Raw genomic sequence first — 57671 nt, forward strand, 5'->3', positions numbered from 1 at the left:
AAACACCCCCCCCCCCCCCCCCCCCCCGGCGGCGCGGGGGGGGGGGGGGGCGGCGGCCGCGGGGGGGGGGGGGGGGCCCCCCCGGGGGGCCCCCCCCCCCCCCCCCGCCGGTGCCCGTCCGGGGCCGAGCCCCCGGACGGCCGCCATGAGAGGCTCGCGCCCCGCGCCGGCCGCGTGGCTCAGGCCTCGCGCGAGCCCGCGTACATCTCGTCGATGAGCCCCCGGTACTCCCGCTCGACGACCGGGCGCTTCAGCTTGAGGCTGGGGGTCAGCTCGCCGTGCTCGACGTCCAGGTCACGCGGCAGGAGGCGGAACTTCTTGATGGTCTGCCAGCGCTGGAGGCCCTCGTTGAGGCGCTTGACGTACCCGTCGATCAGCTCGACGGTCTGCGGGGCGGCGACGACCTCCGCGTACGACTTGCCCTCCAGGCCGTTCTCGGCGGCCCAGCCGAGGAGGGTGGGGCCGTCGAGCGCGATGAGCGCGGTGCAGAAGTTACGGTCCGCGCCGTGCACCAGGATGTTGGAGACGAACGGGCAGACCGCCTTGAACTGGCCCTCGACCTCCGCCGGGGCGACGTACTTTCCGCCGGACGTCTTGATCAGGTCCTTCTTGCGGTCGGTGATGCGCAGGTAGCCGTCGACCGACAGCTCGCCGATGTCCCCGGTGTGGATCCAGCCGTCCGACTCCAGGACCTCTTCGGTCTTGTCGGGCAGGTTGTGGTAGCCCTCCATCACGCCGGGGCCGCGCAGCAGGATCTCCCCGTCGTCGGCGATGCGCACCTCGGTGCCGGGGAGCGGCTTGCCGACGGTGCCGGTGCGGTAGGCCTCGCCCGGGTTGACGAAGGAGGCGGCGCTGGTCTCGGTGAGGCCGTACCCCTCCAGGATGTGGACGCCGGCGCCCGCGAAGAAGTAGCCGATGTCCGGGGCGAGGGCGGCGGAGCCGGAGATACAGGCGCGCAGCCGGCCGCCGAAGGCCTCACGGATCTTGGAGTAGACGAGGGCGTCGGCGACCTTGTGCTTGGCGCCGAGCGCGAAGGGGACGGAGGCGTTGCCGGTGCGGCGGAAGTTGTCCTGGGAGACCTTGGCGTACTCGCGGGCGACCTCGGCCGCCCACTGGAAGATCTTGTACTTGGCGCCACCACCCGCGCGGGCCTTGGAGGCGACCCCGTTGTAGACCTTCTCGAAGATCCGGGGCACGGCGGCCATGTAGGTCGGCTGGACGATCGGCAGGTTCTCGATGATCTTGTCGATGCGGCCGTCGATCGCGGTGACGTGGCCGACCTCGATCTGCCCGGAGGTGAGGACCTTGCCGAAGACGTGGGCGAGCGGCAGCCAGAGGTACTGCACGTCCTCGGCCGTGATCAGCCCGGTCGCCACGGTGGCCTTGGCCATGTACGACCAGTTGTCGTGCGGCAGCCGTACGCCCTTGGGGCGGCCGGTGGTGCCCGAGGTGTAGATGAGGGTGGCGAGCTGGTCGGCGGTGATCGCGGCGACCCGCCCGGTGACCGCGTCCGGGGTCTCGGCGAGGAGCTCGGCGCCCTGGGCCTCCAGCTCGGCGAGGGTGATGATCCAGCCCTCGGGGTCGTCATCGGCGGGCTCGACGCCGGCCGGGTCGATGACCACCACATGGGCGAGGTTCGGCAGGTCCGCGCGGGTCTCCCGGGCCTTGGCCAGCTGCTCGGCGTCCTCCGCGATGAGGATCCGGCTCTCGGAGTCGGCCAGGATGAAGGCGGACTCCTCGGCGTTCGTGGACGGGTAGATGGTGGTCGTCGCGGCGCCCGCGCACATCACCCCGAGGTCGATGAGGATCCATTCCACCCGGGTGGCCGAGGAGAGGGCGACCCGCTCCTCCGGCCGCACGCCGAGGGCGATCAGACCGGCGGCGATCGCGTAGACCCGCTCCGAGGCCTGGCCCCAGCTCAACGACTTCCAGTCGTCGGGACCCGAGCCCGAGGCCGACGGCACCGGATAGCGGTACGCCTCCCCGTCCGGGGTCGCCGCCACGCGGTCGATGAAGAGGGACGCCACGGAGGGCGGCCGGTTATCGATCAGGGTCTGTGTGTCGCTCACGACGTCCTCCGGGCCTGCGGCATTGCTACGACCGGCTTCTTTGATAGGGCGACTGGCTGCTGTGGTCCCGCTGCCTACCGCCTACTGCCTACTGCTCCCGTGCTTCTGCGCAACCTGCTTGGTCGGGCTTGTTTAACTGACCAGTAACCATCGAGTCGTGATCAGAGTAGAACGCGCGTGTCCGCCACGTAAGGGGCAACGGACCGCAGCTTTCATAACGAAAGGGCCCCCACGCCGGTACTGCTGCGGCATGAGGACCCTTGGAGAGCGGACTACTTCTTGCCCTTGCTCTCACCCGCGGACTCGTCGGTCGACAGGACGGAGATGAAGGCGTCCTGCGGAACCTCCACGTTGCCGACCATCTTCATCCGCTTCTTGCCCTCCTTCTGCTTCTCCAGCAGCTTCCGCTTACGGGAGATGTCACCGCCGTAGCACTTGGCGAGGACGTCCTTGCGGATGGCGCGGACGGTCTCCCGGGCGATGACCCGGGCGCCGATGGCCGCCTGGATCGGCACCTCGAAGTTCTGCCGGGGGATGAGCTTCTGCAGCTTGGCGACGAGCCGTACGCCGTACGCGTACGCCTTGTCCTTGTGGGTGACCGCGGAGAACGCGTCCACCTTGTCGCCGTGCAGCAGGATGTCGACCTTGACGAGCTGGGCCGACTGCTCGCCGGTGGGCTCGTAGTCGAGGGAGGCGTAACCCCGGGTCTTGGACTTCAGCTGGTCGAAGAAGTCGAAGACGATCTCCGCGAGCGGCAGGGTGTAGCGGATCTCGACCCGGTCCTCGGAGAGGTAGTCCATGCCGAGCAGGGTGCCGCGCCGGTTCTGGCACAGCTCCATGATCGCGCCGATGAACTCGCTCGGGGCCAGCACCGTGGCGCGGACGACCGGCTCGTGCACCTTGTCGATCTTGCCCTCGGGGAACTCGCTCGGGTTGGTGACGACGTGCTCGGAGCCGTCCTCCATCTCGACGCGGTAGACCACGTTCGGGGCGGTGGCGATCAGATCGAGGCCGAACTCGCGCTCCAGCCGCTCACGGACCACGTCCAGGTGGAGCAGGCCGAGGAAGCCGACGCGGAAGCCGAAGCCGAGCGCGGCGGAGGTCTCCGGCTCGTAGACCAGGGCGGCGTCGTTGAGCTGGAGCTTGTCCAGCGCCTCGCGCAGGTCCGGGTAGTCCGAGCCGTCCAGCGGATACAGCCCGGAGAACACCATCGGCTTGGGCTCCTTGTAGCCGCCCAGCGCCTCGGTCGCCCCGTTGTGCAGCGAGGTGATCGTGTCACCCACCTTGGACTGCCGGACGTCCTTCACCCCGGTGATGATGTAGCCGACCTCACCCACGCCGATGCCGTCGGCCGGGGTCATCTCGGGGGACGACACCCCGATCTCCAGCAGCTCGTGGGTGGCGCCGGTCGACATCATGCGGATGCGCTCGCGCTTGTTGAGCTGCCCGTCGATGACACGGACATAGGTGACGACACCGCGGTACGCGTCGTAGACCGAGTCGAAGATCATCGCGCGGGCGGGGGCGTCCGCGACGCCGACCGGGGCCGGCACGTCCCGCACGACCCGGTCGAGCAGCGCGTCCACGCCGACGCCGGTCTTCGCGGAGACCTTGAGCACGTCCTCGGGCTGGCAGCCGATGAGGTTGGCCAGCTCCTCGGAGAACTTCTCCGGCTGGGCGGCCGGGAGGTCGATCTTGTTGAGCACCGGGACGATGGTGAGGTCGTTCTCCATCGCAAGATAGAGGTTGGCCAGCGTCTGGGCCTCGATGCCCTGCGCTGCGTCGACCAGCAGCACCGTGCCCTCGCAGGCCGCGAGCGAACGGGAGACCTCGTAGGTGAAGTCCACGTGGCCCGGGGTGTCGATCATGTTGAGGACATGGGTGGTGCCCGTGTCCTCACCCGTGTTGGGGGCCCAGGGCAGCCGGACCGCCTGGGACTTGATGGTGATGCCGCGCTCGCGCTCGATGTCCATCCGGTCGAGGTACTGAGCACGCATCTGCCGCTGGTCGACCACTCCGGTCAGCTGAAGCATCCGGTCGGCGAGGGTCGACTTGCCGTGGTCGATGTGCGCGATGATGCAGAAATTGCGGATCAGCGCCGGGTCGGTACGGCTCGGCTCGGGCACGTTGGAAGGAGTCGCGGGCACGCAGGGTCCTGATTCTTGAGACGCCGAACGCCGTGTCTCGGGTCGATGTCGGGTCGGTCGGATCGATACGTAGGCTCCATCGTCCCACGCCTGCGGGACAGCGACCGGTTTGGGCCGGTCGGAGGGTGACTGCTACCGTGGACAGCTGTGCCTCGTGGCTCTCACGAGCGGCGCGGCTCACCTGGAAGATCCAACGAACCTGAAAAGGCTCTATTCGTGGCGAACATCAAGTCCCAGATCAAGCGGAACAAGACCAACGAGAAGGCGCGCCTGCGCAACAAGGCCGTCAAGTCGTCGCTCAAGACCGCGATCCGCAAGGCCCGCGAGGCCGCCGTTGCCGGTGACGTCGAGAAGGCCACCACGGCCGTCCGCGACGCTTCCCGTCAGCTCGACAAGGCTGTCTCGAAGGGTGTCATCCACAAGAACGCCGCCGCCAACAAGAAGTCGGCGCTGGCGTCCAAGGTTGCCGCCCTGCAGGCCTGAGCTTCTTCCCGAAGCTCACTGATGTGACCGCCGGAACGGACCAGACGGGCCCTCTCTCCCGCCCCTGACCGGCACCCCGCGCCGCACACCGAACCTGCGTTCGCCACGCGGGTGCGGCGCACTCAGAGTGTGACCCGGAAGCCCCGGCCCCCGATCTCCCCAGATCGAGGACCGGGGCTTCCGCGCGTGAGGCGACATCCAACGCACCGGGGCGCCCCCAGCCCGTCCGGTGCTTGAGGACGGAACCGGCGATCGCACGAGGGCCCGCACGCGCCCAGCACGATGCCGAGGCAATCCCAGCACGATGCCGGGGCACCCCCAGCCCGTCCGGCGCTTGAGGACGGAACCGGTCACCACAGGGCCCCGCGCCCGGCGGCGAACCGCCCGCCCCGCCCCGAGAGGCCTACCGCCCGGCCCGCGCGGCCCGCGCAACGGCGACGACGGCCTTCTCCAGGGCGTAGTCGGGGTCGTCCCCCCCGCCCTTCACCCCCGCGTCCGCCGCCGCCACCGCCCGCAGCGCCACCGCGACCCCGTCCGGCGTCCATCCGCGCATCTGTTGCCGCACCCGGTCGATCTTCCACGGCGGCATACCCAGCTCCCGGGCCAGATCCGCCGGCCGGCCGCCCCGGGCCGAGGACAGCTTCCCGATCGCCCGTACCCCCTGCGCCAACGCACTGGTGATCAGGACGGGCGGGACCCCGGTCGACAGCGACCACCGCAGTGCCTCCAGCGCCTCCGCCGCGCGCCCCTCGACCGCCCGGTCGGCGACGGTGAACGACGAGGCCTCCGCCCGCCCGGTGTAATAGCGCCCGACGACCGCCTCGTCGATCGTGCCCTCGACGTCCGCGATCAGCTGGGACACCGCACTCGCCAGCTCCCGCAGATCGCTGCCGATGGAGTCGACCAACGCCTGGCAGGCCTCCGGCGTCGCGGACCGTCCGTGCGCCCGGAACTCCGACCGTACGAAGGAGAGCCGCTCGGCGGGCTTGGTGGTCTTCGGACAGGCGACCTCCCGCGCCCCGGCCTTGCGCGCCGCGTCCAGCAGCCCCTTGCCCTTGGCACCGCCCGCGTGCAGCAGGACGAGCGTGATCTCCTCGACCGGCGCGCCGAGATACGCCTTGACGTCCTTGATCGTGTCGGCCGAGAGGTCCTGCGCGTTGCGCACGATCACGACCTTGCGCTCGGCGAAGAGCGAGGGGCTGGTGAGCTCGGCGAGCGTGCCGGGCTGCAACTGGTCGGATGCCAGATCACGTACGTCCGTGTCGGCGTCGGCAGCGCGGGCGGCCACCACCACCTGCCGCACCGCACGGTCCAGGAGGAGGTCCTCCTGGCCCACGGCGAGGGTGAGGGGCGCGAGCGGATCGTCGGTGGAATTCTTCCTGGTGGCCATCACGATCCAGCATCCCACGCCCCACTGACAGCCCGGGCTGCCCCGGGCATCGGTGCGCTGGACCGGGGCACGAGTCCGGTGCGCTGGACCGGGGCACGAGACGCGAACGCCCGTACCGGAGAATGACCGGGTGAGCGATGTGAGACATGTACTGGTGCTGCCCGACCGTGATGCCGCGGAGGAGGTGGCCGGGGAGCTGGCGGACCGCTTCGGGGTCGCCGAGGAGCCTCAGCTCGTACGGGACGCGCTGGCCGGCGAGGACGACGCCGAGGACGCCCAGTGGCTGGTGGTCGTGGAGGACGCGGCCGGACGCCTGGACCCGGCCGCGCTCGACGCGTTCGCGGAGGAGTACGAAGGCTGGCTGGAGAAGCCGTGACGCCCGGCCGGAGCGGCCCTCGGGAACGGTCCGGCCCGCTCAGCCCTTGGGCACGATCTGGATGTCCAGGTCGATGACGATGCTGGGCCCCACCACGGCGATCCCGCGCGCCACCATGGTCTGCCAGGTGAGGGTGAAATCCTCGCGGTGCAGTTCGGTGGTGGCCCGGCAGGCGGCGCGCGTCTCGCCCTCCAGGCCGCTGCCGATCCCGAGGTACTGGGTGTCCAGCGTCACGGTACGGCTGACGCCGTGCAGGGTCAGCGCCCCGGTGACGCCCCACCGGCTGCCGCCCCGGTGGACGAAGCGCTCACTGTAGAACTCCAGCGTCGGGTAGCGGCCGACGTCGAGGAAGTCGCCGGAGCGCAGGTGGTCGTCGCGCATCTGCACATTGGTGTCGATCGAGGCCGCGTCGATGATCACGTGCATGGCGGAGTCCTCCATGCGGTCGGCGATCCGGACCGCCCCGGCGAAGGTGTTGAACCTGCCGTGGATGCGCGCCAGCCCGATGTGCCGGGCGGTGAAACCGATCTGCGAGTGGTTCGGCTCGATGTCCCAGTCGCCGGGGTCGGGCAGCTGCGGCGGCTGCGCCACCTGGAGGGTCACATCGCCCAGAGTGGCGTGCGCGCCCTCGGCCACCGTCACCGCTCCGTGGAACGGGGTGAAGCCCTCGGCCGTGATCGCCAGCCGGTAGTCGCCCGCCGGGACCGTGGCGAGAACACTGCCGAAGGGGTCCGTCTCGCCGCCGATCACCTTGCGTCCAGCGCTGTCGGTCACGACGAACTCGGCCTGCCGAACCGGCTCGTTGACCGGATCCAGCACCCGGCAGTTGAGCACGCCCGCGCTACGGGGCACCCGGAATCCGGCGAAGGCCCCACCGCGCCCACCCGCCTGGCCTCTGTTTTCCAGCCAACGGCCGAACATCTCTACGTACCCCCAGGGGCGCTGCACGCTTCGGACCCCTGACATATGGACGTCTTTGTCGGATCAGCGGCCCGCCGACGAATATGCATTCGATCACTATTGCGGCGTTCGAGGCAAACGGAGGGCCTCGGGGGGTCTTGTACGGAGCTGCCACAAGGTGTAATGAGGTGCACGGACGTATGGCGAGATGCGACGAGCCGCGTCGAGTGGCGTTCGTCCGTAGCGTTTCGCGTGTCACCCGCCGACGGCGGGCCCCGGTGCCGCGGCCGTCTCCCGGAGTCGGGGAACCCGGGAGAGCCGCACCCCGAAGTGGTCCCGGTAGGCGGCGAGCACCTCCTCGTCCGTGGCCAGTTCCGTACGGTGCTGATCCCCGCCGACCGTGGTGATCAGGGTCCGCCCGCTCAGCGTCACCCTCCCGGTCTCCGTGTACCGGGAGCACACCAGGGACCGGGTGAAGTGCGAGTCCGGCGAGGTGCGGTGGTACCAGGCCCCTCCCCGGAACTCCGGCAGCGTCCGCGGTCTCAGGTCGAGCCGGAACTGCCGTGAGCCTCCGCGCAGCAGATCCAGATCCCCATGCGGCGCCTGACGGAGCCGGAACACCCCCCGGGGATCCTCCTGCTCCGCCCGGTCGTCGAGCGCCAGCGGCCACATCGCGTTGTCGCCGAACCCGACATCCGCCAGCCAGGGCCCCGTACCGTCCTCGGTCTCCACCCGCAGCGCCATGTGGTCGTACGGAATACCCAGGCGGCCGCCGTCGCCGAAAACCCGGGCCTGGAGGAGGGTCACCCGGAAGCCGAGGGCACGCAGCAACGCCCCGAACGCGCCGTTCAGTTCGTAGCAGAAGCCCCCGCGACCGCCGGTCACCTTGGCCATGAGCGCCCGTTCCTCCAGCACGATGTCCTCGCCCAGATGGACCGAGAGGTTCTCGAAGGGCACGGCGAGCAGATGCCGGTGCTGCAGTTCGCGCAGCGCTTCGACGTCGGCCCGCGCCGGACGGTCCGCGCCGATCCGGGTGAGATAGGCGTCGACGGCAGCGGGGGTGATGCCGTCGACGCCGTTGTCGGGTCCCGGTACGGAGGCGCCGGACGTCGTGGGTTTCTGCGAGGTCATGGGCACAGTCTGCGCCCGCTTCCGCCCCACGGACCACCGGTCCCACGACGGTCCTAGGTCCTGTCGTCGAACTCCCGCCGTCGCCCGAAGGGCGGCCCTGCGGGGTCAGGTGCGTGCTCTCGGTGTGCCGGGCGCAGGTCCGCGTACTGGACGTACTCGGGCGTGTGCCCGGTGCGGCGAGAGTGCGTGCATGGCGCCGCGGGGCAGGCGGGAGTTCGACGACAGGGCCTAGGACTACTGACCGAGGCCTGTTGCCCGAGGCGTGGCACGGTGATCGCGTTCTAGCCTGACGGGCATGACCGAACACGATCCCGCGCGCAGCCGGGAGCAGCGCAAGCAGGACACCCTGGACCGTCTGCGACAGGACGAGGACGCGTGGGTGGCGACAGCCTCCGCGGACGGCGTTCCCACGCTGGTCCCACTGTCGTTCCTCTGGGACGACGACACCGGCACCCTGGTCATGGCCACCCGGCGGACCAATCCCACCGCCGTCAACGTGACTCCCGACGGCCCGATCCGCGTCACCCTCGGCCCCACGCGCGACGTGGTGCTGATCGAGGGCCGGGCGAGGATCCTGGAGGGGGCCGACCTTCCCCCCGCGACAAGGGAAGCCTTCGCCGCGAAGCTCCGATGGAACCCGCGCACCCCCGTCTGGGTGTTTCTGCACATCACCCCCCACACCGTGCGCGCCTGGCGCGAGGTGAACGAACTGGCCGACCGCGACCTGATGCTCACCGGAGCATGGCTGGTCTGACCCGCGCGATGTCATGACCGGCCCACCGCCCGCAACGCCTTCCCGGTGCCCGTCACCGCGATCGGGCCGTCGGTGTCGGTGCGCAGGACCCGGGCCCCGGCCGCCCTGAGGGCGCCCACCGTGCGGGCCGAGGGGTGTCCGTACGGGTTGTCCGCGCCGCAGGAGATGAGCGCCAGCCTCGGCCGTACGCTGTGGAGCAGCCCGGTGTCCTGGAACGCCGAGCCGTGGTGGGCCACCTTGAGGACGTCCACGGGACCCGCGGCCTCCCGGCCGCGCAGCAGCTCCCGCTGGGCCGGGGGTTCGAGGTCCCCGAGGAGCAGCAGCGTCAGCCCGCCGGCCGCCCGTACGCGCAGCGTGACGCTGGAGTCGTTCGGCTCCCGCACCAGCGCCCCCACTCCCCCGGTCCCTTGGCGCGGCCAGAGGACCCGCCAGTCGACCGGGCCCGCGCGGCGGCGCTCACCCGCCAGGGCCCGCATCGTCGGGACCCGCGCCGCAGCCGCTGTCCGCCGTACGAACGCGGCCTGTTCCGGCGGCTCTTCGAGGCCCGTCGTCTGGATCGCGCCCACCGCCCTGCCCCGGAGCACGCCCGGCAGCCCGCGCACATGGTCGGCGTGGAAGTGGGTGAGAACCACGAGGGGCACACGGGTCACCGCGAGGTCGCGCAGACACCGGTCGACCGCACGGGGGTCGGGTCCGGTGTCGACGACCACCCCCGTGCCCTCCCCCGCCATGAGCACCATGGCGTCGCCCTGCCCCACGTCGCAGAGGGCGAACGCCCAGTCGGGCGGCGGCCATCCGGTCATGATCCGGGTCAGCGGAACCGGCCTCAGCACCGCCAGCACGAGGAGCAGCCCGGTGGCCGCGCAGATCCACGGGCGCCGGGCCAGCCTCGGCGCCAGGAGCACGGCCAGCACCGTGAGGCCGGCCAGCAGCGCCGCGCCGGACCACCCTCCGGGCCACTTGGCCTCCGCTCCGGGGAGCCCCGCTCCCGTGCGGGCGACCGTGGCGACCCACCCGACCGGCCAGCCCGCGATCCCGGCCAGCAGTTCGGCCACCGGCGGGGAGACCGGGGCGAAGGCCAGGGCCGCGAACCCGAGCACGGTCGCCGGTGCCACGGCGAACTCCGCCAGCAGGTTGCACGGGACCGCCACCAGGCTGACCCGTGAGGCCAGGACCACCACCACGGGTGCGCACACGGCCTGCGCGGCCGCCGCCGCGGCCAGCACCTCGGCGAGCCTCCCCGGCACCCGCCGCGCCCGCAGGGCGGCGCTCCACCGTGGCGCGAGGGTCAGCAGCGCACCGGTGGCGAGCACCGACAGCAGGAAACCGTAGCTCCGGGCGAGCCAGGGATCGTAGAGGAGCAGGAGGACGACAGCCGCCGCCAGGGCGGGAATCAGGGACCTCCGACGCCCTGTTCCGATCGCGAGGAGCGTGATGAGACCGCAGGCTGCCGCGCGGAGCACGCTCGGTTCCGGACGGCACACGACGATGAAGGCGAGGGTCAGCCCACCGCCGATCAACGCGGTGCCCCGCAGCGAAAGCCCCAACAGGGGTGCCAGCCCACGCCGTTCCGCGCTCAGTGCCGATCCCGGCGGCCCGACGAGGAGAAAGAGCAAAATCGATAAATTGGCCCCGGAGACGCTCAAAAGGTGCGTCAGGTCAGTCGCCTTGAAAGCGTCGTGGAGTTCGGGCGGGACCCTGGAGGTGTCTCCGACCACCAACCCCGGCAACAGCGCACGGGCGTCCGCGTCCAGATCGTCCGTCGCCTCCCGCAGCCCGGCGCGCAGTTCCCCGGCCATGCGCTGGATCGGCGTCGGCGGCCCGGTGATCCGAGGCGCCCCCTCGTCGTCCACCCGGAGGACCGCAGCCAGGCGTTCGCCCTCATGGGCGGGGGGCGAGAGCCTGCCGCCGAGCCGGAGCCGGGTGGACGGCAGCAGCTTCTGCCAGTCCGCCCGGTGGTCGCCCGCCGCGACCATGAGCAGCACCGGGGTCCGGACCCGGGTGCGCGAGCCGTCCGGCTTCCGCATCTCCATGACCTCGGCGTCGATCAGGAGAAGGGCCGGGGCGCTGTGGCTGCCCCGGACCGCCGGGCGGGTCGTCCGGGGATCCGAGGTCACCCGTACGTCGGCGTCGATCCGCGCGTACTCCTCTGCCAGCCCGGGGACGGGACCGCGCCGGACATCGGCGCCGTGGAGTCCGGCCACGGCCGCGCCCGCCGCCGCGCACAGCAGGACGGCTCCCCCGGCGGCGACGGCCCGGGACCGTCGGGCGGGCCGCCCCTCCCGCGCGGTGCGCGAGGCCACCGCCAGCAGAACGACCGCCGGAACCAGGCAGGCGGCTGCCACGGCGGCCACCCACCGCCCCGGCAGCCCCAGCGTCGACGCCGCAGCCGCCCAGACCGCCAGGGCGGGCGGAACGAGCCGCAGGTCCGCGGGCCCGTCGCCCCGCGCCCCGGCCCCACCCGGCGTTCCCGCATCACTCGGCGCATCCGAACCACTCCGCGTTCCCGGAACACTCGGCGCATCCGCATCACTCCGCGTTCCCGGAACACTCGGTGCGCACGCCGAACTGCCCGCGACATCGCCCGCTCCCCGAACGTGGGGCCGGGCCTCCCGGCTGCTCATGGCCGTACGAGCGGCTGGAGTTCGGCGAATCGGCGGTCGCCGATCCCGTTGACCTGCCTGAGCTCGTCGACGGACCGGAATCCGCTGTTCTCCGTGCGGTAGTCGATCATGTGCTGAGCCAGCACGGGCCCGACCCCTGGCAGCGTTTCCAACTGCTCCGCGGTCGCCGTGTTCAGGCTCAGCGGGGCCGAGGATCCGGGCCCACCCGGCGCGCCGCCCGGCCCGCCGGCCCCGGCGTGCCCGCCACTGCCCGGCCCGGGGACCCTAGGACCGGGCGGCAGACCCACGACGACCTGCTCACCGTCCAGCAGGACCCGTGCCCGATTGATCCCCGTCACATCCGTGCCCGCGCGCACACCACCCGCCGCGTCGAGCGCGTCCGCCACCCGCGAGCCCGCCGGAAGCCGACGGACCCCCGGCCGGCGCACCTTGCCGCTCACATCGACGACGATCTGCCCGCTCCCGCCCGCATCCACGTCCGGTGGCGCCCCCGCGGTCGGACGTGGGGCCTGTCCGGGGCCCCCGGACCGTAACGGGTCCGGGGGCAACGCGGGCGCCGCCGCCTCGTCGGCGACCGGTTCCGGCGGGCGCACGGCCTGGGGGCGTACGGACCAGAAGTGGAACGCCGCGACACCCACGGCGGCGATCAGCACCAGTCCGAGCACCACCGGCGTGCGCGGCGCCATCCCGCACCGGAGCCGCACCCACAACGCCAGTCGCTCCCGAACGGCTGACACCAGACGGCCCGCCCCAGCCGTACCCGTACCCCCGGACACCGCTCCCGGAGCGTCCGACGCGGGTGCGGGCACAGGCTCCGCCTCACGTACCCGTGCGGGCACAGGCTCCGCCTCACGTACCCGTGCGGGCACAGGCTCCGCCTCACGTACCGGTGCGGGCGCTGCACCGCGCCCTGGCCCGGGGGCACCTGCCATCAGCGCGTCCGCCCGACGCCGCGCGGCCGCCGCGGCACGGGCGGAACGCCCCCGCGCGGACAGCCGCCCACCGTGGCGTGCACCGGGACGCGCGCCGGGGCCCACGCCCGCCCGGCCGCTCGGGCGCGTGCCGGGCCCGCGCCGCATCCGTGCGGGCGGCCTCGCCGACAACGGGTCGGGCGGCGGAGGCGAAGACGGAGGCGGGTACGTGGACGATGCATCGGATGACAGGGCAGAGGCGGGAGGAGCATCGGGAGCCGACGCCGGAGAAGATCGAAGGGCCATGCCTCACGACGTTAGGCACATCCGCCCGAACCCGCTGAGCAGCACCGGTTCCTGTGGAAAGACCGGCGGTTGTGGACAACTCGACCACTCCACGGGGTGAAATCCCGCTCACCGAGAGGAGATCAGGGCGGAGAACTCGGCGCGGAGAGATCGGCGCGGAGAGATCAGGGCGGAGAGATCACCGTAGAGAGATCACCGTAGAGAGATCACCGCGCCGAGCAGCCCCGGCCCCGTGTGCGCCCCGATCACCGCGCCGACCTCGCTGACGTGGAGGTCGACCAGGCCGGGAACGCGCTCGCGCAGCCGCTCGGCCAGGCGCTCCGCGCGCTCCGGGGCGGCGAGGTGGTGCACGGCGATGTCCACCGGGGCCGTCCCCGCCCGCTCGGCGACGATCTCCTCCAGGCGGGCGATGGCCTTGGACGCCGTCCGCACCTTCTCCAGCATCTCGATCCGTCCCGCGTCGAGCTCCAGGATCGGTTTCACCGCCAGCGCGGATCCCAGCAGGGCCTGCGCCGTACCGATGCGTCCGCCCCGGCGCAGATAGTCGAGTGTGTCGACATAGAAATACGCCGAGGTACCCGCGGCCCGCTTCTCTGCGGCCGACACCGCCTCGTCCAGGCCGCCGCCCGCCTCGGCGGTCTCCGCAGCCGCCAGAGCGCAGAATCCGAGGGCCATGGCGACCATGCCGGTGTCCACCACACGTACCGGGACGGGGGCGTCCGCCGCCGCGAGCAGCGCGGCGTCGTACGTGCCCGAGAACTCCGACGACAGGTGCAGCGACACCACCGCGTCCGCGCCGCCCTCGGCCGCCGCCCGGTAGGCCGCGGCGAAGACCTCGGGGCTGGGGCGGGACGTGGTCACGGAGTGGCGTTTCCGCAGAGCCAGGGCGAGCGAGCGGGCCGAGATCTCCGTGCCCTCCTCCAGCGCCCGGTCGCCCAGGACGACGGTCAGCGGCACTGCGGTGATGCCGTGCCGTTCCATCGTCGGGCGCGGCAGGTAGGCCGTGGAATCGGTGACGATAGCGACATGGCGGGACATGAGCCGGAGGTTACCTGGCGTGGTGGGAGTGCGGCAGCCCGGCCCCGGCCCTCTGATCATTCATGGCCGCTCAGGAACGTATCCGGCCGGGTCGTGGATAGGCCCGAGCCGTCGCGTGTGCGTCAGTTCGTCGTTTCCGGCCGGGTGGACTTCTGCCAGGGGTAGGTCGTGCGCAGCCGCGGGTCCGGGGCGGTGATCGCCTGCGGGCTCTCCTCGCGGGCCGGTCCGGGCCACGCCTGGTCGGCCGTGCCGCTGTTCCCGGCCGAGGGGTCCGTCGAGGCGGCCGGCTCGGGCCAGTCCGTCCCGGGGCCGGGGCCCGGTGCCGAGGCGGGTGTCCCCGCGCCGGATGCCAGCGGCGGCTCCTCGACGGTCCAGTGCCGCAGCGCGCCGGCCTCGATGTCGATCTGCGCGTTCAGCGCGTCCAGGTCGTCGTCGGCGAACTGCCGCGCCCGGTCCCGCGCCGCCCAGCGCAGCGACTCCGCCGAGTGCGTGATCCGCTGCGTGCGTTCCCTCAGCTTGGGCAGCAGGCCCGCGACCGTCGCCCGGTCCGGCTCGCGCTCCAGCCGCTTCAGCTCGTCGTCCAGTTCGAGGCCGTGCTCGCTCAGCCTCCGGAACAGCGCCACCGACTCGGCCAGGGACGCGTCCTCGGCGGCACCGGCGTGCAGAGCGTCCTGTGTGGCGCGCATCGAGGTGCGCAGGGTGAGCCGGAGCTGCGCCAGCTCGCCGGCGACGCCCGTCTGCCCGAAGCTCTTGGCCCGGAGCGTGGTGTCCTCCACGGTGCGCCGGGCCTGCGTGATCGTGCGGTCCACGCCTCGCTTGGCCGCGCCGACGGCCTTCACGGTCGCGTAGACACCCAGCGCGACGAACGCGACCAAGAGCAACGCCAGGATCGTGAGCGCGGCTTCCATGAATGCCCCTCGATATCTCGATGCGGCCGCCGATACCGGTCGCCCCCTCCACCGTAAACGGAACGGGCAGGCCGAGGGTTCCTTCGGAACCCCCAACCTGCCCGTAGGGGATGGCCCTCACCACGCCCAGACACCGTCACACGGCCGTCGTCACACAACAGTCCTCACGCGGCAGTCGTCGCAGTCGTCACGCGGGGACGATGTTCACCAGCTTCGGCGCGCGCACGATCACCTTCCGGATCCCGGCCCCGCCCAGCGCCGCGACGACCGCCTCGTCGGCGAGGGCCAGCGCCTCCAGCTCCTCGTCCGCGATGGCGGGCGAGACCTCCAGGCGGGCCCGGACCTTGCCCTTGATCTGGACGACGCAGGTGACGGTCTCGTCCACGACGTACGCCGGGTCCGCCACCGGGAAGTCCTGGTGCACGACCGACCCGGTGTGGCCCAGCCGCCGCCACAGCTCCTCCGCGATGTGCGGGGCCAGCGGGGCGATCAGCAGGACCAGCCGCTCGGCGACGGAGCGGGACAGCGGGCCGCCGGCCTTCGTCAGGTGGTTGTTCAGCTCGGTGACCTTGGCGATGGCGGTGTTGAACCGCATCCCCGCCATGTCCTGGCCGACTCCGTCGATGGCCTTGTGCAGGGCGCGCAGCGTCTCCTCCCCGGGCTCCGTGTCGACGACGGTGATCTCACCGGTCTCCTCGTCGACCACATTGCGCCACAGACGCTGGAGCAGCCGGTACTGGCCGACCACGGCCCGGGTGTCCCAGGGGCGCGACACGTCCAGGGGGCCCATCGCCATCTCGTACAGGCGCAGGGTGTCCGCACCGTACTCGGCGCAGATCTCGTCCGGCGTGACCGCGTTCTTCAGGGACTTGCCCATCTTGCCCAGGACGCGGCTGACCTTCTCGCCCTCGTGGTAGAACGCGCCGTCGCGCTCCTCCACCTCGGCGGCCGGCACGGCGATGCCCCGGCTGTCGCGGTAGACGAAGGCCTGGATCATGCCCTGGTTGTACAGCTTGTGGAACGGCTCGGCGGAGGAGATGTGGCCCAGGTCGTGCAGCACCTTGGACCAGAAGCGCGCGTACAGCAGGTGCAGCACGGCGTGCTCGGCGCCGCCGACGTACAGGTCGACACCGCCCGTGGGCTGCCCCTCGCGCGGGCCCATCCAGTACTGCTCGATCGCCGGGTCGACCAGCTGCCGGTCGTTGTTCGGGTCCAGGTAGCGCAGCTCGTACCAGCAGGAACCGGCCCAGTTGGGCATGGTGTTGGTCTCGCGGCGGTACTGCCGGGGGCCGGCGCCGTCGCCCAGGTCCAGCGTGACGTTGACCCAGTCGGCGTTGCGCGACAGCGGGGTCTCGGGCTGGGCGGTCGCGTCCTCCGGGTCGAAGGTGCGCGGGGAGTAGTCCTCGACCTCGGGCAGCTCCAGCGGCAGCATCGACTCGGGCAGCGGGTGGGCGATGCCGTCCTCGTCGTACACGATCGGGAACGGCTCGCCCCAGTAGCGCTGCCGGCTGAACAGCCAGTCGCGCAGCCGGAAGTTGACGGTGCCCTCGCCGACGCCGTGTTCCTTCAGCCAGTCAGTGATCCTCGCCTTGGCCTCGACGACGCCCAGGCCGTCCAGCGAGATCTCCTCGTTGGCGGAGTTGACCAGCTTCGCGTCGTACGAGGCGAAGGCGTCGTCCCACGTGGAGGGGTCGGTTCCGCGGTCGTCGGAGGGTTGGACGACGCAGCGCATCGGCAGCTCGAAGGCGCGCGCGAAGGCGAAGTCGCGCGCGTCGTGCGCCGGTACGGCCATGATCGCGCCGGTGCCGTAGCCCATCAGGACGTAGTCGGCGATGAAGACGGGGACCTTCTCGCCGCTGACCGGGTTGTTCGCGTACGCGCCGGTGAAGACACCGGTCTTGTCCTTGGCCTCGGCCTGCCGCTCGACGTCGGACTTGGCGGCGGCCTGCTTGCGGTACGCGGTGACGGCCTCGGCCGGGCTCGCGTGCCCACCGGTCCACACCGGGTGGGTGCCCTCGGGCCAGGCGGCCGGGATGATCCGCTCGACCATGTCGTGCTCGGGCGCCAGCACCATGTACGTCGCGCCGAACAGGGTGTCCTGACGGGTGGTGAAGACGGTGATGCCGCCGGCGGTGTCCACCGGGAACTCGACCCGGGCGCCCTCGGAGCGGCCGATCCAGTTGCGCTGCTGCAGCTTGATGGCCTCGGGCCAGTCCAGCCCGTCCAGGTCGTTCAGCAGCCGGTCGGCGTAAGAGGTGATGCGCATGTTCCACTGGCGCAGCTTGGCCTTGAAGACGGGGAAGTTGCCGCGCTCGGAGCGGCCGTCGGCGGTGACCTCCTCGTTGGCCAGGACGGTGCCCAGCCCGGGCGACCAGTTCACCGGGGCGTCGGAGGCGTACGCCAGGCGGTACTCGCTCAGCAGGTCGGCGCGCTCGGTGGCGCTCAGGGCGCTCCACTCACGGCCGTCGGGGGTCGCGCGCGTACCGCTCTCGAACTGCTCGACCAGCTCGGCGATCGGACGGGCCCGGTCGGCCTCGGTGTCGTACCAGGAGTTGAAGATCTGCAGGAAGATCCACTGCGTCCACTTGTAGTACTCGGCCTCGATCGTCGCGAAGGAGCGGCGGTTGTCGTGGCCCAGACCCAGCCGGCGCAGCTGGGCCTTCATGTTCTCCATGTTGGCCTCGGTGGAGACCCGGGGGTGGGTGCCCGTCTGGACGGCGTACTGCTCGGCGGGCAGGCCGAAGGCGTCGAACCCCAGGGTGTGCAGCACGTTGTGGCCGGTCATCCGCTGGTGGCGGGCGTAGACATCGGTGGCGATGTAGCCCAGCGGGTGTCCGACGTGCAGCCCCGCACCCGAGGGGTACGGGAACATGTCCATGATGAACTTCTTCGGCTTGGCGGCCAGCTCCGGGTCGCCTGCCAGGTCACCGGTGGGGTTGGGCGCCTCGTACGTCCCCTCGGCGTCCCAGAAGTCCTGCCAGCGTGCCTCGATGTCGGCGGCCATCGCCGCCGTGTAGCGGTGCGGCGCGGCCGTCTCGGCTGCGGAATTCGTCTCGCTCATGATCCTCAAAGCTCCATCGATCGTCATCTGCCGGGAAACGAAAAATCCCCTCGCACAGGAGGGGACGCCGCGCTGACTCCGACCAGGCGTTCTCACCGGTCGGGGCTGTTCAGCGCGGCTCGCTAAGCAGAAGGCGTACGGCACGCATGGCGTCAGGGTACCGCACGGGCCCGTAAGGGAGCGGGGGGTGACCAGGGGGCGGCGACCCTGGAGAAGTCCGGACAAAAGAAGCGGGCCACCCGATCCGGGTGACCCGCTTCCTCACTGTCGATCTTGTGGAGCTAAGGAGAATTGAACTCCTGACCTCCTGCATGCCATGCAGGCGCTCTACCAACTGAGCTATAGCCCCTTGTCGCGTGCCGCCCGGTTTCCCTTGGCGACATCGAGAACATTACACGGTCCCCCCGGTGCTTCACCAAATCGTTTCCGGTCCGCACCGATACGTCCGAATCATCCCGAACAGTGGATCGTCAGCCGCAGGTCAGGCGGTCGCGAAGGAGTAGAAGCGCTTGAGGGTGCAGTGCTCCTCCAGGAGCCGCCCGTAGATCGGCTCCCCCTCCAGCTCCCGGTAGGTCTCGATGGGGTCGCCTTTTATGATCAGCGCCCGCGCGCATTCCTCGCACCAGTACTGGTACTCCGCGTTGACCGGGTCCATGTCCCTGACGATGGGCGTACCGCTGCCGCACCAGTCGCACTTACGCCTGTGTGCACCCATCAGTCAGCTCCAGCTGTGGCCGCAGGCCGTGCACACGTAGGAGACCCCTCCGTTGTCACCCAGAACCTGGGCCACATGGGACGAACCGCAGGACGGGCAGCCGAGGCGGGATCGATCTTCGAGCGGTACGGGGCCGGGGTACGGGGCGGCGACGAGAGGCTGGTCGGGGACGTGTTCGCGACTCGCAGGCATCGCGCTCCCTCCCGATCGGTACGTCGCCCCCTCCGGCGTTCCGATTCTGCCATGGCCCCGCAAGGGGGTCAGCCCGCCCGGTGCTCCCCATACAGAAGATCCCGCCCCCTGGTGGGGACGGGATCCTGATTGTGGAGCTAAGGAGAATTGAACTCCTGACCTCCTGCATGCCATGCAGGCGCTCTACCAACTGAGCTATAGCCCCGCTGTTCGCTGTTGTTTCCCTGCGTTTCCGCGCTGCGAACAAGAAGAACTTTAGCCTGCGACCGGCCGGAAAGTGAAATCCGGCCCGGGCCGCCCGAGGACGGCCCGCGAACGGCCTCTCAACTGCCTCCCGACGGCGTCTAGTCGTCGTCGCCGAGGACCGGCTCCGGGAGCGTGCCGGCGTTGTGTTCCAGCAGACGCCAGCCGCGCGCACCCTCGCCGAGGACGGACCAGCAGCAGTTGGACAGCCCGCCGAGCCCTTCCCAGTGGTGCGCCTCCAGGCCCAGCAGCCGGCCGATCGTCGTCCTGATCGTGCCGCCGTGGCTGACCACGACGAGCGTGCCGTTCTCCGGAAGCTTCTCGGCGTGCTCCAGAACGACCGGGGCCGCACGGTCGGCGACCTCGGTCTCCAGCTCGCCGCCGCCGCGACGCACGGGCTCTCCGCGCTTCCACGCCGCGTACTGATCACCGAAGCGCTCGACGATCTCCTGGTGGGTCAGCCCCTGCCAGGCACCGGCGTACGTCTCACGGAGTGCGGCGTCGTGGGCGACGGAGAGGCCGCTGACGGCGGAGAGCTCGGCAGCCGTGGCCGCCGCCCGTCGCAGGTCGGAGGCGACGATGGCGTCCGGCCTCAGCGAGGCGAGCAGCCGGGCGGAACGGCGGGCCTGCCCGACGCCCGCCTCGGTGAGCTCGATGTCCGTGGAGCCCTGGAAACGGCGCTCCAGGTTCCACGCCGTCTGGCCGTGCCGCCAGAGAACGATCCTGCGGCCCGTGCCGCTGCTGCTGCCGTTCAGCTCTGATCGCCTTCCGTGCCGCCGTTGAGCTGTGCGTGCTCCTCGGCCTTGCCACGGGTCTTGACCGCGTCCTCGGGGAGGGCGATCTCCGGGCAGTCCTTCCACAGGCGCTCCAGCGCGTAGAAGACGCGCTCCTCGCTGTGCTGGACGTGGATGACGATGTCGACGTAGTCGAGGAGGATCCAGCGGGCGTCGCGGTCGCCCTCGCGGCGCACCGGCTTGGCGCCGAGCTCCTTCTGGAGCCGCTCCTCGATCTCGTCGACGATCGACTTGACCTGGCGGTCGTTGGGGGCCGAGGCCAGCAGGAAGGCGTCGGTGATCGACAGCACATCGCTGACGTCGTAGGCGATGATGTCGTGCGCGAGCCGGTCGGCGGCCGCCTGAGCGGCGGCGTTGATGAGCTCGATGGAGCGGTCCGTGGCGGTCACATGCAGGCTTTCGTCGGCGGTCGGATGCAACCTCTAGGGTCTCACGGACCGCCGACAGAGCCTTACTGCGTTTCCCGGCCGGGCCTCATCCGGTTTCCCGGCCGGGCTCACTGGGTTTCCCGGCGGGGCCTCACCGGGTTTCCCGGCTGGACCGAACTGCTTTCCCGGTCGGGTGCGGACGCGGGATACCGGCCGGCGCCGGAGCGCCGGCCGGTGGTCCCGGGCGGGCTACGGGACCTCGTAGTCCTGTCCGAGGACCGCGGACACGTCGGCGTTGGCGGCCGGCTCGCCCTTCTTCACGTCACCCGCGGAGAGGCCCAGGGTCTTGGCCACCTCGACGGCCTTCTCCTTGTCCTCGGCGGACCGGTAGAGCACGACGGACGACGCCTCGGACCCTGCCTTGCCGCTGTCCACGAAGGCGTAACCGCCGTTGACCAGCTGGACCCGGGCGGCTTCCGCGGCCTTCTCGTTCCCGGTCGCGTTGCGGACGGCGACCCGGAGCGGAGCTCCCGCCTCGGGGGCCTTCACCGTGCCGCCGAGGATGTCCTTGACGACGTCGCGGGTGTCCGCCTCGGTGAGCGTGCCGTCCTCCTGGACCGGCAGCAGGGCCGTCTTGTAGTCGCCGACCTTGGCACGCGAGGCCAGCTTGGCGAGCGAGGCCCCGAGGTCCTTCTCGGGCAGCGACGGGTCCAGCACCTGGAGCAGCGTCTCGATGGTGACGGTCGCGGCCTTGGGATCCTCGGAGATCTTGCGCAGCGTGGCCCGCATGACCTCGCCGAACCGCGTCAGCTGCTTGGCCTCGGGCTCCCCCGGCGCACGGTACGTGGCGTAGGCGACGGCCATCGTGCCGCTGAGCGTCTGCCCCTCGCCCTTGTTCACCAGGGGCGACTCGCCCTTCTTCGCGCCCGGCACATCGGTGTCGGTGTCGACCTCGATGTTGCCGACCAGCTCGACGAGGTTCTCCAGGTACGGGGTGTCCAGCCGCCAGGTGCCGGTGATCCGGGTGCCCAGGAGGGTGTCGATCGCCTCCCGGGTGCCGGTCCTGCCGTCGTCCTCGACGGACTTGCCGAGTGTGGTGGTGGTTCCGTCGTCGGAGGCGACGGCGAGGGAGTTCGGCAGCAGGACGGTGGTGCCCTGCTTGGTGGTGGCGTTGTCGACGAGCAGCGCCGTCGAGGTGCCGCCCTTCTTCGTGTCGTGCAGATGCACCACCATCATGTCGCGCTGCTGGGCGCCGGCGGCCACGGTCTTCTTCTCGTCCGTCCCGGACAGGCCCGGGATCAGGTCGGCGGACCAGAGATAGCCGGCCCCGCCGACGACGACGAGAACGGCGACGACGATGAGGGCGACCATCCGGTTGCGGCCCTTGCGCCGGGCCTCTTCGCGCCGCTCGCTGCGGCTCTCGGTGAATTTCAGCCAGTCGATGACGTCTTCGGAGTCCTCGTCGGGCTCCTCGATGAACGAGAACTGCTCGGTGCGGTAGTCGGGGGCGGGCTTGCGCTGCCCTGGAAGCGCAGGCTCCGCGTCCGGCTCCGCTACGTCTTCCACCGACTGCTGTGACTGCTGTGACTGCTGCGGATGCTGTGACTGCTGAGCGGGAGGCTGCTGCGGGGCCTGTTCCGGGGCGGGGGCCGCACCCTGCTGCGGGATGCTCCAGTGCTGGCCGGTGTCGACCGCGGCGGGCTGGGGCCCGGTGGCGTACCCGTAGTCGGTGTAGGAGCCGTAGCCGTACCCCTGGTCCGTGCCCTGGCCCTGCTGCGTCCGGGGCGGCTGAGGCGTCTGTCCCGGATGCTGGGCGGCGTAGGGGTCGTAACTCTGGGGCTGCTGCTGGGGGTTGCCGTACGCGTCGTAGCCGTAGCCGGCGTCCTGGGTCCGGTGTCCCTGACCCGGTTGTGCGGCGTAGGGGTCGTAACCCTGACCCTGCTGACCCTGCTGGTCGTACTGGTCGTACTGGCCCTGCTGGTCGTACTGCTGTTGCCCCTGCTGCTGGTAGACCGGCTGCCCGTACGCGTCGTAGCCGATGATCTGCGGCTCTTGGTAGTACGGGTCGTACGGGTTCTGCGGGTCGTTCACCGGTGCCCCTCTCCGTGGCTCAGTCGCCGCGGTACAGCTGGCGCTTGTCGATGTAGCGGACCACCCCGTCCGGCACCAGGTACCAGACCGGCTCCCCCTGCGCGACCCTCTCACGGCAGTCCGTGGACGAGATCGCCAGCGCGGGCACCTCCACGAGGGAGACGCCGCCCTCGGGCAGCCCGTCGTCCGTGAGCACGTGACCCGGGCGGGTCACACCGATGAAGTGGGAGAGCGAGAACAGCTCCTCCGCGTCGCGCCAGGTGAGGATCTGGGACAACGCGTCGGCGCCGGTGATGAAGAAGAGGTCCGCGTCGCCGTTGACCTCGCGCAGGTCCCGCAGCGTATCGATGGTGTACGTCGGTCCGCCACGGTCGATGTCACTCCGGCTGACGGAGAACTGCGGGTTGGACGCGGTGGCGATGACCGTCATCAGATAGCGGTCCTCGGCCGGGGAGACCTTCTTGTGGCTCTTCTGCCACGGCTGCCCGGTCGGGACGAAGACGACCTCGTCGAGATGGAACTGGGCGGCCACTTCACTGGCCGCCACCAGGTGTCCATGGTGGATCGGGTCGAATGTCCCGCCCATCACGCCGATGCGGCGTTTGCCGGGGCCGGTAGGCACTTCCTGCTCTCCCATGCGTGCAGAGCCTACTGGCACAGCTGTACGCCTCTGACTCAGCGGTCGCGGTTGAAGCGGGTGGTGACCCACAGCAGGAACATCAGCGCGAGGAACGCCCCGGCGCCGACGAAGTAGGGGTTGAGGCTTTCGTGGTTGCCGCCCTCGCCGCCCTCGGAGGCGAGAGTGACCAGCTGGTGTGCGGTGCTCGTGAGGCTCATCTTCGGCAGGACCTATCGATCGTGAATCGGAAGGAAGACGTCGGTCACATCGTATGCGGGCCCCCCGGGCACGCTCACGGCGACTCAGTCGTTGTTGTCGTCGTTGCGGTATCCGCGCAGCAGGAACCACGCGAGCAGCACCGCCCCGAGGATCGAGACGAGCAACACGATCCGGAGGGTGTCACCCGGTCCCTGCTCCTCGGACGCGGCGGCGAGCAGTACGGCGGTGTGCGACATTTCGGGCGCTCCTCAAAGTTATCCACAGCCCCCCGCACACCGTAGCGCCAGCGCATACGCTGGCTTTTGTCCGGGGGACGAGCGACGTCTCGTACGAACAGGGGGCCATCCATGACCGACAGCAGTCACGAGAACGTGCCGAGCAGGCAGCGCCGGCGATTCCCCGGGATCTCCTCCCGGGCCTACGAGCATCCCGCCGACCGCTCGGCCCTGGTGGCCCTGCGCAAGCTGACCGGGTTCGACACCGTGTTCAAGGCGCTCAGCGGGCTGCTCCCGGAGCGCAGCCTGCGGCTGCTCTTCCTCTCCGACTCCGTCCGGGTGAGCGACGCGCAGTTCGCCCACCTCAACGACATGCTGCGGGACGCGTGTTACATCCTGGACCTGGAGAAGGTCCCGCCGATGTACGTGAAGCAGGACCCGCAGCCCAACGCCATGTGCATCGGGCTGGACGAGCCGATCATCGTGGTCACCACCGGCCTGGTCGAGCTGCTCGACGAGGAGGAGATGCGGGCGGTGGTGGGCCACGAGGTGGGCCACGCGCTCTCCGGTCACTCGGTGTACCGGACGATACTGCTCTTCCTGACCAACCTGGCCGTGAAGGTCGCCTGGATCCCGCTGGGCAATGTGGCGATCATGGCGATAGTGACGGCGCTGCGCGAGTGGTTCCGCAAGTCGGAGCTGTCCGCGGACCGGGCCGGGCTGCTGGTCGGCCAGGACATCACGGCCTCCATGCGCGGTCTGATGAAGATCGCGGGCGGCAATCACCTCCACGAGATGAACGTGGACGCCTTCCTGGCCCAGGCCGACGAGTACGAGAAGGGCGGCGACCTCCGGGACTCCGTCCTCAAGATCCTCAATGTGCTGCCCCGCACGCACCCGTTCACCACCGTGCGGGCCGCCGAGCTGAAGAAGTGGTCGGAGACCCGCGACTTCCAGCGGATCATGGACGGCCACTACCCGCGGCGCGACGAGGACAAGGACACCTCGGTGACCGACTCGTTCCGGGAGTCCGCCTCGCACTACGCGGACACGGTGCGCACCAGCAAGGACCCGCTGATGAAGCTCGTGGGCGACATCGCCGGCGGCGCGGGAGACCTGGGCGGCAAGCTGCGTGACCGGTTCACCGGGACCGGGGGCGCGAAGGGCGGGGCGCAGGGCCCGTCCGGCGGTTCCGCTACGGACGGGGACGGGACGGCCGGTCGGCCGCCCCAGGACCCTGAGGAGGGGAGCCCGGGGACGTCGTCGGGGCCGTCGCGGAGCTGACGGCCTCCAGAGTCCCGCACAGCGCCGCCGTGGGCCGGCCCGTGGCGTACGGGTCGGTGGCGGCGGGCCCGCGGGCGTCCGCCCGTTCCCCGGCGAGGAGGGGGCGGAGCATCCCGGTCGCGTCGGCCGAGCAGGACTGTGGCCCGGCCTGGACATGGGCGGTGACCACCTCGAGGCGGTGCAGTCGCAGGTCCTCCCGGTCGAAGCGGAAGCGCAGCTCGCGCCGCACGGTGAACAGGGAGGCGCCGTCGTCCCGGTGGGGCTTGTCCGCCGGGCGCAGGGCGTAGGTGAACGTGTGGTCCGAGACGACGCCGAGGACGCCCGGGGCCTCCTCCTCGTAGCCGAGGGTCCCCTCGACCCGGATCTGCGGGTCCGCGAGCTCCACCTGCTCCGGGTCGAAGCGCACCAGCCAGCCGGTGGCGGCGTGGCCCCCGTCGTCCGCAGGGCTGCTCAGGCTCCGTTCGAACTGGGCGCGCTGGTCCGGGTCGAGGAGGTGCTCGACGGGCCGGCGTACGGAGCCGGTGAGGACGTCGGGGTTCAGGGACGACTCCACCAGGTAGTCCTTGACCGTGGCGAGGGCGGCGGTGATCTGGCTGTCGGAGAAGTTCTGCGTGCGCCGCACGGTGGGGACGTTGATGCCGTCGGCGCCCGTGCGGAATCCGGAGACCGGCTCGGCCCGGTACAACCACTCGGGTGATCCGCCCGGCACGGCTCCCCGGGGGGCCAGGGGGACGACGGTGGTCCGCAAAGGTTCGGCCCGCCGGATGGCCGGCTGGGGGTACGGGCTCCGGAATCCTATGTAGACGGCCACCGCGAAGGTCAGGGCGATGAGGACGACCAGGGCTATGGCGGCCCGGGAGCCGCCGCCGCTGCGGATGGCCTGTGCGTCGGGCAGCGCCCGGACGGCGCGGGCGTGCTCGCCCATCCGTTCCTGCGCCGAGTACTCCTGCATCCGCGCAGCCTGGACGAACGATTCGTCGAAGACGAGCGAGCGGTACTCGTCCTCGCCGCCCGCGGGGTTCTCGGGCGCACCGTCCGGTGGTTCTGAGCGGCCTGTCATGACTTCTCTCCCCATCTCCACACCGGTCGGTTCGGTGCGCAACGGTCTGCTTCGGCCGAGTGGCCTCCGCAGCGAGAAGCCCCCCTGGGAACGAGGGGTCACCTCTTGAGGGTAGGTCGATTGCGGCCCGCGTAAACGCGGAGACGGCCGGGAGTGCGGAAGCGCCTGGTGCGGCCGTCGGCGATCGGGTGACGAGGGGGTTCAGGGCAGCCGGGGCTCGGCGGAGACCGTGGGGCGGGAGTAGTCCGCGGAGGCCGACGGGGCGGCCCCAGGTTTGTCCACGCCGCTGGTGACGGGCGGCGGCACCTGGTCCTGTCGGTTGTTCGAGCCGCCCCGGTAGACCGCGGTGAAGGCGAGGGAGACCATGCCGACACCCATCACCAGGGCGAGCAGCCAGGCGACCGGGCGGTGCCAGCGGGCGGAGTTGCGGTAGGGGCGCAAGGAGCCGCCGTGGCGGCCGTAGGGCCCCGGGGCGCAGTCGTCGTCCCCGATGCCGTGGTCGGGGTCGTAGTCGAGGTCCTGGGGGTCGTGGTAGCCCCGGGGGCCGCCGTAGGGGTCGTACACGCCGTCGTCCGCGCGGCGGCTCCGGCGAGCGCGGGCGGCGTCGGCCTCTGCACGGGCCTCGGCGGCGGTGAGCAGGCGCTCCACGGCGGTGGGCTCATGGACGGGGGCGGACCGGACGAAGTCCTCGTCGAACACCACGGAGGCGAAGTCCTCGTCCGCGCCCCCGCGGTCGTCGTCGGGCTCCCAGCCGTCAGGAAACGGCCTGCCCCCCACGTCGTCCGGCACGATTTCAGGGTAGCCCGGCCGGCACCTTTTGGGCAGGGACCCCGTGAACTCCCCCGGGTCGGCGCGGGAGAACGCGTGGTCGGCCCCTCACGGCGGAAGGGCCGACCGGAGGGGCCGACCGGAGGGGCCGAGGAGAGGTCTAGCGGATGTGCCCGTCGCCCGTGACGATGTACTTCGTCGAGGTCAGCTCGGGCAGGCCCATCGGACCGCGGGCGTGCAGCTTCTGCGTGGAGATGCCGATCTCGGCGCCGAAGCCGAACTGCCCGCCGTCCGTGAAGCGGGTGGAGGCGTTCACGGCGACCGTCGTCGAATCGACCAATTGGGTGAACCGGCGGGCGGCGGCCTGAGAGGTGGTGACGATCGCCTCGGTGTGGCCGGAGGACCAGAGCCGGATATGGGCGACCGCCGCGTCCAGGGAGTCGACGACCGCCGCGGCGATGTCGTAGGAGAGGTATTCGGTCTCCCAGTCCTCCGTCGTCGCGGGGACCACCGTGGCCTTGGACCCCTCGGCGCGGGCGAGGACGTGCTCGTCGCCGTGGACGGTGACCCCGGCCTCGGCCAGCGCGTCCAGGGCGAGCGGCAGGAAGGCGTCCGCCACGTCCTTGTGGACGAGGAGGGTCTCGGCCGCGTTGCAGACGCTGGGCCGCTGGGCCTTGGAGTTGATCAGGATGTCGACCGCCATGGCCAGGTCCGTCTGCGCGTCGACGTAGACGTGGCAGTTGCCGGTGCCCGTCTCGATGACGGGCACGGTGGACTCCTCGACGACCGTGCGGATCAGCGAGGCGCCGCCGCGCGGGATGAGGACGTCGACCAGGCCGCGGGCCCGCATCAGTTCGCGCACGGAGTCACGGCTCTCGCCGGGGACGAGCTGCACCGCGTCGGCCGGCAGGCCGGAGCCGCCGACCGCGTCGCGCAGGACCCGGACGAGGGCGGTGTTGGAGGCGTAGGCCGAGGAGGAGCCGCGCAGCAGGACCGCGTTGCCGGACTTCAGGCAGAGGGCGGCCGCGTCGACGGTGACGTTGGGCCGGGCCTCGTAGATGATGCCGACCACGCCGAGCGGGACCCGCACCTGCCGGAGGTCGATGCCGTTGGGCAGGGTCGAGCCGCGCACCACCTCACCGACCGGGTCCGGGAGGGCGGCGACGTCCCGTACGTCGGCGGCGATGGCGCGGATCCGTTCCGGGGTGAGGGTGAGGCGGTCGATGATGCCTTCGCTCGTCCCGGCCTCGCGGGCGCGCTCGACGTCCTTCGCGTTGGCCTCGACGATCTCGCTCGTGCGCACTTCGAGGGCGTCGGCGATGGCCAGCAGCGCGTCGTCCTTGGCCGCGCGCGGAAGTGGCGCGATGTCGGCGGCGGCGGCGCGGGCCCGGTAGGCGGTCTGCGCGACCGGGGAGAGGTTGTCGTAGGGCGAGAGCGTGGTCATGCCCGCAGAGTAATGCGCACTCTGCGGGCATCCGTCACGTATCCCGTGATGCGAGACGCCCGACCCGGGGCGCGGACGCCACCGGATCGCCCCTAGGCCCTGTCGTCAAACTGCCGCCTGCCCCCCCCAGGGCCGCCCTCCGGGCGACGACGGCAGTTTGACGACAGGACCTGGGTCAGTAGGGGTGCACGCCCACGGGGGCCGCGGGCGGCGGTCCGTAGCCCTCGGCGATCCGCAGGTGGTAGGTCTCGCGGTCGATGACTTCCAGGCCGACGATCTCCCAGGGCGGGAGCTGGGCGCTGGAGCGGTGCTCGCCCCACAGCCGCAGCGCGACCGCGGCCGCATCGTGCAGATCGCGGGCCTCTTCCCAGTAGCGGATCTCCGCGTGGTCGCTCGCGTAGCGGCTGGTCAGCAGGAAGGGGTGGTCGTGCGCGAGCTGTTCCAGGCCGCGTCTGACCTCCCCCAGCGGAGTCTCGGCGCCCGACACGCTGAGCGTGATGTGCCAGAGCTTGGACTGCGGGGCCTCCTCCTTCGCCGTCGTGACCGGCTCCCGTTCGACGGTGTCCGCGGGGGCCGGATTCCGGTCGAAATCCGCCCCCGCTCCGACACTCGTCAGGGCGCGGTTGGCCGTGCCTCGGGGCGGCGCCCCCGGGCGCGCTCGTCTCACCGGCGGCCTCCTGTGATGTGTTGCTGTGCGGTACCCCTGTTCCCCCACTACAAAGTGGACCAGTCCACAGGCGGGCATGGGGTGGTTTTGGGGAAGGTCCCCGCTGGATGGAGGGACTTTCAGCCGTTTCAGGGGGTGAGGCGCGGGGCGAGGAGGACCAGATCGTCCCTGTGTACGACCTCGCGTTCGTAGGCGGGCCCCAGTTCGCGGGCGAGGTCCCGGGTGGAGCGGCCGAGCAGCTGGGGGATCTCCTTCGCGTCGAAGTTGACGAGTCCGCGGGCGACCGGGGTGCCGTGCGGGTCGCGCAGCTCGACCGGGTCTCCGGCGCTGAACTCGCCCTCGACGGCGGAGATTCCAGCGGGCAGCAGGGAGGTGCGCCGCTCCACCACGGCCCGTACGGCGCCGTCGTCGAGGGTGAGCGCGCCCTGCGGGGTGGAGGCGTGGGCCAGCCACAGGAGCCGGTCGGCGGAGCGGCGCCCGGTGGGGTGGAAGTACGTGCCGGTGTCGCGGCCCGCGAGCGCGTCGGCGACGCGGCTGGCGGAGGTGAGGACGACGGGGACGCCGGCGGCGGTGGCGATGCGGGCGGCCTCGACCTTGGTGACCATGCCGCCGGTTCCGACGCCCGCCTTCCCGGCGCTGCCGATGGTGACGCCGGTCAGGTCGTCGGGGCCGGTGACCTCGGCGATCCGGGAGGCGCCGGGGGTGTCGGGCGGTCCGTCGTAGAGGCCGTCCACGTCGGAGAGCAGGACGAGCAGGTCGGCGTGGACGAGGTGGGCGACGAGGGCGGCGAGCCGGTCGTTGTCGCCGAAACGGATCTCGTCGGTGGCGACGGTGTCGTTCTCGTTGACCACGGGGACGGCTCCCATCTCCAGGAGCTTGTCCAGGGTGCTGTACGCGTTGCGGTAGTGGCCGCGGCGGCTGGTGTCGTCGGCGGTGAGGAGCACCTGGCCGACGCGGACGCCGTAGCGCGCGAACGAGGCGGTGTAGCGCGCCACGAGGAGGCCCTGACCGACGCTGGCGGCGGCCTGCTGGCGGGCCAGGTCCTTGGGCCTGCGGACGAGGCCGAGCGGGGCGAGACCGGCGGCGATGGCTCCGCTGGAGACGAGGACGACCTCGCGTTCGCCACCGTCCCTGACCTTGGCCAGGACGTCGACGAGGGCGTCGACGCGGTCGGCGTCGAGGCCGCCGGACGCGGTGGTGAGGGAGGAGGAGCCGACCTTGACGACGACCCTGCGGGCGCCGGTCACCGCCGGCTCACGGCCCGACGGCCTCTGCTCTGCCACGTGCTTCCTCGCTCTGGATCGCCCCGGTGTCCGACGCGGGGCCCGCTGTGCCGCCCCGGCTCAGCACAGTACGCGAGCGGCCGCCCCCGCCGCCTGCCCGTTCCGCCCGGTGGACGCCGAAGGACGGCAGGTGAGCGGGGTGCGGGCGGGCGGCGGGGACGGCCGCGGTGGGCTCAGCTCCGCTGCTCGTCCTTGACGGCGAGCATCCGGTCCACGACCCGGGCGGCGGCGCGGCCGTCGGAGGGTTCGCAGAAGTCGACCCGGAACTGGGCGTACTTCTCCTTGTACTCCTCGCTCACCGCGTCGATGTTCCGGATCGCGGCGACCAGGTCCTCGGAGGTCTTGATCAGCGGCCCGGGGGCGCGGGAGGTGAAGTCGAAGTAGAAGCCGCGCAGGGTGTCGCGGTAGTGCTCCAGGTCGTACGTGAAGAAGAGCATCGGCCGCCCGGAGTGCGCGAAGTCGAACAGCACCGAGGAGTAGTCCGTGATCAGTACGTCGGCGATCAGGTAGAGGTCGGCGATGTCCGGGTAGTACGTGACGTCGTAGACGAAGCCCTGTCCGGCGCCGGGGATGGAGTCGAGGACCTTGTGGTGCTTGCGGTAGAGCAGCACGTGGTCCTCGCCGAGCTCGCGCTTGGCGGCCTCGACGTCGATCTGGTTGTCCAGCTTGAAGCGGCGGCCGCCGTAGCGCTGGTCGTCGCGCCAGGTGGGGGCGTACAGGACGACCTTCTTGCCCGCGGGGATGCCGAGCTTCTCCCGTACGGCCGCGGCGCGCTTGACGCGGTCGGGGGCGTGGAAGACGTCGTTGCGCGGGTAGCCCGCTTCCAGGACCTCGCACTGGAGGCGGAAGGAGTTCGTCATGATCGGGGTGGTGAAGGCGTTGGGCGTGATGAACAGGCTGTACTGGCGCGAGCGCTGCGGGAGGCTCGCGATGTAGGCGAGGTTCGCCTTCGGGGTGCCGAGCAGGTCGGCGCCGATGCGCTTGAGCGGGGTGCCGTGCCAGGTCTGGACGACGACCTGGCCCTCGCGGCGGACGAACCACTCGCGGATGCCGCCGTTGGTGACGACGTACCGGCTGCGGGCCAGTGCCTCGTACCACTCCTTGCTGCCCCACTCGACGCCGCGGACGCCGGGCGGCAGGACGACCTGCTGGTCGTGGACCATCGCGATGTGCTCGACCTCGGTGCCGCGGCGCTTGAGCTCCTCGTAGACCGCGCGGGGCGAGTCGGAGAACTGCTTGCCGCCGAAGCTGTTGTAGAGCACGGCCTCACGCAGCGGGAGCTTGCGCTGCTCGGGGGTGTAGACGTCGCGCATCAGCCGCTGGCGGTAGGCGCCGCGCAGCTCCGGGTCGAGGACCGGCCCGGACTCCACGAAGATCCGGTCGAAGTCGAGCCGCTCGACGGTGTACGTGCGGTGCTCGCCGCGGTGGGCCAGCGGCAGCGTGTTCACGAGGTCGGGGCGGATCGTGACGGGGAGGTCGCGGGTGTGGTCCCACTCGGTGCGCAGGCGCAGGCGGGGCATCCAGCGGCCGGCGCGCAGCGGCACGGTGCCCTCGTAGGTGGGCATGGTGTCCGGGCGCAGGCGGGCGGTGAAGCGGCCGTCGGCGAACTCGACGGGCAGCGGGCGGTCCTCGTTGCGGCCGGTGTGGCGCAGGACCATCTTCATCTGCTCGGCGGGGCCGGTGTAGACGCCGGAGAGGACCAGCTCGCCGTCCGTGCTCCACTCGACGCTGTCGACGAGGGGCTGGACCGTGCGGACCTGGGGGGTGAAGTTCCCGGCGCCGTCGGTGAGGATCGCGAACTCGCGTCCCTCGGGCAGCGGGTGGACTCCGGTGACGGACCGCGCGCCGTTGGTGGCGCGGCGGGCGGTGCCGTCGGCGAAGACGATCTGGGCGCGGTACTTGACGGCCTTGCCGGGGCGTACGTCGTCGACGGGGAGGTCCGCGAAGTCGAGGCGGGCGGTGTGGCGGAGCCAGCCGTCGGCGCCGGTCTCGCCCTGCTGGAGCGGGAGGTCGGTGGCGAAACCGCTCGGCTCGTGGTCGATGCGCAGGGCGGTGGGGTACTTGCCCGCGGGGGTGGTGACGCGGGAGCGCAGGGTGACGGTGAGGGACTCGCCGTCGGCTTCCTGGGCGATGATCTCGGCGGGGACGACGTCCACGGAGATTTTGAGCCGGTTGCGGTCGAAGCCGGCGACGAGGCGTACGCCGTCGTCCAGGACCCGGGTGTAGCTGTGGCCGGACGCGCCCGCGTTGTTCTTGGTGATGCTGCCCACGGACATGCCGCCGGGGCGCGGGATGCCGATGCCCAGGCGCCAGGTGCCGGGCTGCCACTGGCCGCGTACGCGCAGTCGGGACGGGTCGATGCCGAGCTCGAAGCCGGACCAGTCGTAGTTGTGCAGGGCTCCCTTGGCCTCGGCGGTGGCGCGGGGTTCCAGGGTGGTGCGCATGCGCAGCGGGAGGGTGGAGCGGCTGCCCTGGCGGCGGAGCACGGCGACGCGCAGGGACCGCTTGCCGGTGGCCGAGGGGACGTTGGGGATGTAGGCGTACCCCTTGACGAGGAGCTTGCCGTCCTCCCAGCCGAGGTCGAGGAGCTTGCCGCGTACGGGGAGTTCGCTGCGGTTGAAGTTGCGTACCGAGGAGGGGAGCGAGGAGCTCTCGACGCCGGGCAGCTCGATGCGGGCGCGCCGCAGGCCGCGGACGGAGAAGGCTCCCGGGTTCTCGCGCTCGTAGTGCAGCAGGTCCACCAGCTCGTCACCGCGGCCGCTGGCCGCCAGATGCCACTTGACCCGGGCCATCGGGGAGAACTGCCGTACGACCTTGGGGGCGGCACGGGCCAGAAAGTCCTTGGCCGCTCGGTGGAACTCGGGGCGCTCCTCGACCGGAGTCTCCGGGAAGTACTTCATGAGCCGGCTGAGCTCGTCGGGGATCGCTTCGAGGGACGCCACGGGTGGAGGGCCTTTCCGGGGGGACGTGCAGATGATGAACCCCAGAAGGACGGGGCGTTAATGAGACGGCTCCAACGGTCTCATGGTTGCCCCACAGTATGACGTGACACCTCTCACAGGACGAACTGCCCCGGTCGTCACCGGGCCGGGGAGGCGGCCCGCACTCCCCCGCGCACCGGGTCAGACGCGGTGGCCGCGAGGGGCGCGCACGGCACCGAGCAGCGCCCGGCGGGCCTTGCGGACCACGCGCCGGGCGAGGGAGAGGCGGGGCTGGTCCCGCGGTGGCTCGATCCGCCGTCCGCCGACCCATTCCGTGATGGTCACCTCGTAGGCCCGGTCGGGAAGAACGGAGCTCTCCCCGAAGTGCGGGTAGGCGAGGTGGAGACGGGGCGGGTTCCCCCGGCGGACGAGTTCGGGCTCCTCCTTGGCGCGCAGGAAGGCGACGATGTCCAGGAGCAGGTCGAGCCGGCCCTCGGCGAGGCACATCAGCCGCAGCCGTTCGTTCACCTTGAGGTTGCGGCCGAGCTCCGGGGTCCAGTACGTCTTCATCAGCGGGGCGGCGAGCGCCATCTTCCACTCGCGGACCTCGGGCTTCTGTTTCAGCAGTCCGGGGCCGAACTGGGGCAGCAGCGTGATGACGAACGGCCGCACCATCAGGACGTCGCGCCGGGGGCCCGGGGGGACGTGCTGGGCGATGAGCCCCATGAGGGCGCGGGCCGAGTCGAAGCGGCGTTCGTAGCTGCCCTTCTTGGTCATCTGGTTGCGGTCCTCGCGGCCCACCAGGTAGTAGCAGGTGTAATCGGCGACTACGGAGATCCCGTTGCCGCGGATGTACGCCTCCATCGTGAACAGGGCGTCCTCACCCGTCTTCAGCTTCTCGTCGAAGGTCATTCCGAGGCGTACGAGGAGGTCGCGCCGGAACAGTTTCTGCGCGCTCAACGTGAATTTGACGTTGGAGGAATACAGGTCGGCCCGCTCGACGGTTTCTTTCCACATCGATTTCGCGGCACCGCGGTTGACGCCGACGATCTTCCCGAGCACCACGTCCGTGCCCGCCCGGTCCCCCATGGCGACCATGCGCTCCAGGGCTTCCTCGCCGAAATAGTCGTCCGCGTCGAGAAAGAAGACGTACCGGCCGCGGGCGAGGGAGAGGCCCCGATTGCGCGGGCCGCTGGGTCCGCCGGAATTCACCTGCCGGACGACTCTCATGGGAATCGCGGTCCTGGCGGCGAACTCCTCCAGGCAGGCGCCGGTGCCGTCGGTGGAGCCGTCGTCGATCGCGACGATCTCCATGCGGTCCGCGCCGATGGTCTGCGCCTCGACGGACTCCAGGCACCGGGCCAGGTAGGGCATCGCGTCATAGGCTCCGATGATCACACTGACATCGGGCTCGTCGTTCTTCCTGGGCATGTCGGCCATGTGCACCTGTCGATTTGATCACGGAAGAAGGTAGTTCGCCCGGCTCTGCACCCTTTGCGCATCCGCATGCCGAACGACCCGCACACCCCTCCCCCTGGGAAAGACGTACGGGTCGCGGTCGGGGTTGCCTACTTTTCAGCCAATTCGGTCAGGTGTGCGGTGCTCGGCCGTACGGCGCTCAGCGCACGGACGAGGGCCCCTCGGCGAGGGCCGCCCGAGCCTCCGCCGCCTCGGCCTCCGGTGCGTCCGGGTCCGCCGTGGCGTCGGCCTCGGCCACCGCCTGCGGATCGTCGGCCCCGACGCCGCTGGTGTCGGACTCGGCGTCCGGCACCGCCACGGACTGGTCGCCGAGCCGCTGGGCGACGCCCAGGTTGCGGGCCTCGGCCTTGGCGGCCAGCGTCGAGACGGCGGCGTTGAACTGCTCCATGGAGGTCGGCTCGTCCGGCCCCAGGAGGTAGGTCTTCAGCTCGCGGCGGGCGTCCGCCAGCGTGTCCGCCGCCGGGTCGGCCACCGCGGCCAGCAGCGCGTCGAGCTCCTCGGCGCCGTTGGACAGGATGACCGCGGCGCGCACCGCGGTGTTCTGCCGCTTGAACTCCTCGGCTCCGAGCGCGGCGGAGTCGGTGACGGCGTACGGCTTGCCGCTCGCGATGAAGTCGGAGACCACACTGGAGATGTCCGAAACCATGGCGTCGGACTCGTTGAAGCAGTCGTACAGCTTGGGCTGTGCGCCGGTCACCGTACGGTGCTCCCACCAGCCGAAGGAGCGCCAGTAGGCGTCGTTCCACTCGGCCCGCAGCCGGGCCGTCTCCGCCTCGCGGGCGGGGTCGGCGAGGGAGATCCGCGACTCCTCCGCTTCGTCGCCGCCGGAGTGGCCGGGGGCCGACAGCTGCGCGAGCCGCGCCTCGATCCGGGTGAGCTCTGCCTTGGCGGCGCTCTGCCCGGCGGCGGCGGACGACGCCTCCTTCGCCCAGCGGGGCTCGGCGGCGCGCTCGGCGGCGGCCTTCTCCAGCATCGCCCGGATCCGGGCGTTGACGGCCTTGGCCTTGCCGCTGCGGATACCGGTGAAGGGGTGCGGTTTGTAGATGATCCGGACCGGGTCGGCGGCGTTCAGCAGCCGGCGCACGATGTTCTCGCCCGCCAGCAGCAGGGAGGTGTTGCCCGGGTTGTCGTCCCAGCCCTCCCAGGTGGGCGCGTACAGCACGGTCGGGACGGGGTTCTTGACGGTGCCCGTCCAGCTCCTGATGGGCTCCAGCTGCGGACGGCCGACCTCGACGATGTCCTGGTCGAGGACGCCGACGTCGGCCAGCGCGTAGCGGTCGCGGCCGGCCCGGCCCGCGGTCCAGACCTCGTCGTAGACCTTGGAGTACGGGTTGACGCTGGCGAGCTTGTCGCTGTCGCCGTGCCCGATGAAGACGTGCTTCATCGTCGGGACCCGCAGGATGTGGATGTTCTTGCCGACGTTGGCGGGATACAGACAGACCCGGACGGTGGAGAGGTCCAGGTTCATCAGGTGCGTGCCGGCGGGGACGCAGATGACCGGGACGGAGGTCTCGGACAGCTGCGGGACCAGACCGCGCTCGCGCATGATGATCAGCGGCCGGCCCTCCACCCGGGCCATGGTCTCCAGCCACATGTTGCCCTGGTAGGCGGACTCGTTGGAGCCGGAGAAGTAGAGCACCACGGTCGGCTGGTAGTCGCGCAGCCAGTTGTCGACGGCCTTGAGCACGGCCGTGGCCGGAGGCGCCAGCCGGCCCCGGCGCATGTACGGGAACAGCAGCGCGAGGTAGAGCAGGGCCAGCAGCAGCGTCAGGCCGATGCCCGCGTAGCCGATGACGTTCTCACCGGTGTCGGCGGCGATCAGGATGCCCGCCACGGCCGGGATGTCGAGGTGCAGCATCTTCTCGGCGGAGCGCCGCAGCAGCGCGCCGGGCGGGGCGTCGGGGATGCGGACCGCGTGCAGGTCCACGTTGCGGGTGACCACCGGCATGGTGCGGCGGAGCCGGATCAGGGTCGTCAGGGCGCCGTGCGGCGCCTGGAGCCCGTAGAAGAGCAGGAAACAGGCCACCGCCGAGTAGAACAGCGGCGACTCGGCGAGATCCAGCCGGGCCAGCAGCAGGATGACCATGAGCTGCCGCAGCAGGAAGCGGATCGACAGCCCGGCGCGCACCTTGCCCAGGCGGTTGACCAGATAGCTCCCCTTCTGGTGCAGGTACCAGTCGGTGGCATACGTGACAGCGGCGGCCGCCGCGAAGAACCAGATGTGGGGAATGAGCGCGGCAAGCATGACGCAGGGATATCCCAGCCCCATCAACAACGCTGCCGCCAGTTCCGACCTGCTGCCCACACGGGCCAGGCGAATGGCTGTCGAGATCACGAAGAACCTGCTCCAGGGGGTGCCGGTTGATTCACGTATTGGCGGAAATGTGAAGGTGCGGATTCACGCATTCGGGCCTCTGTCATCGCGCAAAGCGACAACAGAGGCCCGGAAAAGCACATTTGTCAAGAATTATTACACATCTGCTTGACGGTCCAGCACGGACGCCAGGGCCTGCTCGAAACCGGAGGACTCGGCGGCTCCCGCCGTCGGGTCCTGCTGCCGTACGTCGATGACGTGGCCGGTCAGGGCCGAGAGCAGGACGTCCAGCGAGGTGCGGGCCACCGCCTCCGAGGAGAGCAGCGAGCCCTCGGGCTCCTGGCCGAACGCCTTGGTGCGCATCGGGGTGGCGGTGCGCTCCGGGTTCACGCAGTTGACCCGGATGCCCTCGCCCGCCCACTCGTCGGCGAGCGCCTGGGTGAGGTTGACCATGGCGGCCTTGGTGGAGGAGTAGAGGCTGTACTCGGCGCGGCCCCGGGTGTAGCTGCTGGAGGTGTAGAGCAGCAACTGGCCCTGGGTCTCCGCCAGGTACTTGTACGAGGCGCGGGCGATCTGGACGGGCGCCAGGTAGTTGACGTTCAGAGCTTCCTGGATCGTCGTGTTGTCCGTCTCGGCCAGCTTGCCGATCCGCAGCACGCCCGCGGTGTTGATGACGTAGTCGACCCGCCCGGTCTCGGCATACGCCTTGGAGAGCGCGTCGTCCACATGCTCCGGGTTCTCCACGTGCGTACCGGTGGTGGAGCGGCCCAGCGCGTAGACCTTCGCGCCGTAGCTCTCCGCGAGGGAGGCGATGTCGGCGCCGATGCCGTACGAACCGCCGAAGACGACGAGGGTCTTGCCCGTGAGGAGCTCCCGGTAGGCGGCCTCGTCGGCCTGGCGGGGGGCGGCGGTGGAGGCCAGCTGGAAGAGCTTGTCGGTGATGAAGACGTCGACCGGCTGGGTCACCTTCATGTTGTACTCGTCGCCCGCGACCACGTAGATCGGCACGTCGGGGAGGTACTTGAGGACCACGGAACAGTCGTCGGTCGCCTGGAAGTTGGGGTCGCCCGCCGCGACCTCGTACGCCCTGCGGATCGTGGAGAGCTTGAAGGCCTGCGGCGTCTGGCCCCGGCGCAGCCGGGAGCGGTCCGGCACCTCGGTGATGAACTCGCCGTCCCCACCGTGCGTGCGGGTCACGATGATCGTGTCCGCGGACGGGATGGCGACGTCGACGGCCTGGTAGCGGTCCAGCGCGGCGACACAGTCCGTGATCACACGCTGTGACAGCAGGGGGCGTACCGCGTCATGGAAGAGGACGTTGCGGTCCTCGCCCTCGGCGAGCCCCTCGCCGAGGGCCGCGATGGCACGCTCGGTGGTCTCGTTGCGGGTGTTGCCGCCCTCGATGATCCGGGAGACCTTGGTCAGTCCGGCCTTCGCGACGATCTTCTCGACCTCGGGCACGAAACCGGGCGCCATCAGCACGATGACGTCGTCGATGCCCTCGGCGCTCTCGAAGATGGTCAGCGTGTGCTCGATGACGGCCTTGCCGGCGATCTTCAGCAGCTGCTTGGGGATCGACAGGCCCACGCGCTGGCCGGTCCCACCGGCGAGCACGACCGCTGTGGTCCGGGGCTTGGCTTCATGCGGCACAGACACAGACGACCTACCTTGCTATGACGGGGGAACAGTGTGATGTTCGCACTCTCCGTGACCGTCTCGCAAGGTGGACGTCGTCCGCCGATCGTCCTGCGGATGCCCGCAGTTCACCCTCTGGCCAGGGAGGTTGGGCGCTTCGGGGCGGGCGCACGGGGTGACCGACCCCACAGATGTGTTGCTCAATCCGCACATCCCCGCGGCCCGTGCACCCGGCGTGGCCGGCGGAAAACCACCGGCGCCCGGCCCGAGGCTACCGGACGGCCCGCCTCCGGAGAGACGGGCCGTCGGCCACGACCGGAGGGAGCCCCCCGGCCGGACCCTCTTCAGAAGGGGTCGGACTCGTCTTTAGAAGGGGTCGAACTCGTCGTATTCCTTCTCCGCGTCGTCACGCTCGGAGTCACGGTCCCGGCGACGCTGCGCGGCGGGGCGCGGCTCCTCCAGGCGGTGGTCCTCGCCGCGGCGGCCGAGCATCTCGGCGCCCGCGGTCACGGTCGGCTCCCAGTCGAAGACGACCGCGTTCTCCTCGGGGCCGATCGCGACGCCGTCGCCGGCCCGGGCGCCCGCCTTCATCAGGGCGGCCTCGACGCCGAGGCGGTTGAGGCGGTCGGCGAGGTAGCCGACGGCCTCGTCGTTGTTGAAGTCGGTCTGGCGCACCCAGCGCTCGGGCTTCTCGCCGCGCACCCGGTAGAGGTCCTCACCCTCGGCGGTGACCGTGAAGCCCGCGTCGTCGACGGCCCTGGGGCGGATGACGATGCGGGTCGCCTCCTCCTTCGGCTTGATGGCACGCGCCTCGGCGATGATCCCGGCGAGCGCGAAGGAGAGCTCCTTGAGACCCTTGTGCGCGATCGCGGAGACCTCGAAGACGCGGTAGCCGCGGGCCTCCAGGTCCGGGCGGATCATGTCGGCGAGGTCCTGGCCGTCCGGGATGTCGACCTTGTTCAGGGCGACGATGCGGGGCCGGTTCTCCAGTCCGCCGTAGAGCCGCAGCTCCTCCTCGATCATGTCGAGGTCGGAGACGGGGTCGCGGTCGGACTCCAGGGTCGCGGTGTCCAGGACGTGCACGAGCACCGAGCAGCGCTCGACGTGCCGCAGGAACTCCAGGCCGAGGCCCTTGCCCTGGCTGGCGCCGGGGATGAGCCCGGGGACGTCCGCGATGGTGTAGACGGTCGAGCCGGCGGTGACGACGCCGAGGTTCGGCACGAGGGTGGTGAACGGGTAGTCCGCGATCTTCGGCTTGGCCGCGGAGAGCACCGAGATCAGCGAGGACTTGCCCGCGCTCGGGTAGCCCACGAGGGCCACGTCGGCGACGGTCTTGAGCTCCAGGACGATGTCCCGGCTCTCCCCCGGCTCGCCGAGCAGCGCGAAGCCCGGGGCCTTGCGGCGGGCCGAGGCCAGCGCCGCGTTGCCGAGGCCGCCGCGGCCGCCCTGACCGGCCACGAAGGTGGTGCCCTGGCCGACGAGGTCGGCGAGCACGTTCCCGGCCTTGTCGAGGACCACCGTGCCGTCGGGGACGGGCAGGACCATGTCCTGGCCGTCCTTGCCGGAGCGGTTGTCGCCGGCGCCGGGCTGGCCGTTGGTGGCCTTGCGGTGGGGGCTGTGGTGGTAGTCCAGCAGCGTGGTCACGGACTGCTCGACGACGAGGATCACATCGCCGCCGCGTCCGCCGTTGCCCCCGTCGGGGCCTCCCAGCGGCTTGAACTTCTCACGGTGGACGGAGGCGCAGCCGTGGCCTCCGTTACCCGCGGCGGCATGCAGCTCGACGCGGTCCACGAAGGTGGTCATGGTTGGTGCCTCCAGGTAAAGCGGAAAAATACGGGATTGTCTCTGTCGTAACACGCCGAGGGCGGACCCGCTTCCCCGTTCGCCGGGAAAGCTGAGATCCGCCCTCGGAAGGTGCTGTGTGTCGTTCTGCGCGCGCTGAGAAGGATCAGACGGCGAGCGGAACGATGTTCACGACCTTGCGGCCACGGTGCGTACCGAACTCCACCGCACCGGCGGCCAGCGCGAACAGCGTGTCGTCGCCGCCACGGCCGACGCCCGTGCCCGGGTGGAAGTGGGTGCCGCGCTGGCGGACCAGGATCTCACCGGCGTTGACGGCCTGACCGCCGAAGCGCTTCACGCCGAGCCGCTGAGCATTGGAATCGCGCCCGTTCCGAGTGGAAGATGCGCCCTTCTTGTGTGCCATGTGTTCTCAGTCCCTTACTTCGCAGCCGCGGGGATACCGGTGACCTTGATCGCCGTGTACTGCTGGCGGTGACCCTGGCGACGGCGGTAGCCGGTCTTGTTCTTGTAGCGAAGGATGTCGATCTTCGCGCCCTTGTGGTGGTCCACGATCTCGGCCGTGACCTTGATGCCGTCCAGCACCCACGGGTCGCTGGTGACCGCGTCACCGTCGACAACGAGCAGGGTCGAGAGCTCGACCGTGTCGCCAACCTTGGCAGTGGAAATCTTGTCAACCTCAACGATGTCGCCGACAGCTACCTTGTGCTGGCGACCACCGCTGCGCACGATGGCGTACACGCGGATCTCTCTCTCGCTCGGAACGGATCCCCTGATGCCAGCCGCTCGCACGGGCCGGGGCCCGGGACGATCCGGAAGGATGAGCGGCCTCTCCTGGCGGACGGCGCGAACACCGACCGTTACCGGGAGGGATGTGCTCAGGGGTAGGCGCGTTAAAGGAAACACACCGAAGGGCAAGGTTACGGGGCGGGGGTGTGGGGGTCAAACCGGGCCGGGGGGCCGGAGGCGGGCCTCCGGCCGGGGAGGCCGCGCACCGCCCGCCTTATGCTTTCGGGGCTCACCAGCTCTCCGAAAGGCATGCCGTGAACTACAGGGTCCAGCCCACCGCCCAGGTCGACGAGACCGCCGAGATCGGAGCGGGCAGCAGCGTCTGGGAGCTGGCGCAGATCCGTGAGGGAGCCAGGCTCGGCGAGGGCTGCGTCGTCGGCCGCGGCGCGTATGTCGGCACCGGGGTGCGCATCGGCAACAACGTGAAGCTGCAGAACTACGCCCTCGTGTACGAGCCCGCCGAGCTCGGCGACGGCGTCTTCGTCGGCCCCGCCGTCGTCCTCACCAACGACCACAACCCGCGCTCGGTCGACCCGGACGGCAAGCAGAAGCGCGGCGGCGACTGGGAGGCGGTCGGCGTGAAGGTCGCCGAGGGCGCTTCGCTCGGCGCCCGCTCGGTCTGTGTCGCGCCGGTCCGTGTCGGCCGGTGGTCGATGGTCGCGGCCGGCGCCGTGGTCACCAAGGACGTCCCGGACTTCGCCCTGGTCGTCGGCGTGCCCGCCCGCCGGATCGGCTGGGTCGGCCGCAGTGGGGTCCGCCTGGTGGCGCGCGAGGGCGAGCCGGGGGTGTGGGAGTGCCCGCAGAGCGGAGCGCTGTACGAGGAGAAGGACGGGGTGCTCGCGGAGCGCTGAGCGGGCAGGTCGCGTCGGCGGGCGGAGTTCCTCGCCCGCCGACGCGCTGACGGCGAGGGCCGGGAATCGTTTCTCCACGATTCCCGGCCCTCGTACGTCCCGGCTCAGCGGTCGAACAGCAACCGGTCGAAGTCGAGCCGGACGACCGGCCAGTCCCACGTGGTCAGCGCGTGCTCGGTGGCCAGCTTCCCGGCGTTGCGCCAGCTCTCGTCGGACTCCGTGAGCGACAGCACCCGCTCGACCGCGGCCTCGGGGGTCCCCACGATCCACTCGGCCGGGTAGAGGGTTCCCGCCCCGTTCTCACGGCCCGCGAAGAACGGCCAGTCGCGGACCACCGGGACCGCTCCGCTGGCCGCACCCTCCATGAGGCCCACGTGGCAGCCCTCGCGTACCGACGTACTGAGGATGACGCCTACGTCCTCCAGCGCCCCGGGCACGTCGTCGGTGGCGCCGACCCGTACGACGGCGCCCGACGCCACGAGCGGCCTGAGCGCCTTCTCCAGCTTGCGGGCGTACGCCTTGGCCGCGTTGCTGGGGCGGCCCATGTCCCCGCCGATCAGGAACAGGCGGTACCGCTCGTCCCGTTCCCGGAGCTGCTTGAGGACCTTCAGGGCCCACAGCGGGTCCTTCGCCACCTGGCCGATGCCGACGAGCCCGAGGTTGAAGCGGGTGGCCGGGTCCTTCGTACGCCGGAAGTTGGCGAGGTCCATGCCGTTGTCGATCACGTGCGTACGGGGGGCGTGCTCGCCGGCCAGACCGGGGATCGACGCCACCGACAGATCACGGATGTGATCGGCGACGAACACCACGTCGTCGACGCGCGAGAAGTCCATCATGTGCGGCCAGCGGGTGAACGCCTCGTAGCTGTGGAGCCGGACGACGATCCGGGTGTCGCCGGGGTCGACCACGGTGAACAGAGCGGCCGGAGCCACACACCAGTCCACGAACACGGTGTCGGCCCAGTCCAGATAGGGCCGCAGCTGCTGCTCGACGCCGTGGGCGAAGAGCGGCTCCCCGCCCAGACGGTGCTCTATGTGACGCTGCGCGGCGCCGTTGAGCCGCTTCATGCCCGGGTGCTCCGCCATGTCGAGGAAGCGCAGCTCGACGTCGGGGTTGGCCTCGTAGTACGAGCGGATCAGGTGCAGGAAGTTCGCATTGGAGGTCGTCGCGACGAGCAGCCGCAGCGGCCGGTCCCGGGGCGGGGCCGCGGCCGGGGTCAGCCGGCCCTTCGGCCGGACCACGGCGGAGGCGGCCGTCGACTTCCGGAACGGGGCGATGAACTCGGCCGGATCCGCGGCCAGGGGACTCTTGACCTGGTCGATGTGGACGACGCGGTGGAAGGCCAGCTTCGTGGCGTGCAGCCAGGCGTCGGCGGCAGCGGTCAGGTCACCGGCCGCGTGGCGCCGGTCGGCCAGGTCCAGATAGGCCGTGACCGCTTCGGTGAGGTTGGCGGGCGTCCGGCCGTTCCTGATGACCCTCGACGCCACGTTGTCCAGCAGCTGGGCCTTTATGGCCGGATCGACGAGCTTCTCGGCGGCCGCACGGGCGGTGACGAGCGCACCGGACTGGCGTCCGGCCAGCCACATGCCCTCGATGACCTGCTCGGTGGCCGTCATCCGCAGCGCGTCCGGGACACCCGGCGCCGAGACCGCGGCACGCCAGGCGCGGGCGCCGACGCGGCTCCGCAGGGCGAGCGGTCCGGTGGCGTTGCGCAGCAGAGCGGCCGGGAGGGTCCGCACGCGGCGGCGCAGCCCGTCGGTGGCCACCGTGAGGGGGCCGGGGACGTGCTCGGGCTGTGCGGCGCCCGTCTCCAGCCGCTTCTCCAGGGCACGCAGCCCCGCGGCGAGCCCGAAGCACACCTCGGGCTGCCGCCTGAACTGCGAGATGCGCCACGCGCTGTACACCGCGCGGTGGTCGAGAGCCACGACCAGGTCGGCGGAGCGGACTGCCGCCTGGGCCGTCCGGTCGCGCTCCAGGTGGAACCAGAGCCGCTCGGGGAAGCGCATCGCGTCCGTCTTGCGCTGCATGTGCTTGCTCGCCGGGCCTCCGGCGGGCACCTTGCGCACGGTGGCCCAGCCCAGGTCGGCGTCGATGTCTGCGGCCTTGAAGTTGCCGACGAGGTGGACGCGGGCCCCGAGCTGCCGGAACTTGTCCACCGCCGCCGCCACAACGGTCGCCTTGGGAGTCGAACCCGCGATCATCAGTACGTCGGTCATGACCCGGAACCTCCGGAAAGTGCGGGCTTCTGGCCGAGCACCAGAGCGGTCAGGCCCTCCACGGCGCTCGCCATCAGGGAATCACGGGCGTAGCCGGTGCCGTGGTCACGGGCGGCCGCGCGTTGCGCGGGGGTGGCCTCCACGACCATCCGGGCCGCCTCGCAGAACGCGTCCGCGAGCCGCTCCTCGTCCAGCCCTCGGGGGCCGGTCCAGAGCGGGCGGCCGTCCAGCAGCCGCGACGCGTCGTGGTCGGCGGCGTGCATGGAGACGATCGGCAGTCCGGTGGCCATGTACTCGTAGACCTTGCCGGAGGTCATGAACGGCCCGCCGATGATGACGAGCACGAGGGCGTCCCAGGCGCCGTACACATCGGCGACCTCGGCCTTCGGTACCGCACCGCCCACCACGACGCCGTCGTCGGCCGCCGCGCGCAGGACCTCGACGTGCCGGTTGGCCTCGCGGTTGGAGCCCGCGCCGATGTGCCCGCGCACCTCGAACCGGGCGTCCGCGAGCAGCGGCTCACGCTCCCGGGCGGTGCGCCAGGCGGCGAGGACCGACTCCAGCAGCTGGACGGAGAAACTGACCGTGCCCAGGTGGCCGAAGACGAGGTTCCGCCCGGCGGAGGGGCGGAGCTCGACCTCCGGCACGCTGTCCCGGTCGTAGCCGTTGCGCACCACGTGGATGCGCTCCGTGTGCTCGGGGTAGCGGGCGCGGTAGAAGTCGGCGATCTGGTCGTTGACCACCCAGAGCGACAGGGCGTGCTCCAGCAGGTCCGACTCCCAGCGGCCGGCCTCGGAGTCCTTCGGGAAGGCCTCCACGCCGTCGATGACGTCCAGGGACCAGCCGTCGCGGAAGTCGACCGCGTACGGGGCCCGGTGCTCCTCCCAGAGCCTGCGGACGGCGGCGAGCTGGACGTACGGGACGCAGCTGGCGAGGACGAGGTCGGCGGGCCGCTCCCGGTAGAGCTCCAGCGCGGCCGTCTCCAGGGCGCCCCGCCAGCCGCCGAACACCGGTTCGGGGAAGCTCTTGAGCGCTTCGTCGCGGAAGCCGCTCAGCCACTTGACCGGGTCCAGCGCCCGTTCCTCGGAGTACAGCCGGATGTCCGTCTCCAGGTCAGCGCGGGACAGCGGCAGCTCCACGATCCTGATCCGCTCGTCGACGGACTCCGAGAGCGTGTGGTCCACGCCGGAGTCGCGGAGCCAGGACTCCTCCGCGATCGTGACGACGGTGACGTCCCAGCCCGCGGCGGCGAACTGGTTCGCGGTCTCCCGCATCCGGAAGGCGGAACTCTTCGCGGCGGGGGGGAACCCGATCGCGAAGTACAGCAGATGCGGACGCGGTCCGCTGCGCTCGTCCATGCCTGGCACTTCAGTCATTCCTGTTCTGCTGGGTTTCGGTGGTCGTTCTTCGTGACGCCCGGTGTCCGGGCCGGCCCGGGGCGCGGTGCCTCATTCCGAAGCCCGTGGCTCGTGCCGCAGGCGCCACCCCGCCCAGGCCGACTCGACCATGGTGCGTATGCCGTGCCGGGCCGACCAGTCCAGCTCCGCGGTGATGCGGTCCACGGAGGCGACCACCCGCGCCGGGTCTCCGGGGCGGCGGGCCCCGGTGACCGGGGGCGGACCGGTGCGGCCGGTGACGTCGAGGATGATGCCGACCATCTCGGCGACGGAGGCTCCCTCGCCCCGGCCGATGTTCAGGACCAGTTCGGCGGACGGGTCGTGGGCCAGCCGGCGGGCCGCGGCGACGTGTGCGGAGGCGATGTCCTCCACATGGACGTAGTCACGGACGCAGGTGCCGTCCGGGGTCGGGTAGTCGTCGCCGAAGATCCGGGGGGCCTCGTCTGCCTCCAGGCGTTCGAAGACCATCGGGACCAGGTTGAAGACGCCCTCGTCGGCCAGTTCCGCCGATGCGGCCCCGGCCACGTTGAAGTAGCGCAGGGAGGCCGTGGCCATGGAGTGCGCCCGGCCGGCCGCGGCCACCAGCCACTCGCCCGCCAGCTTGGTCTCGCCGTACGGGCTGAGCGGCAGGCACGGGGTGTCCTCGGTGACCAGGTCGACGTCGGGCATGCCGTAGACCGCCGCCGACGAGGAGAACAGGAAGCGGCGGACACCGGCCGCGGCCGCCGCCTCCAGCAGGGTGCGCAGGCCGTCGACGTTCTCGCGGTAGTAGTACAGCGGTCGTTCGACGGACTCCGCCACCTGCTTCTTGCCCGCGATGTGCACGATGCCGGTCACCGCGTGGTCGGCCAGCACCCGGTCGAGCAGTTCCCGGTCCAGGACCGAGCCCACGACGAGCGGGACGCCTTCGGGAAGGCGGTCCGCGCGCCCGGTGCTCAGGTCGTCGAGGACGACGAGGCGCTCCTCGCCCGCCAGCTGCGCGACGACGTGGGATCCGATGTAGCCGGCCCCGCCGGTGATCAGCCAGGTCATCGTCAGCCGCCGATGACGACGCGGCGCACGCCGGCCCAGTTCGCCGGGTCCGTGGTGCGGCGGCCGTCGACCAGGACGCGGACGTCCGGGAGGTCGGCGGCGGACAGCTCGCGGTACTCGGCGTGGTCGGCCTGGAGGATCGCGGCGGTGACGGCCTGGTGGGCGTCGTACGGGACGAGGCCGAGGGCGGTCAGCTCCTCGGGGGTGTACATCGGGTCCGAGACGAACGGCACCGCACCCCGCGCCTTGAGGGCCTCGACGACGCCGAAGACGCCGGAGAAGGCGGTCTCCTTGACGCCGCCGCGGTAGGCCGCGCCCAGCACCAGGACCCCGGCGCCGTCCAGGTCGCCGTAGGCGGCGGCCAGCAGGTCGACGGCGTACGCGGGCATCGCGGCGTTGGCCTCGCGGGCCGAGCGCACGACGGTCGCCTCCGGGTCGTTCCACAGGTACATCCGCGGGTAGATCGGGATGCAGTGGCCGCCGACGGCGATGCCGGGCTGGTGGATGTGGCTGTAGGGCTGGCTGTTGCAGGCCTCGATGACCTTCTTGACGTCGATGTCGTTCTGGTCGGCGAACCGGGCGAACTGGTTGGCCAGGCCGATGTTGACGTCGCGGTAGGTGGTCTCGGCGAGCTTCGCCAGCTCGGAGGCCTCCGCCGTGCCGAGGTCCCAGACGCCGTTGGGGCGGGGCAGGTCCTCGCGCTCGTCGAAGTCGAGGACGGCCTCGTAGAAGGCGACGCCGCGCTCGGCGGACGCCTCGTCGATGCCGCCGACGAGCTTGGGGTAGCGGCGCAGGTCGGCGAAGACCCGGCCGGTGAGCACCCGCTCCGGGGAGAAGACCAGGTGAAAGTCCTCGCCGGGGGTCAGGCCCGAGCCCTCGGCCAGCATCGGCGCCCAGCGGGTACGGGTGGTGCCGACCGGCAGCGTGGTCTCGTAGCTGACCAGGGTGCCGGGCTTCAGGCCCGCCGCGATGGCCTTGGTGGCGGAGTCCATCCAGCCGAAGTCGGGGGTGCCCTCGGCGTCCACGAAGAGCGGGACGACGACCACGACGGCGTCGGAAGCGGCGACCGCCGCCGTGGTGTCCGTCGTGGCGGAGAGCAGGCCGGCGCCGACGGTCTCCTTGAGCAGGCGGTCGAGGTCGTGCTCACCGGGGAACGGCTCGGTGGCCGCGTTGACGAGTTCGACGACCTTCTCGTTGACGTCCGCGCCGATGACCTTGTGGCCCTTGGCGGCGAACTGCACGGCGAGCGGAAGTCCGATCTTGCCGAGCGCGACTACACAGATATTCATCGGGTTACTTCCTCTTCGACCTGGACAGCGTGCGGCGCAGCCGTGCGCCCACGCCGGGCTTCGGTTCCCGCAGGGGGGCCGTCGTGATCACGAGCCGGCCCTTGGTGTTGGTGTTCGCCGCCACCCGGTGGGGGTCGGTGCTCCCCCAGCGGCGGGCCAGCGGCATCGGCTGCCCTTCGGTGCGGACCGGGATCTCGTACGGGGTGCCCGCCACGTCCACGTAGAGGCGGGCGCCCCTCTTGGTGCGGGTGAGCGCCAGCGGGATACGGGTGGTCAGCAGGGTGCCGCCGTCCTTCGCCGCTTCGGCGGTGAGCGTGCCGACGCGCTCCGGGCGCGGGGCGTCCGCGGGCAGCTTGCGCGCGCCGGACTTGTCCGCGCTCTGGGGCATGGCGCCCTGGGCGAGGGCGACGACGGCCGAGGAGGTGTCGCCGGTGATGCCGGCGCGCAGCCGCAGGACGCAGGCGAAGTCCGTGCCCTCCTGCTCCCAGTCGGCCGACTCCAGGCGCGTGCCGGCGGAGAGGCGGCCGGCCACCGACTCGCCGAGCACCTCGTAGTACCGCTCGTCGAGGCCGACGGCCGCGTCGCGGAACCCGGGGTAGGTGGCGAAGGCCCGGTCGCCCTCCAGCAGGAAGGGCGGTGCTCCGTGCTCGGTCTCGTCCGCGATGGCGCGGGTGAGCTCGTCGACGGCGCCGCCCCGGGCGAGGCCGAAGCGCACCCGGCGCTTGACCCCGGTGCCGTCGCGCAGGCCGTCGGTGAAGTAGGCGTCCACCAGGGCGCCGACGCCTTCGCACACCTGGCGACGGGTGTCGGCGTCGAGCGTGGGGAAGTCCTTCTGCAGGAGCTTGGTCAGCTCCCAGTCGAAATGCCGCTTGAACACGGCGTCACGCCGCGGGCCGGCGGGGATCAGGGCGGCCGTGTGCTCCATGATCCGCTGGACGCAGCGGAGCCGGGCCAGGTGGTTCGCCCGGTAGGTGATGTTGCTCGCGTCACCGCGCTTGACCGCGTAGTAGCAGGTGTAGTCGGAGATCACGGAGATCTTCCGGGCCCGGACGCACGCCTCGATGGTGAACGGCTGGTCGCTGCCGACCGGCATGTCCTCGGGGAAGCGGAGCCCGTGCTTCTCGACCAGTTCCCGGCGGAAGAGCTTGGTGTTGGCCAGGGTGAAGGGCAGCGCGGAGTCGTCGAGGGTGACGTCGCGGTTGCCCGTGTACAGCTTCTGGTGGACGTAACGCCCGTTCGTGCCGACCATCTTGCCGACGACCACGTCGGACTCGTTGGCGTCGGCGCAGGCGACCATCCGCTCCAGCGCCTCTTCGCCGAGGTGGTCGTCCGAGCCGATGAAGTACACGAAGCGACCGGTCGCCAGGTCGAGGGCGCGGTTGCTCGGAGCGGCCGGGCCGCCCGAGTTGGGCTGGTGGACGACGGTGAAGACGTCCGGGTACCGCTGCGCGTAGCGGTCGAGTTCCTTTCCGCTGTCGTCGGTCGAACCGTCGTCCACCGCCACGACCTGGAGCCGCTCGTGACCGATGCTCTGGCCCACCAGCGAGTCGAGGCACTCGGTGAGGTAGGGCATCGTGTTGTAGACGGCCACGACCACCGTGACATCGGGTGTGGTCACCTTCTGGGCCCCTCCTCCTGGTCCCGGCCCGCCGGGATCAGCACCGTGGTGCCGCCGGCGGCGGACTCCAGCACGGAGGCGGCCACCTCGACCGTACGGAGCCCCTGGCGCAGGGTGCAGATGTCGGCCGGCTTGCCCTGTACGGCGTCGCGGAACAGCTCGTGCTCGACGAGCAGCGGCTCGCGCTTGGGGATGGCGTAGCGGATCATGTCGCCCTCGGAGACCCCGCGGAAGGCGCGCAGCGCCTCCCACTCGGTGGTGACCGCGGCGTTGGAGTGGAAGGTGAGGTCGGCGGTGAGGGTGTCGGCGATGAAGCAGCCGCGCTCGCCGGTGACCGAGGTGAAGCGTTCCTTGAGCGGGCTCAGCCAGTTGACCAGGTGGTTGACCATCGTGCCGTCGGACAGCTGGCCCACGGCGGAGACCATGTCCTCGTGCGGGCGGCCGGACTTGGAGACGGTGTGGGCGGCGATCGAGGTGTACGGCCGGCCGGTGACCCAGCCCGTCAGGTCGATGTCATGGGTGGCCAGGTCCTTGACCACGCCGACGTCGGCGATCCGGTGGGGGAAGGGGCCCTGGCGGCGCGTGACCACCTGGTAGACGTCGCCCAGCTCGCCGGCCTCCAGGCGGGCGCGAAGCGAGAGGAGCGCCGGGTTGCACCGCTCGATGTGGCCGACGCCGGCCACCAGGCCGCGCGACTCGAACGCGTCGACGAGGCGGCGGGCGCCCTCGACGGTGTCGGCGAGCGGCTTCTCGATCAGGGCGCTGACACCGGCGTCGGCGAGCTGGAGGCCGACCTCCTCGTGCAGCGCGGTCGGGCAGGCCACGACGGCGTAGTCGATGCCGAGGGCGATGAGCTCCTCGACGGTGGCGAGGACGGGGGCGCCCTGGGCCCAGCCGTTCTTGTCGCCCATCGGGTCGACGACGCCGACCAGCTCGACGCCCTCCAGGCTCGCGAGGACGCGGGCGTGGTGGCGGCCCATGGAGCCGAGACCGATGAGTCCGGCCTTCAGTACGGTGCTCACAGGTTCTCCCCCAGGGAGTTCACCGCGGCGGCGATCCGCTCCAGGTCGCCCTCGGTGAGCGAGGGGTGGACGGGCAGCGAGACGACCTCGGCGGCGGCCCGCTCGGTCTCGGGCAGCTCCCAGGTGCGGCCGGCCTTCTGGTCCGGCTCCCAGTAGGGCTTGAGCCGGTGGATCGGCGTCGGGTAGTAGACCGCGTTGCCGATGCCCGCCTCGGTGAGCTTGGCCATCGCGGCGTCCCGGTCACCGCTGATCCGCACGGTGTACTGGTGGTAGACGTGCCGGGCGCCCTCGGCCACCGGCGGCGTGGTGACGGCCGGGGCGGTGATGTGGGCGTCGAGGTACGCGGCGTTGGCGCGGCGCTGCTCGGTCCATGCCTCCACCTTGCCGAGCTGTACGCGGCCGACGGCGGCGGACACGTCGGTCATCCGCATGTTGGCGCCGACGATCTCGTTGGCGTACCGCTGCTCCATGCCCTGGTTGCGCAGGAGGCGCAGGGTACGGGCCAGTTCGGCGTCGGCCGTGGTGACCATGCCGCCTTCGAGGGAGTGCATGTTCTTGGTCGGGTAGAAGCTGAAGGTGCCGCCCGCGCCGAACGCGCCGACGGGGGTGCCGTTGAGCGCCGCGGCGTGGGCCTGGCAGGCGTCCTCGACGACGGCGAGCTTGTGCTTGTCGGCGATGGGCATGAGCTTGTCCATCGCGGCGGGGTGGCCGTAGAGGTGCACCGGCATGATCGCGGCGGTGCGCGGCGTGATCGCGGCTTCGACCGCCGCCGGGTCGAGGCCGAAGCTGCCCGGCTCGATGTCGGCGAACACCACGTCGGCGCCGACGAGGCGGACCGCGTTCGCGGAGGCGGCGAAGGAGAAGGAGGGAACGATCACCTCGTCGCCGGGGCCGATGCCCAGGGCCAGCAGCAGCAGGTGGAGGGCCGAGGTCCCCGAGTTGACGGCGACGCAGTGCCGGTCGTCGACCAGACGGGAGAAGCCCTCCTCGAAGGCCGCGACCTCCGGACCCTGCACGACGCGACCGCTGCGCAGCACGCGTACCGCGGCCTCGATCTCGTCTTCCCCGATGACCGGGCGGGCAGCAGGAATCGGCTGCTCGTTGATGCTCGTCATGAACGTCCTCCTTGAACACCGCAAGAGCTCGTTACCAGGCAGAGCTCCGAGGTGCGGGACGTCTTACCGAGGTCGCGCGTAACCCCACCGGCGCGATGCCGACGCCCTGCCGAGGAATCCGGCCCGAACGGTACCTTCGCCGGGCCTTGTCACCAACCGTAGTTCCCGTCTAGAACGCTCACACGCATGGCAACCGTCGTCACATTATCAGGGATTTCTTGGCCCATTTCGGGCTCGTTAACCGGGCCCTGCATCAGTTGTGAAACAAAGCAGGTGTCCCGCCCCGATGCACTCGGAGCGGGACACCTGGAGATGAACAACCGGTTACGGATTCATCAGCCGGCCGACGACTCGCCCTCCGCGGAAGGCGCGGAAGCCGTTACGGACGGCGACGACTGCTCAGCGGCGACGGTCTTCTTCGTCGTCTTCTTCGCGGCCGTCTTGGCCGTCGTCTTCTTGGCGGCGGTCTTCTTCGCGACGGTCTTCTTGGCGGCCGCCTTCTTCGCCGGGGCCTTCTTGGCCGCGGCCTTGCGGGCCGTCTTCTTCGCCGGGGCCGGCTCCGCGGACCCTGATTCGGATTCCGCCGTTCCGGATTCCGCGGCTCCCTGAGTGGCGCCGAGGTCCTCGGATTCCGGGGCCTTCGCCTCGGGCGCCGAAGCGACCACGACGACCTCCGCGTCGTCCGACCCGGTGGGCGAGCCCGCCGGTGCGGTGACCTTGCGGGTCACCCGGCGCCGGGCGCGCGGCGGGGCGGCCACGGGGGTCTCGGCCTCGGGGACCTTCTCCTCCGGAGCCTCGGGGGCCAGGGCCTCGGGGGCCGGCGTCTCGACGGCGGGCGCCTCGACGACCGGGTCCTCGACCGCGACCGGGTCCGTGGTGGGCTCGGCCGGCCGGACCGGCTCCGCGGCCTCGGCCTGCTTCGGCGAACCCGCCGGGGCCGTTGCCTTACGGGTGGCCCGACGGCGCGGGCGCCCCTGGGGCGCGGCCTCGACCGGAGCCTCGGGGACCCCGGCGGTCTCCGGGGCCTCCACAGCGGCGGCCTCGGCGGCCGGGGTCTCGGCGGGCGTGTCGGGAACCGGCTCGGGCCGGGCCTCGACGACGGGGGCCTCGACGGCCGGGGCGGCGGCCTCGGCCCTCGGGGCGCCGGCCGGGGCCGACGCCTTGCGGGAGGCCCGACGGCGGCCACGGCCACGCGTGGCGGCGGCCTCCGCCTCGGCGGGGCTGCTGTAGAACTCCTCGTCGGCGGTGACCTCGGGCTCGACGGCCACCGGGGCGGCGACCTCCGCGGCCAGCTCGGCCTCGGTCTCGGCGGGCTCGGCCGCGTGCTCGTCGTGACCGTGCTCGTGGTCCAGGCCGTGCTCGTGGTCCTGGCCCGCACCGCCGCGGCCACGCTTCTTGGACTTCTTGCCGCCGCCACCGCCGCCGACGGACGTCGGCTGCTCCATGTGGACGATGACGCCGCGACCGTTGCAGTGGACGCAGGTCTCGGAGAAGGACTCCAGCAGACCCTGGCCCACCCGCTTGCGGGTCATCTGGACCAGGCCCAGCGAGGTGACCTCGGCGACCTGGTGCTTGGTGCGGTCGCGGCCCAGGCACTCCAGGAGCCGCCGCAGCACCAGGTCCCGGTTGGACTCCAGCACCATGTCGATGAAGTCGACGACGACGATGCCGCCGAGGTCGCGCAGCCGCAGCTGACGCACGATCTCCTCGGCCGCCTCCAGGTTGTTCCTGGTGACGGTTTCCTCCAGGTTGCCGCCCTGGCCGGTGAACTTGCCGGTGTTGACGTCGACGACGATCATCGCCTCGGTCTTGTCGATCACCAGCGAACCGCCGCTGGGCAGGTAGACCTTGCGGTCCAGCGCCTTCATCAGCTGCTCGTCGATGCGGTACGTCGCGAAGACGTCGACCTCGGAGGTCCAGCGGGAGAGCCGCTCGGTGAGGTCGGGCGCGACGTGCGCGACGTAACCGTGGATGGTCTCCCACGCCTCGTCGCCGCTGACGATGACCTTGGAGAAGTCCTCGTTGAAGATGTCGCGGACGACCCGGACGGTCATGTCCGGCTCGCCGTAGAGCAGCGTCGGCGCGTTGGAGCCGCTGGTGCCCTTCGCCTTCCTCTGGATGTCCTCCCACTGCCCCTGGAGCCGCTCGACGTCGCGGCGCAGCTCGTCCTCGCTCGCGCCCTCGGCGGCGGTGCGCACGATGACGCCCGCGTCCTCGGGGACGATCTTCTTGAGGATGGTCTTGAGGCGGGAGCGCTCGGTGTCGGGCAGCTTGCGGCTGATCCCGGTCATCGAGCCCTCGGGCACGTAGACGAGGTAGCGGCCGGGCAGCGAGACCTGGCTCGTCAGACGCGCGCCCTTGTGGCCGATCGGGTCCTTGGTCACCTGGACCAGGACCGACTGACCGGACTTGAGCGCGGTCTCGATGCGGCGCGGCCCGTGGGCCATGCCGAGCGCCTCGAAGTTGACCTCACCTGCGTACAGGACGGCGTTGCGGCCCTTGCCGATGTCGACGAAGGCGGCCTCCATGGACGGCAGCACGTTCTGGACCTTGCCCAGGTAGACGTTGCCGACGTAGCTGGTGGCCTGCTCCTTGTTGACGTAGTGCTCGACGAGCACGTTGTCCTCGAGGACGCCGATCTGGGTGCGCTCGCCGCTCTGGCGGACGACCATCACGCGCTCGACGGCCTCGCGGCGGGCGAGGAACTCCGCCTCGGTGATGATCGGGACCCGGCGGCGGCCCTGCTCGCGGCCCTCGCGGCGGCGCTGCTTCTTGGCCTCCATACGGGTCGAGCCCTTGATGGACTGGACCTCGTCGAAACCGGTGCCCGGCTCGCGCTCCTCCTTCTTGCGGGGCTCGCGGACCTTGACGACCGTACGCTCCGGGTCGTCGGCGATGCCGTGGTCGGCCTCGGCGGCGGCGTCACCGCTGCGGCGACGGCGACGCCGGCGACGGCGGCTGCTGCTCGATCCGGAGGCCGAGGAGTCATCGTCCTCGTCCTGCTCGTCGGCGTCCGGGACCTGGCTGCGGCCCCGGTCCTGCTCGTCCTCGGAGCGGGGCTCCGCGGCGCGGGACGGCGCGGGCGCGTCCTCCTCGGCGGGCTGCTGCTCGTCGTCCGTGTCGTTGGCCTCGCCACGGCGGCGGCGACGGCCGCCACGACGGCGACGGCGCGAGGGGCGGTCGCCGTACTCGTCGGTGTCCTCGCCCTCGTGCTCGTCCGCCTCGGCCTCGGGGGCCTCGTCGGCGGACTGCTCGGCGGGCGCCTCCACGGGAGCGGCGGGCTCGGCGGCCTGCTCGGTCACGTCGGCCTCGCCACGGCGGCGACGACGGCGGCGCGAGCCGCCCTGCGGCGCGGCCTCGGCGGGCGGGGCGCTCTGCTCGACCTCGGCGGTCTGCTGCTCCTCGACCTGGTCGGCCTCGTCGGGCGCCGAGGGGGAACCCGCCGCGGCCGCGGCGGCGGCCGCGGTCTCGGGGGTCTGGAACATCGGCTCGGCGAAGACCGGGGCCTGGAAGACGGCGACGGCGGGGCGCGTCGCGCGCCGGCCCTTGCGCGTCGGCTCCTCGGCCTTGGTGGTGAACTCGGGGCGGCCGGCGGCGGCGGTGGCCCGGCGGCGCTGGCGTCCGCGCGGGGCGGCCTCCTCGACCTCCTCCACCTCGGCGGCGAGCTCCTCGGCGACGGCGGCGGGCAGGCTCTCGCCGGCCTCGACGGGCTCGGCGGGGGTCTCGACGGGCTCGGCGGCCGGCTGCGGCGTACCGGCGGGCGCGGACGCCTTGCGGGAAGCGCGGCGGCGGGTGCGCGGGGCCGGCGTCTCCTCGACGGCCTCCGCCTCGGCGACGGGGGCCTCGGCGACGGGCGCCGGCTCGGTCACCGTCTCCGCGACGGGCGCGGTGGCTCCCGGCGTACCGGCGGGGGCCGAAGCGCGGCGGCGGGCACGGCCGCGAGGGGCCTCGGCGGGCTCCGGCTCGACGACGGCAGCGGCGGGCTCGACCACGACGGCGGGCTCGGCAGCGGCGGGCTCGACCACGACGGCGGCCTCGGCAGCGGCCGGGGCGCCCGCGGGGGCGGTGGCCTTGCGGGAGGCGCGACGGCGGCGGGGCGCCGGGGGCTCCTCGACGACCTCGACGACGGCCTCGGCCTCTTCCTCGGGCTCGGCCTCCTCGGCGGGCTCTACCGGGGTCTCGACGACCGGGTCCACGGTCTCGGCGGCCTCCGGCGCACCGGCCGGGGCGGTCGCCTTGCGGACCGCGCGGCGGCGGGCGCGCGGCGCGGGCGCGGCGGACTCCTCCTCGGCGGCGGCCGGCGCGGGGGCCTCGGCGACCGGGGCGGGCTCGGTGCTCTCCACCGGCTCCGGGGCTCCGGCGGGCGCGGTGGCCTTCCGCACGGCGCGGCGGCGCGTACGGGCGGGCGGGGCGGTCTCGGCGACCGTTTCCCCGGGCGTGTCGTCCGCGGCGGGGGCGGCGGACACGTCGGCCGGTATGGCCGGCGTGACGTCCTCGGCGGGGGTCACGGCAGCGCCGGGCGGGCCCGCCGGGCGGGAAGCGGCGCGGCGCCTGCGGCGCGGCGGCAGCTTGTCGCCGGGGGTGTTCTCTTCGTTGTTCCCGGTCGTGCCGGGTTCGTTCGGCTGAGGCATGCGGGCGGTTCTCCCGTCGTGCTCCCGGGCGCCGCGTCTGATTCCGGTCCGGCAGGGGCCGCAGTGGTGCGATACCGCCGTCCGGGGCGCGGGCGCCGCACGGGAACTGATGTCTGGCTCGCCGGTTCCGTATGCGGTGTGCCTACGGCCTGGCGAAAGTCTTATGGGTCAGTGCGCGGCCCGACCCAGGTGGCTCCCGAGTCGGAGGGCTGCGCTACGACGACCGCCTTACGCGGAACCTGCACCTTCCGGCGCCGTCGCGACGGCTGCCCCGGCGACCGCGGGATGCGCGGTCGGGGCGGCCTCGCGGTCAGGCGCGAGAGGGTCGGTCACCGTGCCGGACTCCTCGTCGAAGAGCCCCTGCGCCAGCCTGGTCACCGCTGCGGGGACCGGCGGCGCCAGGTCGGCCACAGCTCGGAGACCGGACAGGACGTCGTCGGGTCGCACGGCAGGTGTCACGTGCCGAACAACCAGCCGCAGTATCGCACAGGGCCGCTCGGCCGGCCTATCGGCCGGAGCGTCGACGACCCGCAGGTCGGCGACGGCTCCACGGGCGTCGAACGTCCGGATGCCGTTCTTCGCCTTGCGCTGGACCTCCACGGCCCCGGCGTCGTTGAACGCGGCCACGGCGGTTCGGGCGTCCTCGGGGTCGACGCCGTCCAGGCGCATCTCCCAGACGGACGCGGTGAGCCGCTCGGCCAGGCCCGAGGTGCGGGCCTCCACCGCGTCGATGATGTCGAGGCCGTCCGGCATCGACGCGTCGAGCAGTCCGCGCAGGACCTCGGGGTCCCGCGCCTCGGTGAGGGCGATCTCCAGGAACTCCGCCTCACTGCCCGTGCCGGTGGGTGCGGCATTGGCGTAGGAGACCTTGGGGTGGGGGGTGAAGCCCGCGGAGTACGCCATCGGCACCTCGGAGCGGCGCAGTGCCCGCTCGAAGGCCCGCTGGAAGTCTCGGTGGCTGGTGAACCGGAGGCGGCCGCGCTTGGTGTAGCGCAGGCGGATGCGCTGCACTGCCGGTGCGGGCGGCGGGCCTTCGGGCTGTCGCTTGCCCAGTGGTTCTTCTCCTCGGTGCGGGGCGGGCGCGGTGGCGCACCGCCCACGAAATTCGGGTGCCCCCCGGGTGCCGCTCCGGCTCACCCCCGCTTGACGAGTTTCTCGCCGAGCAGAGGGGTCTCGGACGCCTGCGCCGCGCTGGGGACAGTCGTTGTACTACCCAGAGTACGCGCAGGGATCCCCACCGGTTCCCCGGACCGTGCGCCGCCCGTGGTGCCGACCAGTGCCCGCCAGGCGTCGCGGCGGGCCTGGCGCACGGTTTCCCGGGCGGACGTGAGGGCCGCGCGGGCGGCCCGGCGCGCCTCGGCGGCGGCGCGGCGGGCCGGGGCCCACACGGAGTCGCGCAGGACGTGGCCGACCGGGGTGCACAGGGTGCGGTACGCCCAGGAGACCGGCGCGCCGATCACGTACCGGGCGATCGTGGCGAGGGCCCGGCCGACGGCCCGGGA

The 57671-nt window shown here is 71.6% G+C and carries 45 protein-coding genes and 2 tRNA genes (1 of these 47 cut by a window edge); 5 read left to right on the plus strand and 42 right to left on the minus strand.

Annotated elements, in window-relative coordinates; all coding sequences use genetic code 11:
• Positions 1–179 precede the first annotated feature (179 nt).
• Both ACH4KB_RS19115 and lepA read right to left on the minus strand, forming a co-directional pair.
• Complete coding sequence (locus ACH4KB_RS19115; RefSeq protein ID WP_398067062.1) at positions 180–2069, minus strand: AMP-dependent synthetase/ligase; 1890 nt, start codon at positions 2067–2069, stop codon at positions 180–182.
• 272 nt (positions 2070–2341) lie between these two features.
• On the minus strand, positions 2342–4216 hold the full coding sequence (gene lepA, locus ACH4KB_RS19120) for a translation elongation factor 4 (protein WP_228922660.1): 1875 nt from the start codon (positions 4214–4216) through the stop codon (positions 2342–2344).
• A 216-nt stretch (positions 4217–4432) separates the two neighbouring features.
• On the opposite strand from lepA, the gene rpsT reads away from it, so the two are divergent.
• Positions 4433–4699: a 30S ribosomal protein S20 gene (rpsT, locus tag ACH4KB_RS19125; protein ID WP_018961227.1), complete on the plus strand. Its 267-nt coding sequence runs from the start codon at positions 4433–4435 to the stop codon at positions 4697–4699.
• A 403-nt stretch (positions 4700–5102) separates the two neighbouring features.
• On the opposite strand, the gene holA is transcribed toward rpsT, so the two are convergent.
• A complete protein-coding gene (gene holA / locus ACH4KB_RS19130; RefSeq protein WP_398067063.1) occupies positions 5103–6089 on the minus strand; it encodes a DNA polymerase III subunit delta in 987 nt (328 codons plus the stop codon).
• 130 nt (positions 6090–6219) lie between these two features.
• On the opposite strand from holA, the gene ACH4KB_RS19135 reads away from it, so the two are divergent.
• Positions 6220–6465, plus strand: coding sequence for a hypothetical protein (locus ACH4KB_RS19135; RefSeq protein ID WP_032791316.1), 246 nt, complete (start codon positions 6220–6222; stop codon positions 6463–6465).
• A gap of 39 nt (positions 6466–6504) precedes the next feature.
• Here ACH4KB_RS19135 and ACH4KB_RS19140 read toward each other — a convergent pair whose 3' ends face one another.
• Positions 6505–7386 (minus strand): YceI family protein, encoded by an 882-nt coding sequence (locus ACH4KB_RS19140; RefSeq protein ID WP_398067223.1) that lies wholly within the window; start codon positions 7384–7386, stop codon positions 6505–6507.
• A gap of 234 nt (positions 7387–7620) precedes the next feature.
• Complete coding sequence (locus tag ACH4KB_RS19145) at positions 7621–8496, minus strand: arylamine N-acetyltransferase (RefSeq protein ID WP_398067064.1); 876 nt, start codon at positions 8494–8496, stop codon at positions 7621–7623.
• A 295-nt stretch (positions 8497–8791) separates the two neighbouring features.
• On the opposite strand from ACH4KB_RS19145, the gene ACH4KB_RS19150 reads away from it, so the two are divergent.
• The gene (locus ACH4KB_RS19150; protein WP_398067065.1) at positions 8792–9250 is read left to right on the plus strand and encodes a pyridoxamine 5'-phosphate oxidase family protein; all 459 of its coding nucleotides are present in this window, start codon (positions 8792–8794) and stop codon (positions 9248–9250) included.
• An 11-nt stretch (positions 9251–9261) separates the two neighbouring features.
• Here ACH4KB_RS19150 and ACH4KB_RS19155 read toward each other — a convergent pair whose 3' ends face one another.
• The 15 genes from ACH4KB_RS19155 to ACH4KB_RS19225 all read right to left on the minus strand — a co-directional run bounded on the left by ACH4KB_RS19155 (position 9262) and on the right by ACH4KB_RS19225 (position 23575).
• Complete coding sequence (locus ACH4KB_RS19155) at positions 9262–11874, minus strand: ComEC/Rec2 family competence protein (RefSeq protein ID WP_398067066.1); 2613 nt, start codon at positions 11872–11874, stop codon at positions 9262–9264.
• On the minus strand, positions 11871–12560 hold the full coding sequence (locus ACH4KB_RS19160) for a helix-hairpin-helix domain-containing protein (protein ID WP_398067067.1): 690 nt from the start codon (positions 12558–12560) through the stop codon (positions 11871–11873). The genes ACH4KB_RS19155 and ACH4KB_RS19160 overlap by 4 nt, the downstream gene beginning before the upstream one ends.
• 723 nt (positions 12561–13283) lie before the next feature.
• Positions 13284–14129 carry a DegV family protein gene (locus ACH4KB_RS19165; RefSeq protein ID WP_398067068.1) on the minus strand — a complete coding sequence of 282 codons (846 nt, stop codon included), beginning with the start codon at positions 14127–14129 and terminating at the stop codon, positions 13284–13286.
• Between the two features lie 122 nt (positions 14130–14251).
• Positions 14252–15037: a hypothetical protein gene (locus tag ACH4KB_RS19170; protein ID WP_398067069.1), complete on the minus strand. Its 786-nt coding sequence runs from the start codon at positions 15035–15037 to the stop codon at positions 14252–14254.
• A gap of 187 nt (positions 15038–15224) precedes the next feature.
• Positions 15225–18098, minus strand: coding sequence for a leucine--tRNA ligase (leuS, locus tag ACH4KB_RS19175; RefSeq protein WP_398067070.1), 2874 nt, complete (start codon positions 18096–18098; stop codon positions 15225–15227).
• Between the two features lie 276 nt (positions 18099–18374).
• Positions 18375–18447: transfer RNA gene (locus ACH4KB_RS19180), tRNA-Ala, on the minus strand.
• Positions 18448–18579: 132 nt separating this feature from the next.
• Complete coding sequence (locus tag ACH4KB_RS19185; RefSeq protein WP_003969224.1) at positions 18580–18813, minus strand: hypothetical protein; 234 nt, start codon at positions 18811–18813, stop codon at positions 18580–18582.
• 3 nt (positions 18814–18816) lie between these two features.
• Complete coding sequence (locus tag ACH4KB_RS19190) at positions 18817–19005, minus strand: hypothetical protein (RefSeq protein ID WP_398067071.1); 189 nt, start codon at positions 19003–19005, stop codon at positions 18817–18819.
• 132 nt (positions 19006–19137) lie between these two features.
• A tRNA-Ala gene (locus tag ACH4KB_RS19195) sits at positions 19138–19210 on the minus strand.
• A gap of 139 nt (positions 19211–19349) precedes the next feature.
• Positions 19350–20003 carry a histidine phosphatase family protein gene (locus ACH4KB_RS19200; RefSeq protein ID WP_398067224.1) on the minus strand — a complete coding sequence of 218 codons (654 nt, stop codon included), beginning with the start codon at positions 20001–20003 and terminating at the stop codon, positions 19350–19352.
• Positions 20000–20431, minus strand: a complete 432-nt coding sequence (gene rsfS / locus ACH4KB_RS19205) for a ribosome silencing factor (protein ID WP_006124372.1) — start codon at positions 20429–20431, stop codon at positions 20000–20002. The genes ACH4KB_RS19200 and rsfS overlap by 4 nt, the downstream gene beginning before the upstream one ends.
• A gap of 228 nt (positions 20432–20659) precedes the next feature.
• Positions 20660–22501 carry an LCP family protein gene (locus ACH4KB_RS19210; RefSeq protein WP_398067072.1) on the minus strand — a complete coding sequence of 614 codons (1842 nt, stop codon included), beginning with the start codon at positions 22499–22501 and terminating at the stop codon, positions 20660–20662.
• Positions 22502–22520: 19 nt separating this feature from the next.
• A complete protein-coding gene (nadD, locus tag ACH4KB_RS19215; RefSeq protein WP_398067073.1) occupies positions 22521–23138 on the minus strand; it encodes a nicotinate-nucleotide adenylyltransferase in 618 nt (205 codons plus the stop codon).
• Between the two features lie 38 nt (positions 23139–23176).
• Positions 23177–23338, minus strand: a complete 162-nt coding sequence (locus tag ACH4KB_RS19220) for a hypothetical protein (protein WP_018961242.1) — start codon at positions 23336–23338, stop codon at positions 23177–23179.
• An 84-nt stretch (positions 23339–23422) separates the two neighbouring features.
• The gene (locus tag ACH4KB_RS19225; RefSeq protein ID WP_018961243.1) at positions 23423–23575 is read right to left on the minus strand and encodes a hypothetical protein; all 153 of its coding nucleotides are present in this window, start codon (positions 23573–23575) and stop codon (positions 23423–23425) included.
• Positions 23576–23686: 111 nt separating this feature from the next.
• Here ACH4KB_RS19225 and ACH4KB_RS19230 point away from each other — a divergent pair, with 111 nt between their 5' ends.
• Entirely contained in the window at positions 23687–24838 is a 1152-nt protein-coding gene (locus ACH4KB_RS19230; protein ID WP_398067074.1) for a M48 family metallopeptidase, read from the plus strand.
• Here ACH4KB_RS19230 and ACH4KB_RS19235 read toward each other — a convergent pair.
• From ACH4KB_RS19235 to rplU, 12 genes are all read right to left on the minus strand, one after another.
• Positions 24750–25898 (minus strand): hypothetical protein, encoded by a 1149-nt coding sequence (locus ACH4KB_RS19235; protein WP_398067075.1) that lies wholly within the window; start codon positions 25896–25898, stop codon positions 24750–24752. The genes ACH4KB_RS19230 and ACH4KB_RS19235 overlap by 89 nt on opposite strands.
• Positions 25899–26099: 201 nt before the next feature.
• Positions 26100–26687, minus strand: coding sequence for a hypothetical protein (locus tag ACH4KB_RS19240; RefSeq protein ID WP_398067076.1), 588 nt, complete (start codon positions 26685–26687; stop codon positions 26100–26102).
• A 139-nt stretch (positions 26688–26826) separates the two neighbouring features.
• Positions 26827–28110, minus strand: a complete 1284-nt coding sequence (locus tag ACH4KB_RS19245) for a glutamate-5-semialdehyde dehydrogenase (protein WP_398067077.1) — start codon at positions 28108–28110, stop codon at positions 26827–26829.
• 175 nt (positions 28111–28285) lie between these two features.
• Positions 28286–28777 (minus strand): hypothetical protein, encoded by a 492-nt coding sequence (locus ACH4KB_RS19250; protein WP_398067078.1) that lies wholly within the window; start codon positions 28775–28777, stop codon positions 28286–28288.
• A 128-nt stretch (positions 28778–28905) separates the two neighbouring features.
• On the minus strand, positions 28906–30060 hold the full coding sequence (gene proB / locus ACH4KB_RS19255) for a glutamate 5-kinase (protein WP_398067079.1): 1155 nt from the start codon (positions 30058–30060) through the stop codon (positions 28906–28908).
• A gap of 173 nt (positions 30061–30233) precedes the next feature.
• Positions 30234–33002 carry a CDP-glycerol glycerophosphotransferase family protein gene (locus tag ACH4KB_RS19260; protein WP_398067080.1) on the minus strand — a complete coding sequence of 923 codons (2769 nt, stop codon included), beginning with the start codon at positions 33000–33002 and terminating at the stop codon, positions 30234–30236.
• 180 nt (positions 33003–33182) lie between these two features.
• A complete protein-coding gene (locus tag ACH4KB_RS19265; protein ID WP_398067081.1) occupies positions 33183–34421 on the minus strand; it encodes a glycosyltransferase family 2 protein in 1239 nt (412 codons plus the stop codon).
• 178 nt (positions 34422–34599) lie between these two features.
• Complete coding sequence (locus ACH4KB_RS19270) at positions 34600–36705, minus strand: hypothetical protein (RefSeq protein ID WP_398067082.1); 2106 nt, start codon at positions 36703–36705, stop codon at positions 34600–34602.
• A 225-nt stretch (positions 36706–36930) separates the two neighbouring features.
• Positions 36931–38430, minus strand: a complete 1500-nt coding sequence (locus tag ACH4KB_RS19275; RefSeq protein ID WP_398067083.1) for an SDR family NAD(P)-dependent oxidoreductase — start codon at positions 38428–38430, stop codon at positions 36931–36933.
• Positions 38431–38775: 345 nt separating this feature from the next.
• The gene (gene obgE, locus ACH4KB_RS19280) at positions 38776–40212 is read right to left on the minus strand and encodes a GTPase ObgE (protein WP_398067084.1); all 1437 of its coding nucleotides are present in this window, start codon (positions 40210–40212) and stop codon (positions 38776–38778) included.
• A gap of 145 nt (positions 40213–40357) precedes the next feature.
• Positions 40358–40615, minus strand: a complete 258-nt coding sequence (gene rpmA, locus ACH4KB_RS19285) for a 50S ribosomal protein L27 (protein WP_026291105.1) — start codon at positions 40613–40615, stop codon at positions 40358–40360.
• Between the two features lie 14 nt (positions 40616–40629).
• A complete protein-coding gene (gene rplU, locus ACH4KB_RS19290) occupies positions 40630–40950 on the minus strand; it encodes a 50S ribosomal protein L21 (protein ID WP_003969204.1) in 321 nt (106 codons plus the stop codon).
• Between the two features lie 302 nt (positions 40951–41252).
• Between rplU and ACH4KB_RS19295 the strand changes: the two genes are divergently transcribed.
• Positions 41253–41849, plus strand: a complete 597-nt coding sequence (locus tag ACH4KB_RS19295; protein ID WP_398067085.1) for an acyltransferase — start codon at positions 41253–41255, stop codon at positions 41847–41849.
• A gap of 104 nt (positions 41850–41953) precedes the next feature.
• Here ACH4KB_RS19295 and ACH4KB_RS19300 read toward each other — a convergent pair whose 3' ends face one another.
• The 10 genes from ACH4KB_RS19300 to ACH4KB_RS19345 form a co-directional block, all read right to left on the minus strand.
• Entirely contained in the window at positions 41954–44065 is a 2112-nt protein-coding gene (locus ACH4KB_RS19300; RefSeq protein ID WP_398067086.1) for a glycosyltransferase, read from the minus strand.
• A complete protein-coding gene (locus ACH4KB_RS19305; protein ID WP_398067087.1) occupies positions 44062–45441 on the minus strand; it encodes a glycosyltransferase in 1380 nt (459 codons plus the stop codon). The genes ACH4KB_RS19300 and ACH4KB_RS19305 overlap by 4 nt, the downstream gene beginning before the upstream one ends.
• A gap of 72 nt (positions 45442–45513) precedes the next feature.
• Complete coding sequence (galE, locus tag ACH4KB_RS19310; protein ID WP_398067088.1) at positions 45514–46494, minus strand: UDP-glucose 4-epimerase GalE; 981 nt, start codon at positions 46492–46494, stop codon at positions 45514–45516.
• A 2-nt stretch (positions 46495–46496) separates the two neighbouring features.
• The gene (locus ACH4KB_RS19315; protein WP_398067089.1) at positions 46497–47783 is read right to left on the minus strand and encodes a nucleotide sugar dehydrogenase; all 1287 of its coding nucleotides are present in this window, start codon (positions 47781–47783) and stop codon (positions 46497–46499) included.
• 4 nt (positions 47784–47787) lie between these two features.
• Entirely contained in the window at positions 47788–49401 is a 1614-nt protein-coding gene (locus ACH4KB_RS19320; RefSeq protein ID WP_398067090.1) for a glycosyltransferase family 2 protein, read from the minus strand.
• Positions 49398–50423 (minus strand): Gfo/Idh/MocA family protein, encoded by a 1026-nt coding sequence (locus tag ACH4KB_RS19325; protein ID WP_398067091.1) that lies wholly within the window; start codon positions 50421–50423, stop codon positions 49398–49400. Before ACH4KB_RS19325 ends, ACH4KB_RS19320 begins: the two co-directional genes overlap by 4 nt.
• The gene (locus ACH4KB_RS19330; protein ID WP_398067092.1) at positions 50420–51538 is read right to left on the minus strand and encodes a DegT/DnrJ/EryC1/StrS family aminotransferase; all 1119 of its coding nucleotides are present in this window, start codon (positions 51536–51538) and stop codon (positions 50420–50422) included. The genes ACH4KB_RS19325 and ACH4KB_RS19330 overlap by 4 nt, the downstream gene beginning before the upstream one ends.
• 335 nt (positions 51539–51873) lie before the next feature.
• Entirely contained in the window at positions 51874–56169 is a 4296-nt protein-coding gene (locus ACH4KB_RS19335) for an Rne/Rng family ribonuclease (RefSeq protein ID WP_398067093.1), read from the minus strand.
• A 228-nt stretch (positions 56170–56397) separates the two neighbouring features.
• Positions 56398–57180 carry a TIGR03936 family radical SAM-associated protein gene (locus tag ACH4KB_RS19340; RefSeq protein WP_398067094.1) on the minus strand — a complete coding sequence of 261 codons (783 nt, stop codon included), beginning with the start codon at positions 57178–57180 and terminating at the stop codon, positions 56398–56400.
• Positions 57181–57302: 122 nt separating this feature from the next.
• On the minus strand, positions 57303–57671 hold the end of the coding sequence (locus ACH4KB_RS19345; protein WP_398067095.1) for a hypothetical protein. 723 nt of this gene lie beyond the right edge of the window; only the last 369 of its 1092 coding nucleotides appear in the window; the start codon falls outside the window, past its right edge; its stop codon occupies positions 57303–57305.

Origin of the sequence: Streptomyces sp. NPDC017520, from assembly GCF_044329855.1 — a bacterium.
Lineage (GTDB): Bacteria > Actinomycetota > Actinomycetes > Streptomycetales > Streptomycetaceae > Streptomyces.

Bases quoted from the DNA above. Each gene is read 5' to 3' on its own strand.
- holA (WP_398067063.1), bottom strand. From the start codon at position 6,089: ATGGCCACCAGGAAGAATTCCACCGACGATCCGCTCGCGCCCCTCACC.
- ACH4KB_RS19140 (WP_398067223.1), bottom strand. From the start codon at position 7,386: ATGTTCGGCCGTTGGCTGGAAAACAGAGGCCAGGCGGGTGGGCGCGGT.
- ACH4KB_RS19145 (WP_398067064.1), bottom strand. From the start codon at position 8,496: ATGACCTCGCAGAAACCCACGACGTCCGGCGCCTCCGTACCGGGACCC.
- ACH4KB_RS19150 (WP_398067065.1), top strand. From the start codon at position 8,792: ATGACCGAACACGATCCCGCGCGCAGCCGGGAGCAGCGCAAGCAGGAC.
- ACH4KB_RS19155 (WP_398067066.1), bottom strand. From the start codon at position 11,874: ATGAGCAGCCGGGAGGCCCGGCCCCACGTTCGGGGAGCGGGCGATGTC.
- ACH4KB_RS19160 (WP_398067067.1), bottom strand. From the start codon at position 12,560: ATGGCGCCGCGCACGCCGGTGGTGCTCGGACTGGTGCTGATCGCCGCC.
- ACH4KB_RS19165 (WP_398067068.1), bottom strand. From the start codon at position 14,129: ATGTCCCGCCATGTCGCTATCGTCACCGATTCCACGGCCTACCTGCCG.
- ACH4KB_RS19170 (WP_398067069.1), bottom strand. From the start codon at position 15,037: ATGGAAGCCGCGCTCACGATCCTGGCGTTGCTCTTGGTCGCGTTCGTC.
- leuS (WP_398067070.1), bottom strand. From the start codon at position 18,098: ATGAGCGAGACGAATTCCGCAGCCGAGACGGCCGCGCCGCACCGCTAC.
- ACH4KB_RS19185 (WP_003969224.1), bottom strand. From the start codon at position 18,813: ATGGGTGCACACAGGCGTAAGTGCGACTGGTGCGGCAGCGGTACGCCC.
- ACH4KB_RS19190 (WP_398067071.1), bottom strand. From the start codon at position 19,005: ATGCCTGCGAGTCGCGAACACGTCCCCGACCAGCCTCTCGTCGCCGCC.
- nadD (WP_398067073.1), bottom strand. From the start codon at position 23,138: ATGGGAGAGCAGGAAGTGCCTACCGGCCCCGGCAAACGCCGCATCGGC.
- ACH4KB_RS19220 (WP_018961242.1), bottom strand. From the start codon at position 23,338: ATGAGCCTCACGAGCACCGCACACCAGCTGGTCACTCTCGCCTCCGAG.
- ACH4KB_RS19225 (WP_018961243.1), bottom strand. From the start codon at position 23,575: ATGTCGCACACCGCCGTACTGCTCGCCGCCGCGTCCGAGGAGCAGGGA.
- ACH4KB_RS19230 (WP_398067074.1), top strand. From the start codon at position 23,687: ATGACCGACAGCAGTCACGAGAACGTGCCGAGCAGGCAGCGCCGGCGA.
- ACH4KB_RS19235 (WP_398067075.1), bottom strand. From the start codon at position 25,898: ATGACAGGCCGCTCAGAACCACCGGACGGTGCGCCCGAGAACCCCGCG.
- ACH4KB_RS19245 (WP_398067077.1), bottom strand. From the start codon at position 28,110: ATGACCACGCTCTCGCCCTACGACAACCTCTCCCCGGTCGCGCAGACC.
- ACH4KB_RS19265 (WP_398067081.1), bottom strand. From the start codon at position 34,421: ATGGCCGACATGCCCAGGAAGAACGACGAGCCCGATGTCAGTGTGATC.
- ACH4KB_RS19270 (WP_398067082.1), bottom strand. From the start codon at position 36,705: ATGCTTGCCGCGCTCATTCCCCACATCTGGTTCTTCGCGGCGGCCGCC.
- obgE (WP_398067084.1), bottom strand. From the start codon at position 40,212: ATGACCACCTTCGTGGACCGCGTCGAGCTGCATGCCGCCGCGGGTAAC.
- rpmA (WP_026291105.1), bottom strand. From the start codon at position 40,615: ATGGCACACAAGAAGGGCGCATCTTCCACTCGGAACGGGCGCGATTCC.
- ACH4KB_RS19300 (WP_398067086.1), bottom strand. From the start codon at position 44,065: ATGACCGACGTACTGATGATCGCGGGTTCGACTCCCAAGGCGACCGTT.
- ACH4KB_RS19305 (WP_398067087.1), bottom strand. From the start codon at position 45,441: ATGACTGAAGTGCCAGGCATGGACGAGCGCAGCGGACCGCGTCCGCAT.
- galE (WP_398067088.1), bottom strand. From the start codon at position 46,494: ATGACCTGGCTGATCACCGGCGGGGCCGGCTACATCGGATCCCACGTC.
- ACH4KB_RS19315 (WP_398067089.1), bottom strand. From the start codon at position 47,783: ATGAATATCTGTGTAGTCGCGCTCGGCAAGATCGGACTTCCGCTCGCC.
- ACH4KB_RS19330 (WP_398067092.1), bottom strand. From the start codon at position 51,538: ATGACGAGCATCAACGAGCAGCCGATTCCTGCTGCCCGCCCGGTCATC.
- ACH4KB_RS19335 (WP_398067093.1), bottom strand. From the start codon at position 56,169: ATGCCTCAGCCGAACGAACCCGGCACGACCGGGAACAACGAAGAGAAC.